The organism is Corallococcus silvisoli (genome assembly GCF_009909145.1).
Lineage (GTDB): Bacteria > Myxococcota > Myxococcia > Myxococcales > Myxococcaceae > Corallococcus > Corallococcus silvisoli.
Window position 1 is genome coordinate 168,568 of the sequence record NZ_JAAAPJ010000006.1, and the last position, 55,806, is coordinate 224,373.

General features: G+C 71.1%; 50 protein-coding genes and 1 tRNA gene (2 of these 51 cut by a window edge). 24 read left to right on the top strand and 27 right to left on the bottom strand.

Annotated elements, in window-relative coordinates; genetic code table 11:
• Positions 1-47: the 3' portion of a metallophosphoesterase family protein gene (locus GTY96_RS12315; RefSeq protein WP_255442749.1), read on the top strand. Its footprint begins 1,075 nt before the window's first position; 47 of the gene's 1,122 nt are visible here — the last part of the coding sequence; its start codon lies beyond the left edge, outside the window; its stop codon occupies positions 45-47.
• A 122-nt stretch (positions 48-169) separates the two neighbouring features.
• Positions 170-667, top strand: coding sequence for a hypothetical protein (locus GTY96_RS12320; RefSeq protein WP_143906362.1), 498 nt, complete (start codon positions 170-172; stop codon positions 665-667).
• A gap of 189 nt (positions 668-856) precedes the next feature.
• On the opposite strand, the gene GTY96_RS12325 is transcribed toward GTY96_RS12320, so the two are convergent.
• Both GTY96_RS12325 and GTY96_RS12330 read right to left on the bottom strand, forming a co-directional pair.
• Positions 857-2,074, bottom strand: a complete 1,218-nt coding sequence (locus tag GTY96_RS12325) for a glycosyltransferase family 87 protein (RefSeq protein WP_201756024.1) — start codon at positions 2,072-2,074, stop codon at positions 857-859.
• Between the two features lie 61 nt (positions 2,075-2,135).
• On the bottom strand, positions 2,136-3,527 hold the full coding sequence (locus GTY96_RS12330) for a dihydrolipoyl dehydrogenase family protein (protein ID WP_143906360.1): 1,392 nt from the start codon (positions 3,525-3,527) through the stop codon (positions 2,136-2,138).
• 455 nt (positions 3,528-3,982) lie between these two features.
• Here GTY96_RS12330 and GTY96_RS12335 point away from each other — a divergent pair, with 455 nt between their 5' ends.
• The 5 genes from GTY96_RS12335 (at position 3,983) to GTY96_RS12355 (ending at position 7,462) form a co-directional block, all read left to right on the top strand.
• Positions 3,983-4,402 carry a ribosome-binding factor A gene (locus GTY96_RS12335; RefSeq protein WP_143906358.1) on the top strand — a complete coding sequence of 140 codons (420 nt, stop codon included), beginning with the start codon at positions 3,983-3,985 and terminating at the stop codon, positions 4,400-4,402.
• Positions 4,399-5,556, top strand: coding sequence for an RtcB family protein (locus tag GTY96_RS12340; protein WP_143906356.1), 1,158 nt, complete (start codon positions 4,399-4,401; stop codon positions 5,554-5,556). Before GTY96_RS12335 ends, GTY96_RS12340 begins: the two co-directional genes overlap by 4 nt.
• A 168-nt stretch (positions 5,557-5,724) precedes the next feature.
• Positions 5,725-5,798 (top strand) — tRNA-Gln (locus tag GTY96_RS12345).
• A 56-nt stretch (positions 5,799-5,854) separates the two neighbouring features.
• Entirely contained in the window at positions 5,855-6,385 is a 531-nt protein-coding gene (locus GTY96_RS12350; RefSeq protein ID WP_143906354.1) for a non-proteolytic archaemetzincin-like protein, read from the top strand.
• A 120-nt stretch (positions 6,386-6,505) separates the two neighbouring features.
• A complete protein-coding gene (locus GTY96_RS12355) occupies positions 6,506-7,462 on the top strand; it encodes a TolB family protein (protein ID WP_328700846.1) in 957 nt (318 codons plus the stop codon).
• 110 nt (positions 7,463-7,572) lie between these two features.
• Here the strand turns inward: GTY96_RS12355 and GTY96_RS12360 are convergent, their stop codons facing one another.
• From GTY96_RS12360 to GTY96_RS12370, 3 genes are all read right to left on the bottom strand, one after another.
• Positions 7,573-8,004, bottom strand: a complete 432-nt coding sequence (locus tag GTY96_RS12360; RefSeq protein ID WP_161664817.1) for a DUF3592 domain-containing protein — start codon at positions 8,002-8,004, stop codon at positions 7,573-7,575.
• Between the two features lie 79 nt (positions 8,005-8,083).
• Positions 8,084-8,635 carry a DUF3592 domain-containing protein gene (locus tag GTY96_RS12365; RefSeq protein ID WP_161664818.1) on the bottom strand — a complete coding sequence of 184 codons (552 nt, stop codon included), beginning with the start codon at positions 8,633-8,635 and terminating at the stop codon, positions 8,084-8,086.
• 7 nt (positions 8,636-8,642) lie between these two features.
• On the bottom strand, positions 8,643-9,113 hold the full coding sequence (locus tag GTY96_RS12370; protein ID WP_161664820.1) for a DUF3592 domain-containing protein: 471 nt from the start codon (positions 9,111-9,113) through the stop codon (positions 8,643-8,645).
• A 165-nt stretch (positions 9,114-9,278) separates the two neighbouring features.
• Between GTY96_RS12370 and GTY96_RS12375 the strand changes: the two genes are divergently transcribed.
• On the top strand, positions 9,279-9,758 hold the full coding sequence (locus GTY96_RS12375) for an ankyrin repeat domain-containing protein (RefSeq protein ID WP_186002103.1): 480 nt from the start codon (positions 9,279-9,281) through the stop codon (positions 9,756-9,758).
• Between the two features lie 88 nt (positions 9,759-9,846).
• Here GTY96_RS12375 and GTY96_RS12380 read toward each other — a convergent pair whose 3' ends face one another.
• Entirely contained in the window at positions 9,847-12,057 is a 2,211-nt protein-coding gene (locus GTY96_RS12380) for a (Fe-S)-binding protein (protein WP_161664822.1), read from the bottom strand.
• A 475-nt stretch (positions 12,058-12,532) separates the two neighbouring features.
• On the opposite strand from GTY96_RS12380, the gene GTY96_RS12385 reads away from it, so the two are divergent.
• The 4 genes from GTY96_RS12385 to GTY96_RS12400 all read left to right on the top strand — a co-directional run bounded on the left by GTY96_RS12385 (position 12,533) and on the right by GTY96_RS12400 (position 17,666).
• The gene (locus GTY96_RS12385) at positions 12,533-12,697 is read left to right on the top strand and encodes a hypothetical protein (RefSeq protein ID WP_161664823.1); all 165 of its coding nucleotides are present in this window, start codon (positions 12,533-12,535) and stop codon (positions 12,695-12,697) included.
• A 481-nt stretch (positions 12,698-13,178) separates the two neighbouring features.
• Positions 13,179-14,534, top strand: a complete 1,356-nt coding sequence (locus GTY96_RS12390) for a vWA domain-containing protein (protein WP_143906341.1) — start codon at positions 13,179-13,181, stop codon at positions 14,532-14,534.
• A gap of 164 nt (positions 14,535-14,698) precedes the next feature.
• The gene (locus GTY96_RS12395; protein ID WP_143906338.1) at positions 14,699-17,014 is read left to right on the top strand and encodes a protein-disulfide reductase DsbD family protein; all 2,316 of its coding nucleotides are present in this window, start codon (positions 14,699-14,701) and stop codon (positions 17,012-17,014) included.
• A gap of 64 nt (positions 17,015-17,078) precedes the next feature.
• Positions 17,079-17,666, top strand: a complete 588-nt coding sequence (locus GTY96_RS12400) for a thioredoxin family protein (protein WP_143906336.1) — start codon at positions 17,079-17,081, stop codon at positions 17,664-17,666.
• A gap of 59 nt (positions 17,667-17,725) precedes the next feature.
• Here GTY96_RS12400 and GTY96_RS12405 read toward each other — a convergent pair whose 3' ends face one another.
• Entirely contained in the window at positions 17,726-18,718 is a 993-nt protein-coding gene (locus GTY96_RS12405; RefSeq protein ID WP_143906334.1) for an oxygenase MpaB family protein, read from the bottom strand.
• 190 nt (positions 18,719-18,908) lie between these two features.
• Between GTY96_RS12405 and GTY96_RS12410 the strand changes: the two genes are divergently transcribed.
• Positions 18,909-19,145 (top strand): hypothetical protein, encoded by a 237-nt coding sequence (locus GTY96_RS12410; RefSeq protein ID WP_161664824.1) that lies wholly within the window; start codon positions 18,909-18,911, stop codon positions 19,143-19,145.
• Positions 19,146-19,383: 238 nt separating this feature from the next.
• Here GTY96_RS12410 and GTY96_RS12415 read toward each other — a convergent pair whose 3' ends face one another.
• The 5 genes from GTY96_RS12415 to GTY96_RS12435 all read right to left on the bottom strand — a co-directional run bounded on the left by GTY96_RS12415 (position 19,384) and on the right by GTY96_RS12435 (position 24,976).
• On the bottom strand, positions 19,384-20,298 hold the full coding sequence (locus GTY96_RS12415) for a S1C family serine protease (RefSeq protein ID WP_143906329.1): 915 nt from the start codon (positions 20,296-20,298) through the stop codon (positions 19,384-19,386).
• Positions 20,299-20,310: 12 nt separating this feature from the next.
• Entirely contained in the window at positions 20,311-21,201 is an 891-nt protein-coding gene (locus tag GTY96_RS12420) for a S1C family serine protease (protein WP_161664825.1), read from the bottom strand.
• 137 nt (positions 21,202-21,338) lie between these two features.
• Positions 21,339-22,193, bottom strand: coding sequence for an ROK family protein (locus GTY96_RS12425; RefSeq protein WP_143906326.1), 855 nt, complete (start codon positions 22,191-22,193; stop codon positions 21,339-21,341).
• Entirely contained in the window at positions 22,190-23,383 is a 1,194-nt protein-coding gene (locus GTY96_RS12430; RefSeq protein WP_161664826.1) for a glycosyltransferase, read from the bottom strand. The genes GTY96_RS12425 and GTY96_RS12430 overlap by 4 nt, the downstream gene beginning before the upstream one ends.
• Entirely contained in the window at positions 23,384-24,976 is a 1,593-nt protein-coding gene (locus GTY96_RS12435) for an asparagine synthase-related protein (RefSeq protein WP_161664827.1), read from the bottom strand.
• A gap of 123 nt (positions 24,977-25,099) precedes the next feature.
• Between GTY96_RS12435 and GTY96_RS12440 the strand changes: the two genes are divergently transcribed.
• The 3 genes from GTY96_RS12440 to GTY96_RS12450 all read left to right on the top strand — a co-directional run bounded on the left by GTY96_RS12440 (position 25,100) and on the right by GTY96_RS12450 (position 29,808).
• Positions 25,100-27,040 carry a RecQ family ATP-dependent DNA helicase gene (locus GTY96_RS12440; protein WP_161664828.1) on the top strand — a complete coding sequence of 647 codons (1,941 nt, stop codon included), beginning with the start codon at positions 25,100-25,102 and terminating at the stop codon, positions 27,038-27,040.
• Between the two features lie 141 nt (positions 27,041-27,181).
• Positions 27,182-28,969 (top strand): DEAD/DEAH box helicase, encoded by a 1,788-nt coding sequence (locus GTY96_RS12445; RefSeq protein WP_201756025.1) that lies wholly within the window; start codon positions 27,182-27,184, stop codon positions 28,967-28,969.
• A 50-nt stretch (positions 28,970-29,019) separates the two neighbouring features.
• Positions 29,020-29,808 (top strand): radical SAM protein, encoded by a 789-nt coding sequence (locus GTY96_RS12450; protein ID WP_161664829.1) that lies wholly within the window; start codon positions 29,020-29,022, stop codon positions 29,806-29,808.
• A 6-nt stretch (positions 29,809-29,814) separates the two neighbouring features.
• On the opposite strand, the gene GTY96_RS12455 is transcribed toward GTY96_RS12450, so the two are convergent.
• The 7 genes from GTY96_RS12455 to GTY96_RS12485 form a co-directional block, all read right to left on the bottom strand.
• On the bottom strand, positions 29,815-31,890 hold the full coding sequence (locus GTY96_RS12455) for a sensor histidine kinase (protein ID WP_255442747.1): 2,076 nt from the start codon (positions 31,888-31,890) through the stop codon (positions 29,815-29,817).
• Positions 31,891-32,011: 121 nt separating this feature from the next.
• A complete protein-coding gene (locus GTY96_RS12460) occupies positions 32,012-33,022 on the bottom strand; it encodes an aldo/keto reductase (RefSeq protein ID WP_161664830.1) in 1,011 nt (336 codons plus the stop codon).
• Between the two features lie 89 nt (positions 33,023-33,111).
• Positions 33,112-34,410 carry an AMP-binding protein gene (locus GTY96_RS12465; protein WP_143906312.1) on the bottom strand — a complete coding sequence of 433 codons (1,299 nt, stop codon included), beginning with the start codon at positions 34,408-34,410 and terminating at the stop codon, positions 33,112-33,114.
• On the bottom strand, positions 34,407-34,970 hold the full coding sequence (locus GTY96_RS12470) for a hypothetical protein (protein WP_143906310.1): 564 nt from the start codon (positions 34,968-34,970) through the stop codon (positions 34,407-34,409). The genes GTY96_RS12465 and GTY96_RS12470 overlap by 4 nt, the downstream gene beginning before the upstream one ends.
• The gene (locus GTY96_RS12475; protein WP_161664831.1) at positions 34,970-36,658 is read right to left on the bottom strand and encodes a M48 family metalloprotease; all 1,689 of its coding nucleotides are present in this window, start codon (positions 36,656-36,658) and stop codon (positions 34,970-34,972) included. Before GTY96_RS12475 ends, GTY96_RS12470 begins: the two co-directional genes overlap by 1 nt.
• Positions 36,655-37,488, bottom strand: coding sequence for a hypothetical protein (locus GTY96_RS12480; RefSeq protein WP_186002097.1), 834 nt, complete (start codon positions 37,486-37,488; stop codon positions 36,655-36,657). The genes GTY96_RS12475 and GTY96_RS12480 overlap by 4 nt, the downstream gene beginning before the upstream one ends.
• A complete protein-coding gene (locus GTY96_RS12485; protein WP_161664832.1) occupies positions 37,485-39,026 on the bottom strand; it encodes a MoxR family ATPase in 1,542 nt (513 codons plus the stop codon). Before GTY96_RS12485 ends, GTY96_RS12480 begins: the two co-directional genes overlap by 4 nt.
• A 63-nt stretch (positions 39,027-39,089) precedes the next feature.
• On the opposite strand from GTY96_RS12485, the gene GTY96_RS12490 reads away from it, so the two are divergent.
• Together GTY96_RS12490 and GTY96_RS37585 are read left to right on the top strand one after the other, a co-directional pair.
• A complete protein-coding gene (locus GTY96_RS12490) occupies positions 39,090-39,890 on the top strand; it encodes a hypothetical protein (protein ID WP_143906302.1) in 801 nt (266 codons plus the stop codon).
• Positions 39,887-40,312: a type II toxin-antitoxin system death-on-curing family toxin gene (locus GTY96_RS37585; protein ID WP_143906300.1), complete on the top strand. Its 426-nt coding sequence runs from the start codon at positions 39,887-39,889 to the stop codon at positions 40,310-40,312. Before GTY96_RS12490 ends, GTY96_RS37585 begins: the two co-directional genes overlap by 4 nt.
• 2 nt (positions 40,313-40,314) lie before the next feature.
• On the opposite strand, the gene GTY96_RS12500 is transcribed toward GTY96_RS37585, so the two are convergent.
• On the bottom strand, positions 40,315-40,944 hold the full coding sequence (locus GTY96_RS12500; protein ID WP_143906298.1) for a LuxR C-terminal-related transcriptional regulator: 630 nt from the start codon (positions 40,942-40,944) through the stop codon (positions 40,315-40,317).
• 122 nt (positions 40,945-41,066) lie between these two features.
• On the opposite strand from GTY96_RS12500, the gene GTY96_RS12505 reads away from it, so the two are divergent.
• Positions 41,067-42,260, top strand: coding sequence for a S41 family peptidase (locus GTY96_RS12505; protein ID WP_161664833.1), 1,194 nt, complete (start codon positions 41,067-41,069; stop codon positions 42,258-42,260).
• Positions 42,261-42,264: 4 nt separating this feature from the next.
• On the opposite strand, the gene GTY96_RS12510 is transcribed toward GTY96_RS12505, so the two are convergent.
• Complete coding sequence (locus GTY96_RS12510; protein ID WP_161664834.1) at positions 42,265-43,341, bottom strand: dipeptide epimerase; 1,077 nt, start codon at positions 43,339-43,341, stop codon at positions 42,265-42,267.
• 192 nt (positions 43,342-43,533) lie between these two features.
• Here GTY96_RS12510 and GTY96_RS12515 point away from each other — a divergent pair, with 192 nt between their 5' ends.
• Positions 43,534-45,594 carry an ATP-binding protein gene (locus GTY96_RS12515; protein ID WP_235685564.1) on the top strand — a complete coding sequence of 687 codons (2,061 nt, stop codon included), beginning with the start codon at positions 43,534-43,536 and terminating at the stop codon, positions 45,592-45,594.
• Here the strand turns inward: GTY96_RS12515 and GTY96_RS12520 are convergent.
• The 3 genes from GTY96_RS12520 to GTY96_RS12530 form a co-directional block, all read right to left on the bottom strand.
• Positions 45,560-46,255 (bottom strand): suppressor of fused domain protein, encoded by a 696-nt coding sequence (locus GTY96_RS12520; protein ID WP_143906292.1) that lies wholly within the window; start codon positions 46,253-46,255, stop codon positions 45,560-45,562. The two genes, GTY96_RS12515 and GTY96_RS12520, sit on opposite strands and share 35 nt — an antisense overlap.
• Before the next feature lie 86 nt (positions 46,256-46,341).
• Complete coding sequence (locus tag GTY96_RS12525) at positions 46,342-47,529, bottom strand: GNAT family N-acetyltransferase (protein ID WP_143906290.1); 1,188 nt, start codon at positions 47,527-47,529, stop codon at positions 46,342-46,344.
• Positions 47,530-47,608: 79 nt separating this feature from the next.
• The gene (locus tag GTY96_RS12530) at positions 47,609-48,019 is read right to left on the bottom strand and encodes a winged helix-turn-helix transcriptional regulator (protein WP_161664835.1); all 411 of its coding nucleotides are present in this window, start codon (positions 48,017-48,019) and stop codon (positions 47,609-47,611) included.
• Positions 48,020-48,123: 104 nt separating this feature from the next.
• On the opposite strand from GTY96_RS12530, the gene GTY96_RS12535 reads away from it, so the two are divergent.
• Positions 48,124-48,981 carry an SDR family oxidoreductase gene (locus GTY96_RS12535; protein WP_161664836.1) on the top strand — a complete coding sequence of 286 codons (858 nt, stop codon included), beginning with the start codon at positions 48,124-48,126 and terminating at the stop codon, positions 48,979-48,981.
• Between the two features lie 67 nt (positions 48,982-49,048).
• Here the strand turns inward: GTY96_RS12535 and GTY96_RS12540 are convergent, their stop codons facing one another.
• Complete coding sequence (locus GTY96_RS12540; protein ID WP_143906284.1) at positions 49,049-49,846, bottom strand: acyl-CoA desaturase; 798 nt, start codon at positions 49,844-49,846, stop codon at positions 49,049-49,051.
• A 280-nt stretch (positions 49,847-50,126) separates the two neighbouring features.
• Here GTY96_RS12540 and bioA point away from each other — a divergent pair, with 280 nt between their 5' ends.
• Together bioA and GTY96_RS12550 are read left to right on the top strand one after the other, a co-directional pair.
• Complete coding sequence (gene bioA / locus GTY96_RS12545; RefSeq protein WP_161664837.1) at positions 50,127-51,458, top strand: adenosylmethionine--8-amino-7-oxononanoate transaminase; 1,332 nt, start codon at positions 50,127-50,129, stop codon at positions 51,456-51,458.
• A 223-nt stretch (positions 51,459-51,681) separates the two neighbouring features.
• Complete coding sequence (locus GTY96_RS12550) at positions 51,682-53,127, top strand: FAD-binding oxidoreductase (RefSeq protein WP_143906280.1); 1,446 nt, start codon at positions 51,682-51,684, stop codon at positions 53,125-53,127.
• Positions 53,128-53,169: 42 nt separating this feature from the next.
• Here GTY96_RS12550 and GTY96_RS12555 read toward each other — a convergent pair whose 3' ends face one another.
• Both GTY96_RS12555 and GTY96_RS12560 read right to left on the bottom strand, forming a co-directional pair.
• Positions 53,170-53,817, bottom strand: coding sequence for a DedA family protein (locus GTY96_RS12555; protein WP_143906278.1), 648 nt, complete (start codon positions 53,815-53,817; stop codon positions 53,170-53,172).
• On the bottom strand, positions 53,817-54,899 hold the full coding sequence (locus GTY96_RS12560) for an AI-2E family transporter (protein ID WP_161664838.1): 1,083 nt from the start codon (positions 54,897-54,899) through the stop codon (positions 53,817-53,819). The genes GTY96_RS12555 and GTY96_RS12560 overlap by 1 nt, the downstream gene beginning before the upstream one ends.
• Positions 54,900-55,315: 416 nt before the next feature.
• Here GTY96_RS12560 and GTY96_RS12565 point away from each other — a divergent pair, with 416 nt between their 5' ends.
• On the top strand, positions 55,316-55,806 hold the 5' portion of the coding sequence (locus GTY96_RS12565) for a hypothetical protein (RefSeq protein ID WP_143906274.1). It continues 31 nt past the right edge of the window; only the first 491 of its 522 coding nucleotides appear in the window; the start codon lies at positions 55,316-55,318; its stop codon lies off the right edge, out of view.

Consider the following 55,806-nt stretch of genomic DNA (forward strand, 5'->3'; position numbering starts at 1 on the left):
ATCCATCGGTGGGGGTGCGCGAGGTGGGGCTGGTGCGGGTGGATTGATCCGCGCGGGTCTTGACGATGCAAGCGGGGCCGACTTTCCGGCCCGCGCGAGGACCCCCTTGAAAGACCACTGAACATCTGGGCAGATAGGCGGCCTCAACGCCTTGTGAGGAGGCCTGCCCATGTTCGATTCCCCCGAGAACGATTCCATCTCCCCCGCGCTGCGCGCGCTGCTCGAGCTGTTCGCCACGGACCTGGCGGACGTGAAGTTCCCGGACGTGGACACGGCGGTGCTGGGAGAGGCCGCCGCGCATGTGCGGGAGAAGGCGGAGGCGGTGGCCCGGGCGCAGGCGGCGCTGGACGCGGCGAGGCAGGCGCTGAACGAGAGCCAGGAGTCGCTGCTCCAGAAGGGCCAGCGGGCGCTGGCGTACGCGAAGGTGTTCGCGGAGGACGACGCGGAGCTGGGCGGGAAGCTGGAGGCCATCCACCTGCCGCGTCCGGTGCGCAAGTCGGGGCCGTCCGCGGTGGAGCCCCTGGGCGCGACGGCGGGCAACGACGACAACGCCCCGCGCCGCCGTGGCCGTCCCCCCAAGCTGCGCCCGGTGGCCTCGCTCTTCACGGAGGGCGGCAACACCTCGGACGCCGCGCAGGAAGAGGCGTCCGCGGGCTTCCCGTCCTAGGCCCGCAAGAAGAAGACCGCGTGCCCCCGGTACGGCGACCGGGAGCACGCGGTCCGCGCTCTCCGAGTGGCTAGTCCTTCGGGAGCGCTGTCGAACGTCTCGAACACGACGGGGCCGCATATAGCGACGCCACGTGTCGCGAAGGTTCAGTTGCCGTGACACTTCGCCTCCGGCCGAGTCTTGATGGGGTCACGAACCGCGGGCGTCCCGCAATCCACGCGGCAGGTGCGTCAGGGCTCCGTCGGAAAGCAGGGCCGTGGGCGCTCCCCGACGCCGTGTCTGCGACAACAGGATGATCAGCAGCGCCGAATACACGACCGCGAACGGCCGGAAGAGCAGCACCCGCCGGGTCAGCTCCGCACCCAGGACCGTGTCCGAGACGACCATGCCGATGAGCGCCACCGCGGCCACGCCCACCATGCCCCCGCGGGAGCGCCCCTCCAGCGCGCAGCGGATCACCGGCCACGCGAGCAGATAGTTCGCGCGCCACGCCAGCGGTGACAGGAGCGTCACGCCCAGGCAGCAGAACGCGAGCAGCTCCACGGGGCCGGGTCGCGCCCACAGGAGCGCCGCGACGAACAGCCCCAGCGCCACCGCCTGCGCCAGCGTCATCGCGCCCGCGGGGGGCAGCGACTCCGCGGGCAGCACCAGCGACAGCAGCAGCGTGGGCAGGCCCTGGGGGTTGTGCCCCAGCGCCCACGGGGGCGTGGTGCGGGCCAGGATGTCCGTCCAGTCACGCACCTGTGACACGGTACCCGCCCACCCGTAGCGGCCCAGCGTGGGGAAGACCAGGAGGACGCCGAGGAGGGCGGTGGTCCCCACCACGCGCCAGTGCCTGCGCGCCAGGAAGAACAGGCCCAGCAGCGCGGCCGGAGGCTTGAGCAGGCACGCGACGGCGAAGGCGGCGCCCGGGCCCCACGCGCGGCCGCGCTCCGCGCCCACGGCGGCGAAGACCAGCAGCCCCAGCAGCACGGCGTCCACCTGGCCGTAGAAGATCTCGAAGGAGAACGCGGGCAGCAGGGCGGCGGTGGCCAGCACGGGCGCCCAGGGCCACGGCGCGGCCTCTCCGGGCGCGGGCGCGGCGCGGCGGGTGAGCACGGACACGGCGGCCAGCGCGAGCACGGAGCCCAGGTTCCACAGCGCCACGGCGGCGCGCGGGGGCAGGGCGGTGAAGGGCAGGAAGAGGGGCGCGGTGACGGGCGCGTACTTGAACGGCATGGTGCCGTCCTCGGCGCGGTAGAGGTCGGAGCCCTCGCGGAAGCGCTCGGCGGCGGTGAGGTAGACGCGGAAGTCCGCGCCGCGCCGGGGGTGCTGTCCCACGGCCACGGCCGCCACGGCGAGCACCGCCAACAGGGCCCACTCCACCTTCCGGGACGCGCGGTGGAGCGGCAGGTCAGCGGTGCTCATTCACGGTCAGCGGGTGCGGGGTGGGGCGCGCACCATTCCACGCGGGGGCGCCCCGCCGCAATCACAGGCCGTAGGCTTCGAGCAGCCGCAGCCACACCTCGCTCATGGTGGGGTACGACGGCACCGCGTGCCAGAGCGTGTCCAGCGGCACCTCGCCCGCGACGGCGACGGTGGCCGCGTGGAGCATCTCCCCCACGCCCGGGCCGGTGAACGTAGCGCCCACGATGACCCGGCGCTTCTCGTCCACCACCAGCTTCGCGGTGCCCTTGAAGTCCTCGCCCATCACGGCCGTGCCGGCCACGTCCCCCAGCTCGTACTGCACCGTCTTCACCGGCACGCCCTCCTTGCGTGCCTTCTCCTCGGTGAGGCCCACGCTGGCCACCTGCGGGTGCGTGAAGACGACCTGCGGCGTGGCCCGGGTGTCCGCCCACGTCTTCGCGGGCTTGCCCAGGAGGATGTCGCCCACCTGTCGCGCCTGGTACTTGCCCATGTGCGTGAGCATGTTGCGGCCGTTCACGTCGCCGCAGGCGTACAGCCAGTCGCCGTCCACGCCCTTCGCGCGCAGCTGCTCATCCACTTCGATGGTCGCGCCGGGCTTGAGGCCCACCGTCTCCACGCCCAGGTCGTCCGTGCGCGCGGTGCGGCCCATGGCCACGAGCAGCGCGTCCGCGCGCAGCGTGTCGCCGCCCGTCAGCGTCACGGTGAACTCGCCCTTCTCGCCGGAGCGCTGCACCTTGGTCGCCTGCGTCTCCAGCAGCACGCGCACGCCGGAGTCGCGCAGCGCCTGCGCCACCTGCTCGCCCACGAAGGGCTCGAAGCGCTTGAGCAGCCGGGGCCCGCGCTGCACCAGCGTCACCTCCGAGCCCAGCTCGCGCCACGCCTGCGCCAGCTCCACCGCCTCCACGCCACCGCCCAGCACCACCAGCCGGCCCGGGACCGCCTTGGCGCCGGTGCCCTCGCGGTTGTCCCAGGGCTTGGACTCCCTCAGGCCCGCGGTCTCCGGCAGGCGCGGCTTGCTGCCCGTGGCGACCACGACGGCCCGCTTCGCCTCCAGCTCGCGCACCTTCCCGTCCTTGCCCGTCACGCTCACCTTGCGCGGGCCGGTGAGCCGGCCATGGCCGCGCATCACGTGGAGCTTCGCCCCCTCCGCCCACTTCACCTGGGACTTGTCGTCGTAGCCGGACACCATCTTGTCGCGGTGCTTGAGCACCGCCTCCGCCTTGAGCGGGCCCTGGATGAGCTCGCGCAAGCCGGGCGTGTGCTGTGCCATCCACAGCGTCTCGCTGGGGTGCAGCAGCGCCTTGCTGGGCATGCAGGCCCAGTAGGAACACTCGCCGCCCACGAGCTCGTGCTCCACCAGCGCGACCTTCAAGCCCCCCGCCGCGGCACGCGCACCCGCGTTCTCCCCCGTAGGACCTGCCCCGATCACCACCACGTCGAAAGTCTCGGCCATGAAGCCTCCCGCCTCCTGCTTGGTCACGGAAGGGCCCGCCGCCAATCGCACTGGCCGCCCGAGTCGGCTGGTGGAAAGAGCGGCTGGTCACAAGAGGACAGCCCCCGCTGTCAGGGCCCGGAGGCCCCCGCCGTCGGGGCACGGCCGGATGCGTGGGGTTTCGAGCGTCCGGACGAGCGGTCCGCGCGGAGAACGCGCGGCGGGAGGTGTGCCATGGGACGTGTCGCCAAGGGTGTCTCGGTTCGCTCCGCGCGGTCGCGCGTCTAGCCTCACCGGCAGTGTCCCATCCCCGCCCGAAGGCGGCGCCATCTGGAGCGCCGCCGTGGATGCGTGGGGACAGCCTGTCGTGAATCGCTGACGGCGTGTCCGCGCGGCGGCTCCCGCGTGCACATCCCGGCCAGGTCCCGGCTCCTCGCGAGCACGTGGACGCGGCCGACAGGAATCCGTCTTCGCTCATGTCCTCATCCAGGCATCGCCGTTCCCGCGCGCCGTCCCGGCGTTCGGGCTCCTCGCTGTTCCACTCCGAAGCGCCCTCCGCGCGTCACCTGCGCGTCCAATCCACCCTCTCCGAAGAAGTCTCCCTGCTCTTCCGTGGCGAGCTGTCCGACCCACGGCTCGAAGGCGTCGCGCTCACGTCGTTCGAGCTGTCCCCCGAAGGCCGCATCGCGCGCATCGGCTACACGCTGTCGCACGATGCCGCCGCACCCGCCGACGTGAAGGAGGCGCTGCTCCGCGCGGAGGGCTACCTGCGCTCGCGGCTCGCGCAGCACCTGAACCTCAAGCGCACCCCGCACCTGCGCTTCGTGCTCATGGGCACCGCCCCGCGCATGGAGCCCGAGCCCGAGGACGGGGACGGGGATGGGGGTGACGCATGATGCCCCGCATCCTCGAAGCCCCACCGGGCGCCGTGCCCCTCCTCGCCTGGGCCCGCGCGGTTCCCCTGGCGGCGCTGAAGCAGCTCCAGCGGCTCGCCGCGCAGCCCTACGTCACGGAGCACGTGGCGGTGATGCCGGACGTGCACCTGGCGTCGGGCGTGGCGGTGGGCACCGTCTTCGCCACGCAAGCCCACGTCGTCCCCGGCGCGTTGGGCAATGACCTGGGCTGCGGCGTGAGCGCGCACCGCTTCGCCTTCCCCGCCGCGTCGCTGTCGCGCGCGGACCTGGAGCGGCTGCTCTCCCAGCTCTCCCGGGTCATCCCGGTGGGGGACGCGGTGCACCGGGGCCGGGGCCTGCCACCACCGCCCGGACTGGAAGCCCCGCCGCTGTCCACCCAGAAGCTCGTCCATGTCTGGGAGCGGCTGGCCCCGCGACACCTGGGCACGCTCGGGGGCGGCAACCACTTCCTGGAGCTGGACCGGGACGGGGCGGGCGACCTCTGGCTGCTCATCCACTCCGGGTCGCGGGGCGTGGGGGCCGCCGTGGGCGAGCACCACCAGCGCGTGGCGGAGGCGCTCGGCGAGGGCACTCCGCCCGCCCTTCACACCGACACCGAGGCGGGCCAGGCCTGCGTGAACGACATGGAGTGGGCCTGCCGCTTCGCCCGCGCCAACCGGGACGCGCTCGCCGCCCGGGCGCTGGCCGTGCTGGGGGACCTGCTGGGCGTGTCCCCGGACACGGAGAGCACCGTGGACGTGCACCACAACCACGTCGCCTCCGAGCCGCACTTCGGCCGGGTGCTCTGGGTGCACCGCAAAGGAGCGGTGGGGCTGGACGCGGGGGCCCGGGGGCTCATCCCCGGCTCCATGGGCACGGCCTCCTCCCTCGTCGAGGGCCGGGGCGAACCGCGCGCCTTCCGCTCCTGCTCGCATGGCGCGGGCCGGGTGCTCACCCGCACCGAGGCGCGGACCCGCATCCGCCCGGAGGCGCTGGTCCACGCCCTGCGTCGCGTGGTCTTCGACCCGGGCCGGACCCGGGCCCTGGTGGAGGAGGCCCCCACCGCCTACCGGGACCTCACCGAGGTGCTGGAGGACCAGGCGGACCTCGTGACGCCCCGCGTCCGGCTCACGCCCCTGGCCGTGCTGAAGGGCTGAGGGGTGGGGCCTGTCGGGTGGATGACAGCCGGTCCCCCGGCCGGACCCCCGCCTGGGTGGCGGTGATCCACCCCGCACTCCACGGCGAACGGGGCCCATCGTCAGAGTGGGTTCCCGCGCACGTCGAGATGCCGTAGTATCGGCCCACGAGTACGCGTGCGAACCTGCTGGGGCGTCGTCTAATGGCAGGACGTCAGACTTTGACTCTGATTATCAAGGTTCGAATCCTTGCGCCCCAGCCACTCCGCTCCGGGGGGACGCGGTCAACGTCCGTCCGGAGGTAGAAGGCGGTGGGCTGATGCCGCAGAAGACGCTCCTGCTGGTCACCGTGGGCGGTCCGCCGTCCGCGCTCGTGAACGCCGTGCAGGAACCGCTGGCGACGCACCTGGGCGTCAGCGCGGTCGTGAGCAGGACGGTGCTGTCGTCCCCTGCCTACGCCTTCAACAAGGACCGGAGCCAGTACCACTGCAACGCCATCATGCGGCGGCTGGGAACGGTGCTGGAGGACGCGCCCCAGGACCTGGTGATGGGCGTGACGGACGCGGACCTGTTCGAACCGGACTCGCCCTTCGTCTTTGGCCAGGCGGACCGGGAGTCGAACGTCGCGGTGCTGAGCGTGTACCGGCTGCGCCAGGGCGCGGAGGGTGAGGCGCTGCGCCGCCGCGTGCAGGTGGAGGCGGTGCACCAGGTGGGACACCTCATCGGCCTGTCCTACTGCGAGGACTCCCGGTGCGTGATGTTCTTCCCGCAGGCTCCGCAGGACATCGACCGCAAGTCGCTGGGCCCCTGCAATGTCTGTCGCAACGAGCTGAACCGGCTCAACCGCTGAGGCGCGTGAGGGGGCGCGTGAATGCCTCCTCGCGCGTTGACGTCCTGTCCAGCGCGCCCTGTAGTCTGCGGGCCGAAGCGTGTGACAGGGCCGGCACGGCGGGAGACAGTGATGATGGGCATGCGGCGATGGCTCGGTGGCGTGGTGGCGGTGGGGATGTTGGGGGCGTGCCAGCCCCTGGATGACGCGGGTGGCGGTGGCACCACGGGCGACGTCCTCTTCAACCAGGGCTTCGCCTTCGTGCGCGACGACCGGAACGTCTACGTGGTGGACGACGACGGCGACCCCAACAGCCCGCAGCGGCTGACGACGGGCGGCGGCGCTTACACGCCCTCGATTTCGAAGAACGGCAACAGCATCGTGTTCGTGCGGCGCTCGGGCAACGTGTCCTCGCTCCAGACGGTGCCCACCTCGGGCGGGCCGGTGGCCACGCTGCTGAGCACCAACGACGCGGCGTGCGGCAGCTGCACCAACTTCCGCGGGCCCACGTTCAGCCCGGATGGCCGCACCATCGTCTTCGCGTTCGACCGGACATCCGGATCGCTGGGCTCGCTGGCGCGCATCGGGGTGGATGGCAGTGGCTTCACGGAGCTGACGCCCAACGCGGGCATCGCCTTCGGGTCGCCGTCCTTCTTCCCCAACGGCAACACGGTGCTGGCGCCCGCGGGCACCGTCGCGTCCCAGCTCAACCAGCTCGCGTTCGTGCCGGTGGGCGGTGGCACCACGCGCTTCGTGTCGCTGGGCAACGAGGTGCTGGCCATCGCGAACCGCGCGGTGGTGTCTCCGGATGGGCAGCAGGTGGCGCTGGACGGGCGGCTGTCCTCCGGCAGCACGCGCATCTTCGTGGGCAACGTGACGGCCACCGGCCTCAACGGCGTCCTGCGGCGGTTGACGGACTACACGGCGAGCACGGTGCAGGAGAGCTTCCCCAGCTGGGCGGGCAGCACGGGGCTGGGCTTCCTCTTCAACGACTCCGGCGGCGACCCGAGCATCTACCGCGCCCCGGTGTCCTCGACGGCCAGCTCCGTCACCCTCGCGGTGCCCGTCGCGAACGAGCCCTTCTACGGGCCCAACTGATATTCGCGCGGGGGCCGCTGCTGCCCGGCGAGCGGCGGCTTCGGGGGTTCTCCCGGGTAAGGGCTGGAGCAGGGGGCATGAGGCGATGGCCTCCATGGCGCTCCCTGCTCCTACCGGGTGTCCCCGGTCAGCGACCAGGCTTGCAGCAGCCCGAGGACACCGACGGCCGCGAACAGCAGCAGGAAGACGGTTCCCCGGATGACGTCACGGCGCTCGACGCCTGTCCCCGGCCGCATGTTGTGGTGGGGCGCATCCGCCAGATAGACGATGTCGACGGTGGAGCCCGGTGGACGCTCCCCGTCGTCCGCCGCTTCCCGGAAGTTGCCGTACATCCGCGACCCGTCCGGCAGCGCGAAGCAATGGAAGACATGCTGCTGGCGGCTCCGGGCATACCGCGTGACGCTGACGACCTCCGCGCGCACGCGCACCCCCTCCTGCCGCAGCCGCACGGTGATGCCGCGGTACTTCAGGAGCAGCCGCAGCAACAGCAGGGGGGCGCCTGCGAACACGACGAGGAGGATGATCAGGGTCGTGAAGGGCATGGCACCGTCAGGACTCGGGGGGAGCGGGTGAACTCGCGCCGACGCAGCAGGGACGGCAGGGGGAAGACCCTTTCAGGGATCATGGGGCGACGTCCTCCCGTGCCGCCTCCTGCCGCTGCTGCTTCTGCTGGGCAGGAAGCCGCGGAGGCGCATCCAGTTGGCGCCAGCTTTGGGGGACGGTGGGGTGCCGAGGGCCCCGTGCCTGGACCCTCATGGGGTCGGGCATCATCATCAGGTACACGGTCACGACCATGAGGAACACCATGACGGTCACCATGGGCACGAGCGTGAGCAGCCCGACTTCCGTCTCCTCGCACTGATTCTGTCGGGGGTCCTCCGGGAGGTAGAGGACTTCGAGCACGTCCCCCACGGATGGGTGCGACCGCAGCACGCGCTTCTTCTGGGAGAACTCGTCTTGGAACCGCGAGCCGTCCTGCAGTTGGAAGACGTACTCCACCACCACGGTGTTCAGCACGTAGCTCCGGCGCAGGTTGACCACCTCGCCCAGGGCGCGCAGTCCCTGCGCTCGCAGCTTCCGGGTGAGCCGGTGCTGGCGCAGCAGCCGCACCGCGGTGAACAGGCATGTCCCCAGGAGGATCGCCCCGATCAGGAGCCTGAAGAGAGAGAGCATGGTTCCTTCAGGATGGGGGTGCGAGGGATGTGGAGGCAACCTGGGTCGGGTCTGTCTCGGCCCTCGCCAGCAGGGCCACCGCGCCAATGAGGACGAGGCCCACGAGCACGAAGCTGAAGTAGAGGGCGAGCCCCAGTGACATCACCCCGTGGCCCTCGGGGAAGCCGCGGCGCGGGTCGTTCGCGTCATAGAGCACCTGGATGCGGTCCCCGGGGCGCAGGCGCTTCCACAGGTCCTGGGAGATGTGGCGCTGGTGCTCGCGCCGCGTGCCGTCCGGTGGGGTGAAGGCGTAGTGGAGCACGTAGTCCGTGTCGTCCGCGGCGGCGAGCCGCTCCTTCTTGAGCACCGTGCCTTCCGCGTGGACCCCCTCGCGCACGATGCGCGTGTCCCGTTGGTACGACCCCCAGGTCAGCACCAGCATGGACACGCCCAGCACCACGAACGATGCGCCCAGCGCCCGCGCCGCGATGACGGCCACCCGTGCCTCCTTCCTCGCTGCCTGCCGCCCCTCTAAGCAGGCGACAGGCGACGCGAAACGGCAATCCTCCTCCGTGCCCCGCCGTACACCCGGGCGCGGGGCCTGCCCTGGTTTCGCGTCCGCCGACACGCGATGCTCCCGCGCGTCCTGCCGGAGGTGCACACCGTGTCCCTGTTCGATGCCGTCACCGCGGGAGACCGCGCCGCCCTCAGCGCCCAGCTCGACGCGGGCGCCGACCCCAACCCCTTCGACGCCGAAGGGCGCACGCCCCTGATGGTGGCCGCGCGCGTGGGCCGCGACGACCTGGTGCGGGCGCTCCTCGCGGCGGGCGCGGACCCGTCCCTGCCCGACAACCTGGGGGAGACGCCCTTCGTCACCGCCGCCGCCTACGGCCACCTCGCCGTGTGCGCGCTCCTGTCGTCCAAGGCCACCGACGACGAGAAGGACCTGGCGCGCACGCTCCTGAAGAACCAGGGCCTCTCCGAGCTGCCCTCGCGCCCCTCGGAGGTCGCCCCGGACGCCTTCCGCCGCAAGCTCGCCTCCGCGGGCGCCTACGTCGCCGGCAAGCTGGGGGATGACGGCGCCACGAAGCGCCTGGAGCGCGTGCTGCGCTCGGAGGGCAACGCCCCCAAGGGCCGCAAGTAGTCCCGGCACGCCGTGGAAGGACGAAGGGCCCGGCCGCTCCCGCATCGGGGAGCCACCGGGCCCTCGTCACTTCATCCGTGGGGGCGCGCTACTCCGGCTTGGCGCTGATGACCGGGCTGGGCGCCACGGTGCCGCCCTTGCTGCTCGTCTCGAGCGCGTCCGCGACCAGCTCCGTGATGTCCTTGACCTGGATCTGCTCGCGGCCGGTGTCGTTCTTCGCGTCGTTGAGCATCGTGGAGCAGAACGGGCAGGCCACCGCGACGATGCCCTTGCCACCCTGCTCCTTGTAGTCGCCCACCATGCCGGGCTTCTTCTTGTCCGCGGCGTCGGGGAAGGGCGTGGACGGGTCCTCCGCGTGCTTGAGCGTGAGGGCCACCTCGTTCATGCGGTTGTGGTTGATGCGCGTGCCGATGTGCTCCTCCATCCACATCCGGCCGCCACCCGCGCCGCAGCAGAAGCCCTCGCGCTGGCTGCGCTGCATCTCCACCACCTCCAGGCCCGGGATGCTCTTGAGCACTTCACGGGGCGCGTCGTACACGCCGTTGTGCCGGCCCAGGTAGCAGGGGTCGTGGTAGGTCAGCTTCGTTCCGGCGTTCATCACAGAGGACAGCTTGATGCGCTTGTCCTTGAGCAGCTCGTTGATGAGCTGCGTGTGGTTGATGACGCGGTACTCGCCGCCGAACTCCGGGTACTCGTTCTTGATGGTGTTGAAGCAGTGCGGGCACTGGGTGATGACCGCCTTCACGCCCATCGCGTTCCAGGACTCGACGTTCGTCTTGGCCAGCGTCTGGTACAGGTACTCGTTGCCCATGCGGCGCGCGGAGTCGCCGTTGCACATCTCCTGCTTGGACAGCGTCGCGAAGGACACGCCCGCCTCGCGCATGATCTTCACCAGCGCGCGGCTCACCTTCTTCTGCTTGTCGTCGTAGCTGCCCGCGCAGCCCACGAAGAAGAGGTACTCGTATTCGCCGCCGTCACCCCAGGTGGGCAGCGCCAGGTCCTCCGCCCACTCGTCGCGCCGGTCCTGGCCCAGGCCCCAGGGGTTGCCCTGGCGCTCCATGCCCTCGAACACGCGCTGGATCTCCGGCGGGAACTCCGCCTTCACCTGCACCTGGTAGCGGCGCATGTCGATGAGGCGCGGGACGTTCTCGATGAACACCGGGCAGGCCTGCTCGCACCAGCCGCAGCTGGTGCACGCCCACACCGTCTCCGCCTTCAGCGCGCTGCCGACGATCTCCGGCAGGGGCTCCTTCACGCCGTGGGGGCCGTAGCCCTCCTCCACCCAGCGCTCGTTGTCCCAGAGCCAGTGCTTCAGGTCCTGGTTCACGGCCTTGTGCGTGAGCGGCTTGCCCGTGATGTACGTGGGACAGTGCGTCTGGCACCGGCCGCACTCCGTACAGGAGTACAGGTCCAGGCCGTTCTTCCAGGTGAGGTCCTTCACCGTGGCGGCGCCGAACTCCTCCTTCTCCAGGTTCGGCGTGGACAGCTTGCCGGTGGAGTGCGTGCGCTGGAAGAAGACGTTGGGCAGGCCCGTGATGATGTGGAAGTGCTTGCCCAGCGGCAGGAAGTTCAGGAACGCCAGGATGATGGTCAGGTGGGTGAAGAATCCCGCCACGCCCACCACGTGCGCCGCCGTGGGGCCCAGCGGCATCATCAGCAGGCCGGTCAGGCTGGTGATGGGCTCCCACCACAGCAGCGAGGCCGGCGCCGTCGGCACGTGCGAGGCGCCCATGGACACCTGCTGCGCGGCGGCATGCGCGGCCACGATGTGGCTGCCGCCGAAGAGGAACTCGGTGATCATCAGGCCCGCGATGAAGCCCAGGATGAGGTACGCCTCCCACGACTGGGACATGCGGTCCGGCTTCACCTTCCAGCGCGTCCACACGAAGTACGCCACGCCCAGCAGCGCCAGCGCCGCCACCGCGTCCTTCACCAGCAGGTAGACCTTGTAGAGCGCGAGCAGCGGCGGCGCGGCGTCCCACGCCGGGTGGCTCATGTCGGTGAGCACGTCCAGCGCGTTGGACGAGAAGCCCATCACGAACAGCATGATGGTGCGCACCGCCAGCACCATGAACGCCGCGTAGATGAAGATGTGGAACAGGCCCGGCGTGAACTCCTCCGGATCCACCATGCGCTTCTGCCCCAACCCGAAGCGCACCAGCTGCGCCACGCGGTAGGGGATGTGGTCCAGCCGGTTCTCCTTCTTCATCGCGAGCAGCACGCCCACGCGGCCGGACATCGTGATGACGAAGATGGAGACAGCGCCTGCGAGCAGCAGGCCAGTGATGATGGGGTTCATGGAACCTCGGAAACCTCTGGGGCCGCACGGCGAAGAACGCCGGGTTGCCGCGTTGCGGCAATTCTGGAGTGGCTGTCAACCCTAGCAGGGGTGATTCGCGAATCAAGCACCGAGCGGAAACCCGTGCCTGGTGACAGGCCACCCCGCGATTCCGCACCGGTTTCCAGGCCGGTGTCCAACGGGGCCGCGCACCCCTGTCCAATGCTGGAAACCCGGCCGGGAGCACGGCCGGAACCCCCGCCGGGCCTGTTGGATGGCAGGCGGGCGGACGTGCCCTGAATAACGTCCGCGAAACTTTGGGGGCCCGAGGGCTTTACAAAACCGAGGCGGCGCCCCAAAATGTTCGTAAATCGGTCAAGAAGTGCTTGTAAAGGGCCCGCATGGGGCAGGCCCGGGTGACCGACGCAGGGCGTCCAAGGGGACGCGAGCCGTCAAGGCCGTACACCCCGTGAACGGAGCGCCCAGGGAGCCGGACATGAGCCACGACGAGAGCACGTATCTGGACGAGGGGCGGGACTACCTGGACCTGGGCGACGAAGGTGAGAGTGGACGGGCGGTGCTGCCCCTGCAGCCCACCGAGGACCGGCGCTGGGGGCACCTGGACGAAGAGGCCTGGGGCGGCTGGAGCGTGGTGGAGTGAGCCGGGGCCCCCGCGTCCGGTGGACTGCGCGGGGGCATTCGTTGAGAGGTCCGGGGGGCGGCTTGCACTCCCGGAAGTTGATGCAGTGCGCTGACGCAGCGGCGCTCCCCGCCTCCGGGCCGGGTCGAGCCCCTGGCGCGTGACCCCGGGATGACCGGTCCCCAAGTCCGCATGAAGTAAATCCGTAAAGCGTTGAACGGTTCTGTTGAGCGCTGGGCTCGCGGGGGTGACCCAGGGCCTCTCCAGGCGCTCCGGGCGGGTTGCGCGGGGGTGATCGCTGGCCACGCCGGGGCGCGGAACCGTGGGGACGTGGTCGGGCAGGACACGTTGCTTTCACGACCGGAAACCCGACATCCTGCCGAAGCAAGCGGCAGGACCTCCGGGACGGACGTGGGCCTTGGGCCCGGGAGTTCGGGGCCTGGGAGCGTCTTCGCGACGGATTCGCGGCAGGATGGGCCCCACCCACCATGCGGGAGTGCGGATGAAGCAGACGGCCTGGGCGGTGGAGCGCGACGCGGAGAGCGGCCGCGAAGTGCTGCTGCTCGTGACCCTGGAGGCCGAAGCGGAGACGCCTCGGGCCCCGGTGGCGGTGAACCTGGTCATCGATCGCAGCGCGTCCATGCGGGGCGCGCCCCTGGCGGCGGCGGTGGAGGCGGCGCGCGCGCTGGTGGAGCGCGCGGGCCCGCGCGACTACGTGGGGCTGCTCACCTTCGACGCGGACGCCGAGCAGGTGCTGCCCGTGCGCGCCATGGACGCGAGCGCCAAGGCGTCCTTCCTGAAGACGCTGTCGCGCCTGGAGTCGGGTGAGGGCACCGCGCTGCACGAGGCCGTGGAGCGCGGCGCGGAGGCCGTGCGGCGCGTGCTGGTGCCGGGGGCCCGGCCGCAGCTGCTGATGCTCACGGACGGCGAGCCCTCCGTGGGGCCCACCGCCCTGGGCGAGTTCAAGGTGCTGGGCCAGCGGGTGTCGGACTCCGGCGTGGCGCTGCACGCGCTGGGGTTGGGGCGGCACTACCTGCCCGAGATCCTGGAGGCGCTCACGGGCCCGTCCGGCACGGGCTTCACGCACGTGGACGACGCGGAGGGGCTGCCGCTGGCGGTGGGCGCGCTGGGCGCGGAGCTGTTCGGCGAGGTGGTGTCCGACGCGCGCGTGTACGTGCTGCCCACGGGGTTCGCGGACCTGCGTTGCCGCCACCGCTACCCGTCGCGCGTGGAAGGGGACGCGATGAGCGCCGCGCTGGGGGCGGTGTCGCACGCGTTCCCGCGCCGGGTCCTCTTCGCGGGCGTGCTGGAGAAGGGGGACTGGAACCTCACCGTCACCGCCTCGTACACGGAGAACAACGACACCCGCCGGCTGTCCGTGCCTGTGACACGCCTGTTGCCGGACAGTGACGAGGGCCGCTTCGTGCGCGCCGTGTCCGCGGAGCTGGAGCTGGTCTCCTTCGAGGCCGCCGCGTGGAAGGCGCTCGCCCGCAGACAGCAGGACGCGGCGGAGCGGGCGCTCGAGGGCGCGGACAAGGGGCTCTACAAGCTCGCTCGCCTGGGCTCGTCGGACGTCCCCGCGCAGCGGCACGTGGACCGGCTGGCGGACCTGAGACGGGCGGTGGAGCGACGGGCGGCCCAGCCGTCCGCGCTGGGCGTGCGCCGGGCCCAGTCCGAGGTGTCGCGCATCACCATGAGCCGCATCGGGCCGGCGTTCCCGGTCGCCGCCCAGGGGGTCCCTCCGCCTCCGGCGGCGCGCGCGGCCCTGCCCGCGGTGGCGAGTGGCGGTGCCCCTCCGGCGGCGACGCTGGACAGCGGGGCGCTGCTGCCCTGGAAGACGGGTGGCGGAGAGTCGTAACCCGGCGGGCCTCCGGTGCGTACGAGGGTGCGTGGGGTCCTCACAGGCCCCCGGCGCCGGGCGTGCGGGTGTGCGGAATGCCTGTCCGCCTGGAAGGTTGAGTGCACCCCGCGGGGACGCATCCCAGGTAGCACGGCGTTTCCAGGTGAATTAACGGGAGTCGCATGACGCATCCGTGGAGCAAGAGGTCTGGAAGCCGGCTCGGTGGGCTGGGAGTGGCGGGCGTGTTGCTGCTGGCGACGGTGGCCCAGGCCGCGCTGCCGTCCACCGCCGTGGGCAGCACCGCACCCGACGAGGGCGACCCGCGCCTGGAGGGAGCGCTGCTCCTGGATGCCACGCAGGTGAAGGCGGGCGGCGACTTTCGCGTGGGAGTGCGCCTCAAGCTGGACCCGGAGTGGCACGTCTACTGGAAGAACCCGGGAGACTCGGGGCTGGCCACGGAGGTGTCGTGGGATGCGCCGGGCGTCCAGGTGGGTGACCTGCGCTGGCCCTTCCCCAGCACGTTCCGCACGCCGGACGGCTTCATCACCACGCACGGCTACCACGACGAGGTGCTGCTGTTCGCGCCCGCGCACGTGTCGGAGCAGGCCCAGGGCACGCTGACGGTGTCCGCGGCGGTGGATGCGCTCGCGTGCAAGGTGCACTGCATCCCCGCGCAGCTGGTGCTGTCGCGCACGCTGCCGGTGGGGCCGGAGACGGTGACGGACGCGGAGTTCGCGCCGCTGTTCGACGCCTCGCAGGCCCAGGTGCCCGCGCCGGTGGGCGGCCAGGGCGCGCCGCGCGTGGCCCTGGCGCTGGATGGCACGACGCTCACCGCGGGCAAGCCCTTCACGGGCACGCTCACCGTGACGGCGGCGGACGGCAAGCCGTTCGCGGGCGGCGTGGAGGGTGACTTCTTCGTGCCTGGCCGCATCGCGGGCGTGGACCGCGTGGCGTTGAAGCAGAAGGCGCCGGGGACGTTCGCGCTGGAGGGGCAGGCGTCGTCGGTGGTGCCCAAGGGCGAGCCCCGGCTCACCGGTGCGCTGCGCCTGGGCACGCGGGCCACGGGCTTCACGGCGGTGGACGTGGACACGGCGCTCGCGCCGGTGGTGGCGGATGGGGCGGTGGCGGAAGCTGCGCCGTTGAAGCTGCCGTCGATGAAGGACGCGGTGGGCAAGGTGAAGCCGGCGGCGGCCGCGCCGGTCGCGGCGGAGTCGTCCATGGGGTTGGGGCTCGCGCTGCTGTTCGCGTTCCTGGGCGGCGCGCTGCTCAACCTGATGCCGTGCGTGTTCCCGGTGCTGGCCATCAAGGCGTATGGCTTCGCGCGGCTGGTGCAGGAGGAGAAGGGGAAGGTGGTGCCGCACGCCCTGGCGTACGCGGGTGGCATCGTGGCGACGATGCTGCTCCTGGCGGGCGCGGTGCTGGCGGTGCGCGCGGGCGGCAGCAGCGTGGGCTGGGGCTTCCAGTTCCAGGAGCCGCTGTTCGTCGCGGGCGTGAGCGCGGTGGTGGTGGCGTTCGCGCTGAACCTCTTCGGGGTCTACACGCTGGGCGCGGACGGCACGGCGCTGGCGGGCAAGGTGGACCAGAGCCACGGCCTGCTGCGCAGCGCGGGTGAAGGCGTGCTGGCGGTGGTGCTGGCCACGCCGTGTTCGGCGCCGCTGTTGGGCACGGCGGTGGGCTTCGCCTTCGCGGCGGGCGCGGCCACGGTGGTGGCGGTGTTCCTGGCGCTGGGGTTGGGGCTGGCGCTGCCCTTCTGTGTGCTGGTGCTGGTGCCGGGCCTGGCGAAGCGGCTGCCGAAGCCGGGCATGTGGATGGAGCGCGGCAAGCAGTTCCTGGGCTTCGCGCTCCTGGGCACGACGGTGTGGCTGGTGTGGGTGATGGGCGGTCTGGCGGGGGTGGATGGCATGGCGCGGCTGCTCGCGTTCCTCATCGCGGTGGGCCTGGGCACGTGGCTGTACGGCCAGTCGCAGGGGCTGGAGGGGGGACGCCGGGGCGTGACGGTGGCGTTGGCGGTGCTGGTGCTGGTGGGCTCGGGCGCGGTGGCGCTGCGCTTCGACGAGGCGCAGGCGTCGCTGGAGACGCGCGGGGCGGTGGCGTCGTCGCACGGCGGGGCGCAGCCCTGGGACGAGGCGGCGGTGTCCGCGGCGCTGGCGGCGGGGCAGCCGGTGTTCGTGGACTTCACGGCGGACTGGTGCCTCACGTGCAAGTTCAACGAGCGCACCGTGCTGTCGCGCGACGACGTGCGGCAGGCGTTCCTGAAGCACAACGTGGCCTTCTTCGTGGCGGACTGGACGCGGCGGGACGCGCGCATCACGACGAAGCTGGCGGAGCATGGCCGCGCGGGCGTGCCGATGTATCTGGTCCTGAGCCCGGGTGCGCCGGACGCGCCCGAGGTGCTCAACGAGCTGCTCACCGCCGACAGCGTGATTCAGGCGGTGCAGCGCGCGGCGGAGTGCGGGTCGCCGCTGAAGGGTGGCTCGGTGGTGTGTGCCCGGCACTGAGTCGGGAAGTGAAGTGGCAGCGCCGGTGTTGGTTCGCAGCTTTCAACTCTCTGGAGGTCCCGTCATGAAGCAGGTCTTCAAGGCACTCGCGCTTACCGTTGCGTTCGTGGGCACCCCCGTCCTGGCCGCGGACTCCGCGGAGGTGGGCAAGCCCGCTCCGGCGTTCACGCTCAAGGACGAGGCGGGCAAGGCCCACTCGCTGTCGGAGTACAAGGGCAAGGTCGTGGTCCTCGAGTGGACGAACCCGGAGTGTCCGTTCGTGAAGCGGCACTACGAGGCCAAGACGATGCAGACGACGCAGAAGGGCTTCGATGCGAAGAAGGTGGTGTGGCTGACGGTGGATTCGTCCTCCACGCACTCCGCGAAGACCGCGGCGGACTGGAAGAAGAAGGAGGGCTTCAGCCAGCCGGTGCTGCTCGACACGGACGGTGCGGTGGGCAAGAGCTACGCGGCGAAGACGACGCCGCACATGTACGTCATCGACGGTGAGGGCGTGGTCCGCTACGCGGGCGCCATCGACGATGATCCGCGCGGCAAGAACACCGCGAAGGTCAACTACGTGAAGACGGCGGTGGACGCGCTCCTCACCGGCCAGCAGGTGCCGACCGCGACCTCCGAGCCGTACGGCTGCTCCGTGAAGTACAAGAGCTGAAGCACCGTTCGCCTCCGAGCGGTGGAAGGCCCGTGTCCCCCTGGAGGACGCGGGCTTTTTCATTTCGGCTCGCGGTGGGCGTACTTCGGGCCCAGGCCTTCGATGCGGTAGGTGTTGCCGGGGTAGGTTCGGTTGATGCTGGTCTCGACGGTGGATGGGTAGCGCTCCAGCGAGACGAAGCGTTTGACGTGCTTGCGCACCTTGAGGGCCGCGCGCGTCAGGCCCGTGACCCAGGACGGAGGGGGCTCGAACTGGATGGCGGGCAGCAGCCGCGGCGGCACCAGGCCCAGGCTGATGGGGGCCACCAGGGGGCGCAGCGGACGCGGTACCCAGCCGGCCAGGATGTCCACGGTGGACTGGGCGACGCGGTGGCTGGCCTCATCGGGGACGAACTCGCGCGCCTCGTAGTCGCGGATGAAGGCGTCGTACGCGGGCTTGTCCTCCGGGAGGTCCTTCAGGCCCATGCGCCCGCCGATTTCGCGCCAGTAATGGAACCAGGCCTCGCGCTCGTGAGCGGTGAAGGGTCGCCAGCCGAAGTCCACCATCCATTGGATGGGGAAGTCGATGAAGGTCCACAGCACGAAGAGGAAGTCCTCGTTCGGGATGCGGAAGAAGGAGTGGATGTGATTCATCTGCTCCAGGGAACGGCGCCCGGCCTCGCCCTCCCAGCCGCACTCCATGAACCGCGCGATGAGCAGCCGGGTGTCGTCGTAGCGCTTCTGACCGTGCTGGTTGAATTCACCGGTGCGGTCCAGCAGCCGGGAGACGGAGCGGCTGCCATAGGTGTGGAAGAGCGCGATCTCCGTCGACCGCACGATGTCGAACGGGAACTCGTAGTTGGTCAGCAGGTGCACGATGCGCTGGCAGTCACGCCTCGCGTCCAGGGACTCGATTTCACGGCGCACGTCGGGCAGGCGCGGGCGCCAGAACGGCTTGCGGTAGACGGGCCCGGGCACGTGGGTGCCGTGAACCTGCCCGGTGCCCCCTGAGAAGGGACAGCCCGAAGGAGCGGTGTCCTCCGGTGCGCGTGCGTGGGATGCCGGGTCGTTCATGAAGGGCAGGCTCCGGGAGGCGAGGCGCGGCGATGCTAGCCCGGGCCACGACGGACTGCCGTACCCCGAAGGGTGAGGGGGCTGCCGGATGGGCGATGCGTCGCGCGCAGGCCGTGGGGTGGCCTTGTCGTGGGCGCGAGCGCGCCGGACCTTGTCTGGGAGGGCATGAGCCCCGGACAGGAGACGCAACATGGCCAGCAACAAGGGCACGCCGAAGACCGAGAGCGAGCGCGCCGACACCCAGAGCGCCGAGTCGCTGGAGCGTGAAGCTCGCCACCAGCGCCCAGGGACGGAGCGGGGAGATGTCACCGACGAGGACGTGGGCGAGGACCGCATCCTCCAGAAAGGCATTGGCGGCTACGGCGCGCAGAAGGGCACGGAGCCCGCCAGGGAAGCACCACCGCTCAGCGACGACGGCGAGCGGTAGCACTCACCGGTTCACGCGGTGCCGCTGGGGGGCATGACGCCAGGGGGCCGCTTCCTGGTGTGCCGCCGTGGCCTCCACCTGCGAGCATGGCGAAGCCCTCGCGCTCGATGCGTGCGGGCAGCTCCGGGGGCATGGCGTGGGCCTTCGATGAGGACATCGTGGCGCGCATCATGAACCGGCCGCGCCCGGGCGGCTCTGGTTTCCACGGGGGCGGCTCCCCCGTGGAGCCGGAGAAGGCTCAGGCCGCCACGGGCTCCACGCGCTTCCGGGCCCGGGCGGAGACGCCCCTGCGGCGCCCCTTGCGCAGCACGTCCAGGTGCACCGCGTCCTCGGTCGCGAGCGCCATCAGGCGTTGCAGGTCGTCCACGCTGCTGACCGGCCGGCTGTTGATGCCGAGCAGCAGGTCGTCGACCTGGAGGCCCGCGTCTTCGGCGGGTGTGCCCTCCTGCACCTTCAGCACCCTCACGGCGCGGAGCTGGCCGGTGTCTCGCGCGAGCGCGGGCTCCAGGTTCACCGCCGTCGCGGCGATGCCCAGGAACTTCCGGTCCACCCGGCCGCGCTGGATGAGCAGGCTCGCGACCCAGGCCGCTGTCGTGGCGCTCACCGCGAAGCCGATGCCCTGCGCGAACGGCAGCACCAACGTGTTGAGCCCCACCACGCGCCCACGCGTGTCGAGCAAGGGCCCGCCAGAGTTGCCCGGGTTGATGGCCGCGTCCGTCTGGAGCATCCCCTCCAGGATGACGCCGTCCGGCAGCGTGATGGAGCGGTTGATGGCGCTCACCACGCCCAGCGACACCGACTGCTCCAGGCGGAAGGGATTGCCAATGGCCATCACCAACTGCCCCACCCGGACGGACTCTGGATCCGCGAGCGGCAGAGTGGGGAAGTCGTCGCCCTCCGCGCGCACCACCGCGAGGTCGGTGGGGGCATCCGCGCCCACCAGGGTGCCCCGGCGCTCCTCGCCGTTGTGGAGCTGCACGGTGAGGCGCTTCTGCGTGCGCATCACCACGTGCCGGTTGGTGAGCACGTAGCCGTCCGGCGTGAGGAACAGGCCGGTGCCATGTCCTCGCGCGTGCTCCACGCCCACCACCGCCGGCGCCGCTCCGGCGACGAGTCCTTCCAGGTCATCGGAAAGCTGCTGCAACAGTTTCATGGCTGGCTCCTTTCACGAACGCTTGCCCACCGTGATGGGCACCTCGCGCAGTTCGCCCGCGCGCAGCACCTTCGCCTGGATGGACGCGCCTACCTTCTCTCCGCCCAGGTAGCCCAGCAGGTCCTCCACTCCGTGCAGGGGCTGGCCGCCCAGGCTCACCAGCACGTCACCCAGCAGCAGCCCGGCCTTCTGTGCCGGTCCGTCTGGATCCACGGAGAGCAGGATGAGCCCCGCCTTCGTGCCGTCGATTTCACGTGGCAGGCGCACCGGGTAGGCGCCCACGCCCAGGTAGCCGCGGCGGATGCCGCCGTGCTCGCGCAGCGCGTTCGCCACGCGCGTCAACGTGCCGCCGGGGAGGATGACCGCGGCGGTGCGCGAGAAGGCCGCCGTGGGGATGCCGAGGAAGCGGCCCTGCGCGTCCACCAGCGCGCCGCCGGAGAAGCCAGGAGGGAGGTCCGCGTCCGTCTCCAGGTAGCGGTCCACCTGCCCGCCTGCATGCGTCCGCCAGTCGCCGCCGAACGCGCTGACGATGCCCAGCGTGGCGCGAGCGGTGCGGCCCGGGCGGCCCAGGGCCAGCACCACGTTGCCCACCTTCACGTCGTCGAGCGGCGCGGGCGCGAGCGCGGTCAGCCCGGTGGCGTCGGCCTTGAGGAGGGCGAGGTCGGTGCTCGGGTCGCGGCCGATGAGCTCCGCGGAGACCGAGCGGCCATCCGCGAGGCCCACCTGGATGGAGCCTTCATGTTCGACGGCATGGCTGGTGGTGAGGATGTGGCCGTCGGCATCCCAGACGACGCCGCTCGCCCCCCTGCGGCGGCGGGCCTCGACGCGGACGAGGGAGGGAGCGATGCGCTCGACGATAGTTGAGATGGATTGGGAGAGGGACTGGAGGGTGTCGGTGGACATGATGTGTTCCTTTCGAGCCAGAAACTAAAGGGCTCGAAAGCGCGCCACATCGGCGGACCGGGCAGGACGCGGACCTACCCGTTCGGGCAGGACACCTGACCTTCTGGAGAGGTGCCCGGCGCTTCGGGCAGGGCGTCTCAGCCCCGGTCGAGCAGTGCGCCTCCCGGGCCGAAGCCCAGGGACATGCACAGCACTCGCTGGCCCTTCACCCGGGCATCGCGCCGCGCGGACTCAGCCGCCAGCTCCGCGTCGTTGAGCACGAACACCGGGCCCCCGGTCTCCGGTAGCTCCGCCAGCGCGAGGATGTCCGCGACGAGGGACGCCGCGCCTTCAAAGCCATAGGTACAACCGCCGGGCATCAGGTCCTCATCCAGCGGACAGGGCAACGCGAGGCACACCGCGTCCGGGACCCCGCTCGCGTCCTCCGCGAGGAAGGTCCTCAACGCACTCGCGATGAACGCCACCGTGTCCCGGATGTGATGGCCATCGTCGGGGCGCGGTTGCCCGATGAACAGCGGCGGGAGCGTGGACAGGTTTCGTTCAAACACCCGAATGACTCCAGGGCTCGCGCACTTGATGCTCGTCTGGCCCACGTCCACCGCGACGGGGCTTCTCGCGTCCTGTGCCTCCAGCATCCGCAGGCCCGCACGCACGGGGGCGAAGCGCGGCGCGGGCGCGATGTGCACCGGACAGTGCAGGGCGGCCGTGGCTTCCTTCAGCGCGGCGGGGAAGCCCTCCAGCTCCGCCAGCCCTCCGCTCAGATACGCCGCATCGGGAGCATGCCGCCCCACCAGCAACTGGAGCGCTGCGGCCAGCGGAGGCATCACGCGCCCCGTGAGCGTGGTGCCGGGCACTCCCGCGCGCCGGTCGTCCTCCACCCACGGTGAGCCCAACAACTCCCACAGCTCGCGTCCCAGCACCGGCAGGTTCCACACCTCCAGCGGCGTGACGCCCTCCGGATGATGACGGCGCGGCTTCCAGGCGCGACTCACGCCACGAGTCCCGCGATGCGTTCGGCGGCCGTCCTCGCGCCGTCGTGCGCGCGGTAGGAGCGGGAGATCTCCGACACGCGCTCGCGCATCCTCGACTCCGGCGAGAGGAGCTGGGCGATGGCTTCACGGCAGGACTCCACCGTGAGCGTCCGTGGGTCTCTCGCGAGTCCCGCGCCGGACTTCTCCAGGAAGTGCGCCTGCACCGGCTGATCATTGCACACCGGCAGCAGCAACATCGGCACGCCCGCCGTCATCGCCTCCATCACCGAGTTGGCGCCCCCGTGGGAGATGAACGCCGCCGCGCGCTCCAGCACCTGACGCTGCGGCGTGTACGGCACCGCCACCACGTCACCGGGCAGGGTGCTTGGGAAGTCCGTGCCGGCCAGCTCGCCCGCGCACAGCACCAGCGTCACGCCGAAGGGCCGCGCGGCCTCCGCGATGAGGCGGAACAGCTCCGGCTGATAGGAGATCTGACTGCCGAAGGACACATACAGCACGGGCTTGTCGCCCAATCGCTCCCAGGGGAACGGCACCTCGTCACCCCGGGGTTCGGGCGGAGTCGATGGGCCCACGAGCAGCGTGTGCGGCGGCACTCCGGCATCCGGGCCCAGGAACGCCTCGGTGGCGAAGATGACATTGAGCCGGGGCGACAGGCATTCACAGGTGCGGAAGCGCGCATCGAAGCCGTGACGGTGGAACAACGCCTGCCGGTCCTCCTGGAGCGCTTTCACGTTGCGCAGCAGGGGAATCTCCGGCCGGGGCTCCAGCAGCGTGAGCGCGGAGGATACGCCCGCCCAGGGGATGCCTTCCGTGTGCGCCGCGAGCACCGCCGCGTACTGCATCCCGTCCAGCGCCATCACGTCGGGACGGAAGGCGCGCACGACCTCGCGCACCGGCTCCAGGAGCGCGGGCGCCGCGTCCAGCAACAGCCCTCGGATCCACTTCCCGAGCGCCACGTCGTCCAGCACCAGCTTCGCCAGCGCCTCGCCGCCTGTCTCGATGCCTGGAGGCGCTGCGTCGACGTGTGGCAGGCGCAACACCTCCACGCCCAACGACTCGAGCTGCGGCGCGGGTTCAGGGATGCACAACCAGCCGACGGTGTGCCCCAGACGGCGCAGCCACTGGGCGACACCGACCATCGGGTTGAGGTGCCCCTTTTCGGGGGAGGTGGCGATCAGGACTCGGGACATTCAGGTGTGCGCCTCGGCGTGAGCCTGGAGCATGGCCAGGGACACGAGTCGCATCAACAACCGGTCCATGGCGCCGGTGCTCGGGTCGTCGGAGGGCAGGCGCGCATAGCGCTCCAGCAGGTCCGACACGGCTCGCGAGTCGATGACTTGAAGGGGTTCCAGGCGCCCCGGGGACAGCCAGGCGCGATACAGCTCCAGCCAGCGCGTGCGCACGGGGCTGGAGAGCGCGGTGTGGCCGTACCGGGGCGTCTTGCGCGCGAGGCGCACCTCGTCGGGGACGAGCGAGCGCACGGCGTGCCGGAACAGCCACTTGCCGAACCCGTCCCGCAGCAGCACGGACTCCGGTAGCGCGAGCGCCACCCGGGCGAACGCCGCATCCAGATAGGGCGTACGGACCGTGAGCCCATGCGCCCTCGCACCGCGCAGCTCGGGCGGGAGGATGAGCTCGTGCAGCACCCACTCCGCGTAGCGCAGCTCCGCGGTCGCGTGCGGATGCTCCGAGGGCAGCTCCCACGGCGCGGGCATCGCGCCGAGGCTGTTCCCCAGGTTGTCCACAGGGGGATGGTCCGGGGCGTGATCGCCGTCCTGCCCCTGGGAAACAGCCCTCAAGTTGTCCACAAGCGGCATTTCGTCGCGAGGGCCCGGCCGTTGATCGGCACCGCGAATCCCAGAGGGAACCGACTCAGGGGACGGCCGCGTGTGTGGCTGTGTTTCCTGATCGCGGCCGGGAGTCCCGGACAGAGGCCTTCCTGAGTTGTCCACAGCCCCCCGTGTGTCTCCGGGGGCGTCTTCATGATCGTGCGAGCCGGCTCGGAGCGGGGCCCCGAAGTTATCCACAGCCGCCGGGGCATCGCGCTCCAGGAGGGCCGTGTCTCCGGTTCGGGCCTCCGCGTGATCGCGCCCTCCGCGTTGGAGCGCCAGCGCGCCGTGCCTCAAGACCCGCACGGCGAGGGCGCGGTCCTCGTCCACGCGGGCCTTCGCGAAGCCGGGGGCTCCTGGCGTGCCCTGGAGCACTTCATCCGCTCCCGCGCCGCTCAGGAGCACGGGGCCCGCGCCCTGCTGACGGGCTTGCAGGTAGAACACCGCGCTCGCCACGGCGCGGGCGTTGAGGATGACGGTCTGGTTGGCGAGGACCGCGTGTTCAAACAGGTCCGGCAGCACGGCGTCGGGGATGAGCACATCCACCAGCTCCGCGCCGGTCACCTTCGCCATCCGCCGCGCGTTGCTTCGCTCCACCGCGTCCGCGAAGTGCACGTCCATGGTCCAGGCTCGCACCTTCCCGGGGGCATGGCGCGCGGCCATCGCGCACAGGGCGGCGCTGTCCACCCCGCCGCTCAGGCTCACCTCGTACGTGCCTGCCTCCACATGGGCCCGCACGGTGTCGGACCAGACGGCCAGCAGCCTCTCCGCGAGCGCGTCCTCGTCGTGCGTGCCGACCTCCCGGACCACTCGCGGCAGTGCCGTGTCGATGCGCTCCACGCCGGGGCGCAGCCCCGCGTTGGATGCACGGGCATGGCACAGCAGGTCGGCCACCGCCCGGGGAGGCAGGCCGCGCGTGGGCGCCCTGCGCAGGGAGGGAGTTCGGGTCGGCATTCGAGGGGCATCATAAAGGCCACGGTGGCCCTCATGTAGAGTCCGCCTCCCTGTCGCCGGCAGGCCGACGTGCCTGCCGTGCGCTGGGCTCATGGGACTCACGCGAACAGGGGAGGGCGGGACATGCGGGAGGATGCGGTGGACGTCGTGTTGAGGGAGCGCTTCGGGCTGGAGTCCTTCCGGCCCGGACAGCGCGAGGTGCTCACGGCGCTGTTGAAGCCCCAGGGCTCCGCGCTCGCGGTGTTCCCCACGGGCGGCGGCAAGTCGCTGTGCTACCAGTTGCCCGCGTTGCTCCTCGACGGACTCACGGTGGTGGTCTCACCGCTCATCGCGTTGATGAAGGATCAGATCGACGCGCTGGGGCGACGGGGCATCCGCGCGGCGCGGCTGGACTCCTCGCTGTCGCTGGAGGAGTCCCGCGAGGTGACGGAGGCCCTGCGCGATGGAACGCTGAAGCTCCTCTACGTGGCACCGGAGCGCTTCAACAACGAGCGCTTCATGGGGCTGCTGGGGGAGCTGCCCATCTCCCTCTTCGCGGTGGACGAAGCGCACTGTGTCTCCGAGTGGGGACACAACTTCCGCCCGGACTACCTCAAGCTCGCGCAGGCGGCGCGGACGCTGGCCGCGGAGCGTGTCCTGGCGCTCACCGCCACCGCGACGCCGCAGGTGGTGCACGACATCTGCGAGGGCTTCGGCATCCCGGAGTCGCACGCGGTCGTCACCGGCTTCTACCGGGGCAACCTCACGCTGGAGACGACGCCCACGGGCATCGAGGCGCGGGATGCGCTGCTGGTGGAGCGACTGAAGTCCCGGCCACCCGGTTCCACCATCGTCTACGTCACGTTGCAGAAGACGGCGGAGCGCGTGGCGGCGCTCCTTCGTGCGGAGGGCCTGCCCGCGAGCGCCTATCACGCGGGCCTGGAGTCGGAGGACCGCGAGCGGGTGCAGGAGGCCTGGACGCACTCGGCGGAGGGCATCGTCGTCGCGACCATCGCGTTCGGGATGGGCATCGACAAGGCGGACGTGCGCGCGGTGTATCACTACAACCTGCCCAAGGGGCTGGAGAGCTACAGCCAGGAGATCGGCCGCGCCGGCCGCGATGGCAAGCCGTCCGTGGTGGAGCTGCTGGCGTGTCCGGATGACGTGCCCACGCTGGAGAACTTCGCGCTCGGGGACACGCCGCTGCCGGAGGCGCTGGAGAGTCTGGTGACGGGGCTGCTGGCCGGAGGCCCGGAGCTGCACCTGGACCTGTACGCGTTGGGCAACCGCCACGACCTGCGGCCCCTGGTGCTGCGCACGGCGCTGACGTACCTGGAGCTGGAGGGCGTGCTGCGCCAGGGCACGCCGTTCTACGCAGGCTACAAAGTGCAGCCGGCGGGTTCGGTGGAGGCGCTGGTCGGGAAGTTCCAGGGAGAGCGAGCGCGCTTCGTGAAGGACCTGTTCGCGCACGCGAAGAAGGGACGCACCTGGTACACGTTCGACCCCGCCGAGGTGTCGAAGGCGCTGGGGCAGCCACGCGACCGGGTGGTGAAGGCGCTCGATTACTTCCAGGAGCAGGGCTATGCCGAGGTGCAGGTGGCCGAACCGCGCCAGCGCTACATGCGGCTGCGCGAGCACGAGGACGCGATGGCGCTCGTGGCCTTGTTGCAGGAGCGCTTCCAGAAGCGCGAAGCGCAGGAGGTGTCGCGGGTGCGCGAGGTGCTTCGGCTCGTCACGAACGACGGGTGTCAGAGCAACGCGCTGGTGGCCCACTTCGGAGAGCAGCGGGACGCGCCCTGCGGCCACTGCACGTTCTGCCGCACGGGCATGGCCCGCGTGCTGCCGCCGCCGCACCCGAGGCCGGACTTGAGAGAGCAATTGGACGTGGCCCCGTTCCGGGCGCTGGTCGCGAAACACCCCGAGGCGCTGGGACACCCGAGACAGGCCGCGCGGTTCCTCTGCGGCCTGAGCAGCCCCGCGCTGTCCAAGGCGAAGCTCAGCGGGCACAAGCTCTTCGGCACCCTGGCCGAGTGGCCATTCGCCCAGGTGCTGGCGTTCTGTGAAGAGGGTGGACGCATCAGGTAACTGCCCCACTGTCCTCCGCATCGGCGTACGTCCGTCGGAGTGCATCAATTCGTGGCAGCCAATGGGCGGGCTCGGTCGAGGGGGATTTGCTCCCTGGCCTGACTTGTCCCCTGTTCGTCGTGCTGGATACGCTGCTCGTCCATGGCGACGCTAATCCCAGCCCTGAACCAGTGCCTCGGCCGGATGCAGGCTGGTGAGAAGCGGTTCGCGCGCCGGTTGGAGGAGAAGCTCGAGGACGACTACCTGCTTTGGTACGACGTGCCCATCGGGGGGACAGGGCATCATCCGGACTTCATCATCCTGCATCCGCGCCGCGGGCTCCTGGTGCTCGAGGTGAAGGACTGGAAGCGCGATACCCTGCATCGCCTCGACAAGACACGCGCTGTCCTGATGACGGAATCAGGCCCGAAGGAAGTCACCAACCCTTTCGAGCAGTCACGTACCTACGCTCAAGAGATCGCGACGCTGCTCCAGCGCGACCCGATGCTCCTGGAGCCCAGTGGTCCCCATCGAGGCCGGCTGGTCCTGCCCTGGAGCCACGGCGTCGTCCTCTCGAACATCACCCGGAAGCAGTTCGAAGAAGGGGAGCTGGGGCTGGCCCTGCCGCCCCATCGGGTCATCTGCCGGGATGAGATGGCGGAGGACGTCGAACCCGAGAAGTTCCAGAACCGGCTCTGGAACATGTTCCCGTGGTCTCCCACGCAGCCTGTCTCATTGCCGCAACTGGACCGGATCCGTTGGCATGTCTTCCCCGAACTGCGGATTGGAGGCACCCCGCTCGTCCGGTCCGCACCGGCCCAGGCCGAGCTGGAGCTGTCGGTGCCGGATCTCATCCGCATCATGGACCTCCAGCAGGAGCAATTGGCGCGCAGTCTGGGGGAGGGCCATCGTGTCATCCACGGGGTCGCCGGTTCCGGCAAGACGATGATCCTGGGCTACCGCTGCTTGCAGTTGGCCAAGGCACTCCAGCGCCCCATCCTGGTCCTCTGCTTCGGGAAGCCGCTCTATGGATGGCTGGAGCAGATGCTGCGCGCCCAGGGGCTCTCACAGCAGGTCGTCATCCAGACCTTCCATGCCTGGTGCCACGCACAGCTCCGTCACTTCCACGCGGGCCTTCCACCGCAAGGGCTGACGGGCGGTGAATACGCCGAGCAGCTTGTCCAGCGGGTCATCGCCGCCGTGGATCGAGGCCTCATCCCCAGGGCTCAATATGGCGCGGTGCTCATCGACGAGGGACATGACTTCCAGCCGGAATGGTTCAAGCTCATCTCCCAGATGGTGGACCCGGGTACGAATTCACTGCTGCTGCTCTACGACGACGCCCAGTCCATCTATCCGCACAAGCGGTTCAGCTTCCGAAGCGTGGGCATCCAGGCGCAGGGGCGCACGACCATCCTGCGGCTGAACTACCGCAACACCGCGGACATCCTGCGGTTCGCAGCGGACTTCGCGCGGGAGGTGCTGACTCCCAGCGACGCGGACGAGGACAGCGTTCCGCTCGTCCAGCCCCAGTCCGCCGGACGCCGTGGCCCTGTTCCGAAGATCATCTCCCTGCCCAGCCTGCATGAAGAGCTGCGCTACATCGCGGGGCGCTTCCAGCAGCTCCACGCGGAGGGTCGTGCCTGGAATGAGATGGCGCTGCTCTACCGCAGCGTGGACATCGGACAGCGGGCGGTCAGGCACCTGGGCCAGCTGGGGATTCCGCTGCAATGGGTGGGAAAAGGCGCTGGGCAATCCGCCTTCAAGTCAGCCGAGGCCAGCGTGAAGGTGCTGACGTTCCACTCCAGCAAGGGATTGGAGTTCCCGGTCGTCGCCATCCCCCGTCTCAAACGTCCAGATCCCGAGCGTCCTGACGCCAAGGAGGAGGCCCGGCTGCTCTACGTGGCGATGACCCGTGCCATGGACCAACTCGTCCTCACCGAGAGCTGAAGGCCGACCGCTTCAGGCCCCTTCCTGATTCGGGGATAGACTCCAGCGCCGTGCGCTACGAGCTTCACGACGGCCGCGTCCTCACCTGGTCCCTGGAGACGCATGTCACCACGCACTGCAACCTGCGCTGCGCGCAGTGCTGCCCGCTGTCGCCGCACCTGCCCGCGTGGGCCGTGACGCCCTCGGCGCTGGGCGAGGACCTGCGCCAGCTGGCGCGCGTGCTCAAGCCCAACGTCTTCAAGCTCACCGGCGGCGAGCCGTTCCTCCATCCGGACCTGCCCGCCGTGCTCGACGTCGTGCGCGCCTCCGGCCTCTGCGAACAGGTGTCAATCACCACCAACGGCTTCCTCGCCCAGAGCGCCCCGGACGCCGTCTATGAGCGGCTCGACCGGATGACCCTGTCGTTCTACTCCTCCGCGCCCCTCCCCGAGCGCTCCATCACCCGCATCACCGAGCGCTGTGACCAGCACGGCGTCCACCTCACCGTGAAGGCCATCGACGCCTTCCAGCGCATCACCCCGGACGCACCCCTCGCGTCCGACGCGGAGGTCCAGGACGTCTTCGCGAAGTGCTGGCTCAAGCAGCGCTGCCACCTCGTCCACCAGGGCCGCTTCTACACCTGCACCCGCCCGCCCCACGTCGCCACCGTCCTCGCCGCCGCGCACCCGCACCTGCCCGCGCTCGCGCGAGAAGATGGCGTCGTGCTCGACGCGCCCGACCTGCTCACGCGCCTGCTCACCTATCTGGAACGGGGCACGCCGCTGGCGACCTGTCGCCACTGCCTGGGCTCCAGCGGGCCGTGGGAACCCCACGCGCAATTGCCCCGCGCCCGGCCTTGATGCGGCTCAGGGCGAGGCGGGGTCCGCCGGGGGCATCTGCTCCGGGCGGATCGGCGGCTCCGCGCGCAGCGGCAGCTCCACCGTGAAGACGGAGCCCTGCCCCAGGCGGCTCTCCACGCGCACCGTCCCGCCCATGGCCTCCACCAGCGTGCGGGTGATGTAGAGCCCCAGCCCCAGGCCGCCATAGTGCCGCTCGCTCACCGCGCGCTCGAAGCGGCCGAAGAGGCGCGGCAGCGACTCCTCCGAGATGCCGATGCCCTGGTCTCGCACCGTCAGCGACGCCTTCCCCGCGTGCGTCTCCAAGCGGATGTCGATGGGGCGCCCCTGGCCGTACTTGATGGCGTTGTCCACCAGGTTCACCACCACCTGCTCCAGGCGCGGCCGGTCCCACCACCCCGTCGCCACGCCCTCCTCGACCTCCAGTCGCAGCGTGGAGCCGGAGCGCGCGGCGGGACCTTCGTACGAGGCCACCACCTCGCGCACCAGCTCCACCAGGTCCACCCGCGTGGACACCAGGGACAGCCGCCCCGCCGCGATGCGCGACACGTCCAGCAGGTCGTTCACCAGCTCCGCCAGCTTCTTCAACTGCCGCGAGCCCACGTCCAGGTAGCTCTCCACCAGCTCGCGCCGCACGGGGCCCGGGGTGCGCCCCAGCTCGCGCCGCAGCGACTGGAGCTTGAGGTTGAGCGGCGTCAGCGGCGTCTTCAGCTCGTGGCTCGCGATGGACAGGAACTCGTCGCGCAGGCGCACCGCCTCGCGCGCCTCGCGGTACAGCCGCGCGTTCTCCAGGGACAGCGCCGCGCGGTTGGCCAGCTCCTGGAGGAAGGGCAGGTCCGCGGCCGTGTAGAAGCGGCCGGACCGCCAGGTGGTGGCGAAGCTGAGGATGCCCAACGTGCGCTCTCCGGCCAGCATGGGCACCAGCGCGATGGAGCGCAGCTGCATCCGCTGGAACAGCTCCAGACGCCCCGGGTCGCTCGTCATCTGACGCAGGCTCTCCTCGGTGACCGTCTCGATGAAGAAGGGCTGCCCCCGGAACAGCAGCGGGAGGGCGCCGCTCAGCCGGGGCGCGATGGAGTGGTAGGGCGCCGGGCTCCACAGCGGCTCCCGGAGCGCTGCGTCCTCCCCGGGGGCGTGCGCCACCTCCAGCCGCTTGAAGGTGCCGTCCTCCATCATCATGTCGACGATGCACCAGTCCGCCAGCGCGGGCACCGCCAGGCGCACCACGTTGCCCAGCGTGGCCTTGTAGTCCAGCGACGTGGCCAGGAAGGAGCTGGCGCCCGCCAGCAGGCGCAGGTGCTCCTCGTTGTGCGACAGCTCGCGCGCCAGCCGCTCCGCCCGCGCGCGGGCGCGCACCAGGTCCGTCACGTCGAAGCCGAAGCCGGCGATGCCGTCCACCCGCCCCTGCGTGTCGCGCGTGGGCGTGTAGGTGATGTCGAAGATGTATTCGCGTACGGCGCCGTCCGACTGGGGAATCTTGAGCGACCGCTCCCGGCCCTGGAAGGGCTCGCCCGTCCTGTAGACGCGGTCGAGCAGCCGCGCGATGCGCTCCGCCTCGTCCCTGGGGCTCACCTCGCGCAAGGGCCGGCCCAGGAGGTCCTGGTCGCCCAACATCGAGGAGTTGAGCGGGTTGGACAGCTCGAAGCGGTGCTCGGGCCCGCGGAAGATGACCAGGTGCGCGGGCGCGCGCATGAACAGCTCCCACAGCCGGGCGCGCTCATATTCGGCGGCGGCGCGGGCCGCGCGCTCGCGCTCCAGGAGGTCCGCGCGCTCCACGTTGGCCTGTCGCAGGCTCACGTTGAGGATCGTCACGAAGATCGACAGCACCAGGAAGAAGCCCAGCGCGACGAAGTTCCCAGGGGCGGTGGCCCAGGTCTCCCGCGGGGCCATGAAGAAGTAGTCCACCGTCAGCAGGGAGAGGCCGGTGGCGAGGATTCCGGGCCCCCAGCCGCCTCGCCACCCGGAGAACGTCACGGCGGCGAAGAAGGCCAGGAAGGGGGCGCTGGACATGTACGGCCACAGCGCCCGTTGGACGAGGAACGCCATCAGGACGCTCGCCGCCGCCAGCCCGTAGCGCGTCAGCACGGAGCCCTCCTTCCTCCGAGAGTCCCTGGGCGGCTGCGGAGGGACGAAGGAGGGCGGTGGTTCCGGTGGATGACGAGGGGTGGACGGGACGGGAAGGGTCATGGAGGCGTGGGACCGGCCTTCAGCGGGCTTCCTTCCGAGCGTTGGGCTGGAGGGACCCCTGCATGGCGGCGGGGTAGCGGTCCCCGGCGGCCACTCCCGGCGGCGCGATGGCTTCGATGTCCGCCAGGTCCTGCTGCGTGAGCTTCACGTCCAGGGCGCCCAGGTTGTCGTCCAGGTACTTGCGGCGCTTGGTGCCCGGGATGGGGACCACGTCCTGGCCCCGGGAGAGCACCCAGGCGAGCGCGAGCTGCGCGGGCGTGCACTGCTTCTGGCGCGCGAGCCGGTCGATGTGCTCCACCAGCTTCAGGTTGCGCTGGAAGTTCTCCCCCTGGAAGCGGGGCGAGTGGCGGCGGTAGTCGTCCTCGGGCAGGTCCTCGATGCGCTTGAACTGGCCGGTGAGGAAGCCGCGGCCCAGGGGGCTGTAGGGGACGAAGCCCACGCCCAGCTCGCGGCACGCCTCGAGGACGCCGTCCTCGGGCTCACGGCTCCACAGCGAGTATTCCGACTGGACCGCCGTGATGGGGTGCACGGCGCACGCGCGGCGCAGTGTCTCCACGTTGACCTCCGACAGCCCCAGGAAGCGCACCTTGCCCGCCTTCACCAGCTCCGCCATCGCGCCCACGGTGTCCTCGATGGGCGTCTTCGGGTCGACACGGTGCAGGTAGTACAGGTCGATGACTTCCATTCCCAGGCGCTTCAGGCTCGCGTCGCACGCCTGCTTCACGTACTCCGGCCGGCCGTTGATGCCGCGCGACTGCGGGTTGGCCGGGTCGCGCACGAGGCCGAACTTCGTGGCCAGCACGAGCTTCGCGCGGTGGGGACCGAGCACGCGGCCCACCAGCTCCTCGTTCCGTCCCGGGCCATAGGCGTCCGCGGTGTCGAAGAAGGTGATGCCCCGGTCCAACGCGTGGAGCAGCGTGGCCTCCGACTCCGTGTCATCCCGGCCCGAATAGAAATCCGACATGCCCATGCAGCCCAGGCCCAGCGCCGAAACGGTGAGGCCCTGCCTGCCCAGCTTTCGAGTCTCCATGTCCTGTGTCTCCCCGCGGGTGCGTTCCCCTGGGAGAATCTTCACGCGGGGCTCGGGAATCCAGGGCAAACGACCTGGGGACGCCTGGATCAACCTGGAGGAGACAGCTCGCTGCGGAAGGGGAGCGGCTTGGCGGCCGGCGCCAGCGCCTCGGCCCCGCGCGCCTCCACCACCGGCGCCGTCCAGCCCAGGTTGCGCAGCGCCGCGCCCAGCCGCTCGCACAGGGAGCCCACGCTGTCCGGTGGAGCACCCGCCAGCTCCAGCGTGAAGCGCTCCAGGGACACCTGGGTCAGCCGGAACGCGCGCAGCGGGTGGTGCTTGAACACCCAGGCCAGTGACCACGCGTCCACCGCCCGTCCCGCCGGCGTGAGGAACGCGCAGGCCCCGCGCCCGCCGAAGCCCGTCAGCGTCCAGCCGTGGAAGCCACAGGCGCATGTGTCCCGCCGCACGGTGCCAGTGTCTCCCGGTCGGTAGCGCAAGAGGGGCAGCACGCTGGGGCGCAGCCGCGTCACCACCACTTCTGCTCCGTCCGGCTCCAGCCAGACATCCGGCGTGAGCACGTGGAAGCGGCCCCGGTTCGCGCCGTGCAGGCACTCCCACGCCAGCGGTCCCGTCTCCGTGGTGGCGTAGTAGTTGAGGACCGGCACGCCGCGCTCATGTGCCCACGCGTCGCGCAGCGCCTCGGGCAGGTGCTGCGCGGAGGTGAGCGCCAGCAGGGGGGAGGGCACCTCCGGATGGCCCAGCAGCCAGCGCAGGCCCTCCGGGTCGGAGAAGACAACCGAGGCCTTCACCCGCTGCAATCGCGCCACGGCGTCGTCGCGCAGCACGGAGACGCGGTGCAGGGCGCCGCCGTGGAACAGCGGCAGGCGCACGGAGTACTCCAGCCCGCCCGGCAGCGCGTCCAGCAGCACCACGCGGGGACGGGGCGGCGGCACCGTGCCGGTGCGCTCGGTGAAGAAGCGGAGCACGGCCCACATGAGCAGGCAGTCGCGCCGGTCGCGCAGCACGTTCACCGGGTCGCCCGTGGTGCCGGAGCTCTTCACCACCACGCACTCGTCGGACGCGCTGGGCAGCGTGGGCACGTCCTCCCAGTGGCGCGCGAGCGCCGCGCGGTCCAGGGCGGGAAAGTGCCGCAGGTCCTCCAGCCGCCGCAGGTCGCCCGGGTGCAGCCCCGACTCGCGCAGCACGCGCACGTAGTAGGGCGACCCCTTCAGCGCGTCGCGGAGGGCCGGCAGCCGCGCCTCCAGCGCCGCGCGGGCCCGGGCCTCGTCCTCCGTGGCCGCGCCGCGCATCAGCCCCGCGGCCACCTCCAGCGCCCACGGCAGGTGAGGCCACTGCGTGTGGCTGTCGCGGCGGATCCGCGCCCTGGGCGCGACCCCGAGCGTCACTCGCGCCAGCCCCGGGCCTCGGCGTCCTTGCGCTGGGCCTCCTGGAGCATCTTCTGGCGCCGGTCCGCCTCCTTCTTGCGCGCCTCCTCCACGTTGCGCAGGTCGGTGACGGCCTGCCGGTAGTCCAGGTCCTTGAGGCGCCGACGCGACTCGTGCTCGGTCTCGCCCTCGATGTCCGCGCCCAGGGTCGCGGCCCACTTGCGCAGGAACTCCTCCTGGCGGAAGGCGTTGGAGCGCACCATCTCCGCCGTCAGCGGGTGCACCTCCTCGAAGAACTGCTGGAGGCGCGCCAGCGGGGTGCGGTCCGGCGTGAGGTACAGCGCCGTCTTCTTGCGCAGGTCCGAGGCCACCAGCACGTGCGCGAGCATCCCCACCTGCTCCTGGAACAGCGGGTTCTTCACCCACTTCTCCAGCTGCTCCCACTCGGCATGCGAGGGGGGCCGCTGGCTGGCCAGGCGGAAGGTGTCGCAGATGATGGCCACCGCGAGGTCGTACGGGTACGGCGACACGATGGGCGTGGCCGCCAGCTGCTCACGAAGGTGTGGAATCGAGACCGCCATCATTTCTCCAGCAATGCATCGGCCAGCGCCGCGGCGGCACGGCCAAAGTCAGACATCCATTGCACTGTCGCGAGCCGGAACCTCGGGCTCGACAGCAGCGGCGCCAGGACCTGGCGCGCGGGGCCCTCGTCCGGCAGGGCGAGGAAGGCCACCACCCGGCGCGACTGGCTCATCGCGCGGGCCAGCCGCTTGAGCGAGTCCTTCTCGCGCATGTTCGCCAGGAAGTCGCTGTCGGAGATGATGACGCGCAGCGCGTCCGGCCGCTCGCTGGCCATCCGCTCCATCTCCTCCACCGGGAACCACGTCCCCCCGCCGATGTACTGCAGGAAGAAGTCGCGCGCCGTCTCCTCGTCGTACATCCAGGGAGACACGAGCGGGTCGCCGGCGGAGTACACGATGCCGCGCACCGTGGCGCCCTTGCGCAGCGCGGACGCGGCCAGCACCTGCGCGGCGAGCGTCATCGCGTTGAGCTCCTGCTCCGGCTTGGGCATGGAGCCGCTGGTGTCCAGGTAGAGCTCCAGCGCGGGCACGCCCAGGTCCGAGGGGGGCGGCAGGTCCGCCTCCAGCTCGCGGCGCAGGGGGGCCACGGCGGCCAGGGGGCCCTGTGCAATCACCGTGAGCGTCCAGTCGATGGTGGACGGGTCGTCGCCGTACTCCCACGCCTCCGGGAGCGTGCGCAGGTAGGGCTCCGGCTTGGAGGGCGAGGAGGGCAGCTTCAGGATGTACTGATCCACCAGCCGCCGGTAGTACCGCGCCACCAGGGCCCGCCGCAGCTTCCCGCCCCCGTTGCCGGGCAGGTGCTCCGTCGCGCGGCGGATGGAGTCGAGCGGATCCGCTTCCTTCGTGTCGTGCGATTCGTCCAGCCAGCCCTGCGCCCGCGCCTCGGCCAGCGCGTCCTCCCAGCGACCGCCGGACTGCACCGCCGCGTCCAGGTCGCCCTCGTCCGGGATGGAGACATCCCCGCCGAGCGGAATGAAGAAGCGCACGTCCGAGGGCACGTCGATGAAGCGGATGAACGCGGCGCAGAAGTAGAGGAATTGCAGGCGGGCGTCGGGCAGCGCGTAGAACGTCTGCACGAACATGCGCGCCTGCGCGCGGAAGCCGGGGTAGGCCTGCTCCAGCGGCTCCAGCTGGTTCCGAGGCACCAGGTCGCCGGGCTCCCTGCGCCACAGCTCTTCGTAGAGGGCCAGGTAGAAGCTGAAGAGTGGCGACGGGCCGCCCTTGTCCGCGGTCTTGTCCTTGCGCGTGTGGGGCGTGCGCAGGAAGCCCCGGTACACCTCGCAGAGGGCCTCCGCGTGGGTGCGCCCCACGAACTCGTTCACCTGGAGGTCGAAGAACAGGTTGGTGAGCGACTGGCCCAGCCCGGGAATCAGCCGCTGCTCCAGCACGCGCAGCTCCGCGTCCCACCCCAGCGTGTGCGGGAAGCGCACGTGGTGCCCGATTTCGTGCGCCAGCACCGCGGTGAGGCTGTCGCGCGCGCCCATGCGGACCAGCAGGTCGAAGTGGACGAACACCTGCCTGCGCGCGAGGTCGATGTACGCGAGCGGTTCATCCGCCGCGCCCTCGCCGGGATGGAAGGGCTGGTGCGGCTCCGGGGGGCTCAGCTCCACGTGCACGTCCCACAGCGCCAGCGCCTCGCGCCAGCACCGCTCCACCTCCTCCGGGGTGAAGGCCGCGCCCGGGCTCATGACGGCAGGACGACCGCCAGCCACTGGGACGTGTGCATCGTGGCCACCGCGCGCCACGCGTTGTGCTGGGTGCTGTACCAGTCCCCCGCGCGCGGGTCGCGCTGCGCCAGCGCGGTGAGCGCCTTGGAGGGCTTGCCCGTCGAGGGCTCCAGCCGCTCGTTGCAGCCCATGGCGCCCAGGAGCACGGGCTTCTTCACCAGCCACACGCCCTGGGTGGCCGCGTCGCGTCCGCCCGCGGCGGTGGCGCGGTGCCGGTCGTGCACGCACACCACGGCGGGCGCGAGGAAGTGCATCTCCCCGGGCATGAAGCGCGCGTCCTCCTGGGACAGGTCCACCCACTGCGTGATGGCCGTGTCGCCCAGCGGTTCGGCGGGGGGCTCCATCGCGGCGTTGGCGATGGTGTGCAGGTGGTCCTCCAGGTTCTCCAGCGAGGACAGGTTCGCGCCCAGCCGGCAGAACAGCCGCTGCACCCACGGGGGGGCGGACTCCAGGTTCTCGCTCAGGTTCCACATCCGCGCGAGCGCGGGCGCCTGGGCCGGCTGGGGGAGGGACGGCAGCAGGCGCGGCAGCAGGTCCGACCACGCGAGCGTGAAGAAGTTCTGGCGGCCCGCGGACGCGGGGTACAGGTAGCCCAGGCCGATGCCTTCCGCGCCCAGCCGCAGGTAGGCGCGGAGGACCTCCTCGCCCGTGGCGGCGTCCGGGCTGGAGGCCGCGAGCGCCTGGCCCATGCGGGCCACCGGGCCCTGGACGAACGCGCTCCACAGCGCGCGGTCCCAGCGCACGAAGCGGCCGCGCGCTTCCCTCTCCAGGTCTTCGACGAACGTGCTCATGGCTGCCCCTGACCGCCCGGGTTCTCCTTCAGCCACGTCGCGTAGTTGCGGTAGCGGCTGTAGAGGGATTTCAAGTGGATGAGGTCCTCGTACACCGGGCCGGACAGCTCCTGGCGGGTCATCAGGTCATTCATCAGCGCGGTGACGGCGGACAGGCGCTTCTCGGTGGTGCGCAGGTCCACGCCGGACAGGCCCAGGTCCAGCTCGGCGCGCAGCGCGGTGACCTTCTGGCGCACGGGCGCGTGCGTGCCGTAGCGGGCCATGGCCATGTCGAACATGTTGCGGATCCACGCCACGCGGTCCTGGAGCAGCATCTTGTGGCCCTTCACCTCGAAGAAGGGGCTGCGCGCGTTGGGGGTGAGCTTCTCGTGCAGCACCCAGGGGATGATCTGCCGGAAGTCCTCCAGCTCCACCACGCGGTGGCCGCGGAAGAACGCGAGCGCCTTCGCGAAGTGGAGGATGGTCTGGTAGGCGCGCACGCTGGTGCCGTTCTCCGTCTGCGTGCAGAGGTGCACCTTCTTGTCCAGCGGGCACTGCTCGTTGCACACGGCGGACACGGTCTGTCCGGCGAGCTTCAGCGTGTCCTTGTGCTTGAACTCGAAGCGCGGGGACGCCATGCGGCAGAAGTCCAGCTGGCCCAGGAAGAAGGCCACGCGCTCCAGGGCGCCCTTGGGCACCTCCACGGCGAGGATGGCGTTGTAGGCCTTCTCCAGCTCGCCGGGAGTGAAGACGATGTCCCTGGGGAGCAGCTCCTCCGGGGACTTGTCGGACTCGATGCGTTGCAGCAGCGTGTCCACGAAGCCGGAGTTGAAGGGCACGGCGCGGACGACGACGTCGAGCCGATCCTTGAGCGCTTCGATGACCTGGAACGTGCCGCCGCCCTGGTCGTCGTTGGCGGTGAGGAACCAGGACGAGCGGCCGGTGTAGACGTACTGGTCCATCATCTCCGCGTAGCCTTCGCCCAGCAGCGACAGCAGGGCGGACTGCGTCTTCGTGGGGATGCGGTTGTACTCGTCGATGATCTTCACGCGCTGGCCAATCCACTTGCGCCAGCTCACCTTCACGGCGGACAGGTCCTCCGCCTTGAGCATGTCCGACGGCAGGGGCGCGCCGAGCAGGTCCGCGATGGACAGCTGCGGGTGGCCGCGCTGGATGCCGCGGTGGACGTCCTCCCGGCCCATGCCGGACAGCAGCGCCATGAGGATGGCGGAGGTCGTCTTGCCGCGGCCCGGCCCGCCGACGAGCAGGGCGCGGCGGCAGGTGAAGAGGGTGAGCAGGGGGATGAGGACGAAGGAGCTGTAGCTCATGTCCTCCGGGAGGTGGACCTCGTCCCCGGCGGCGTTCTTCAGGGCGGCGGTGCCGCCGAACTCGATGTCGTAGTACGGGCAGATGACGGCGTTGTTGGTGATCCACCAGTACGCCTGCCGCATCTTGTCGTGGAGGCTGCCGCCGTCGCGCTCCGAGAGGTGGACGCTGAGGCCCTTGTCCGCCGACGCACGCCCGGTGAGCAGGCGCGACACCCAATCCTGGTTGGCCATGGAGGGCGGGAGTGTAGCCCCGGATGGTGACCAGGCCCAGGCCCTCATGCTACGCCACCCAGCGTGACCACGAAGCTTCGCATCGTTTGGGAAGGAGAGACCCCCGGGCTCACCGAGCACCGTGTCAGCCTCGCTGCGTTTGGCGAAGCGCTCTTGAGCTTGCTGCGAGCCGCCCGCAACATCGCCGCCATCCAGGTCGCCACCGCCGCGGGCTCGGATGTGGATGCCACACGGGCGACCAAGACCACCTACGTCGATCTCCAGATCAGCAACCTGCGGGAAGGTTCGGTCGACCTCGAACTCGAGACCGTGCCCATGCCGGTTCGCGGGGCGGACCCATCGCTGGCCGTGGACCCCGAGCGGGTCACTCGGGAGATTCTCGAGAGCATCCGTGATGAGAGCCAGGGCCGCCGGCGCAACCGGTGGGTGAACGAGTATCTGGACAAGCTCCCCAAGGGCTTGAAGCGACAGCGCTACGCCCTCGTGCGCGACGGCCAGGAAGAGCAGGTCTTCGAGTTCGAGCAGATGACGCTCGCGGAGGCGCCCGCGGTCTTGCCGCATCTGGAGATTGTTCGCGGCATCATCTGGGGACTCGATTTCGCCGTGTCGAACAAGCCGGCGATCCGGATCGCGCAGCTGGAGGGCGGGGTCATCACGGTGACCGCCACGGCGGAGCAGGTGGAGAAGGCCTCGCTTCTGCGAGAGGGCGACAAGGCCATCGCGGCGATGGTCGCCATGGGCCCCAAACCTCGCCTCATCTGGATTCGTCAGGAGGGCACCGATGCGCCGGGCCTGACCGCCGAGGCGCGGGATGCGCACGTCTTGCGCAGATGGAGTGAGCTGCTCCGGAGGCTTGCCCAGTGAGTGCCGAGCAGCAGCCGTACGACCGGTTCTGCAGCCTCACCCGGCTCCAGGCTCTGCATGCCATGGGCATCGCCGCGCATGGTGGAACGGTCGGAGTCCGGGACGCCTTGTGCCCTGGGGCTACGCTCGGGGCCGCGTGGTCCGCGGAGGAGTACAACGCGAGGCCGGGGGCGGTCCCCGGTCTGATGTTCGCGGTCTACCTGCTCTTCTATTTCGCGACGAAGCAGTGCTTCGTGGATGGGAACAAGCGGATCGCCTGGCTCGCCATGTCGGAGGTCCTGGCCGGAATGGGCCTGGAGGTCGATGCCTCGGATGACGAGGCGGAAGCGCTGGTGATGGCCATCGCCAGCAACAGGTTCAAGGACGTCGAGCCTGTGTTCCTCTGGGTCGTCGAGCACCTGAGCGAGCTCGCCGCTCCCTGACGTCAGAGCGTCACCAGCCCCATCCGCGCCGCGCGCACCACGGCCTCCGTGCGGCGCTGCACGCCCAGCTTCGCCAGCACCGCGTTGACGTGGAACTTGGCCGTGTGCTCGCTGATGTCCAGCCGGTCCGCGATGGCCTTGTTCGACAGGCCCTCCGCCAGCAACCCCAGCACCTCGCGCTCGCGCGGCGTCAGCGTGTCCGGCCCCGGCGCCCCAGAAGGCGCCGTGCTCCGGGGCGCCGCGCGCACCTGCGTCAGGCCCGGGTCGAACACCGCGAGCCCCCGGGACACCGCGTGCAGCGCTGCCACGAGCATCCCCGGCGACACGTCGCGGAACAGCAGGCCCCGCGCCCCCGCGCCCAGCGCCAGCTCCCCCGCCGCCTCGTCCGCCACCAGCGCCAACACCGGCGCACCCAGGTCCGGCGCCGCGCCCTCCACCAGCCGCAGCCCCGTGTCCCAGAGCACCACGTCCGGCGGTTCACCCCGCGCTGACTCCAGCTCCACCTGCGTGCCCGCCGCCGCCACCGTCCAGCCCTCCGCCTGGTCGCTCAGCGCCCGTGCGAGCGCACCCCGGGCCAGCGGGTCCTCCGAGACGAGCGCGAGCCGGGACGATGACGCGGGTGCATCCAACATGGGCCCCTCATCCCTAACCGCGCCCGCCGCGTTCGCCACCCCGCCCCACGCCGGAACCTCCTCACTTCCCTCCGAACCGCGTCCCTGTGAAGAATCGTGAAGTCCTTCCGGAGGGGGCCCCCATGACGATTCGGGCAACGCGGTGGTGGGTGATGACAGGGCTGCTCCTCGCGGGGAGCGTCCAGGCGGCGACACCCCCGGGCCCCTACGCGAAGCTGGGCGATGAAGTCGTCGGCCTGGTGCGCACGCGCTTCTTCGACGCGGCGAAGGGCACCGCCTGGGCCGACGCGCACCAGGGCTACGCCGCCGACGCGAAGGACGCGGAGGACTTCGCCCGGCGCACGAACGCGGCGCTCGCGGAGCTGAAGGCCTCGCACACGGCCTACTACCCGAAGCAGGCCCCCGGCCACGCGGAGGTGTCCGCCATCTTCCAGGCCTTCCTCCAGCAGAAGAAGGTCGAAGCCACCGGCATCGGCGTGGATGTGATGGAAACGCCGGAGGGCTTCTTCGTCCGCCACGTCTTCACGGACGGCCCCGGCGCCAGGGCGGGCCTGCTGCGCGGGGACCGGCTCGTCACCGTGGAGGGCCAGCCCTTCCATCCCTGGCATGCCTTCACGAACCGCGCCGGCAAGGCCACGCGCCTCACCGTGGAGCGCGTGAAGGGCGCCGCGCCCCTGTCCCTCACCGTCACGCCCCACCGGCTCGACCCGCGCCAGGAGTGGCTCGCGTACCAGAAGGCCAGCTCCCGCGTCGTCGAGCGCCAGGGCCACCGCGTCGCGTACCAGCACGTCTACGCGTGCACCGGCGAGCAGTTCCAGCAGCAGCTCGAGGAGTCGATGCAGGACACCTTCGCGAAGGCGGATGCGCTCGTCGTCGACTTCCGCGACGGCTGGGGCGGCTGCAATCCCGCCTTCGTCAACCTCTTCAACCCCCAGGTGCCCGCGCTCGTCAGCACCGGCCGCGACGGCCAGGCGCGCCCCTTCGCTCCGTCCTGGCGCAAGCCGGTGGTCCTCCTCGTCAATGGCAACTCGCGCAGCGGCAAGGAGCTGGTGGCCTCCTCGATGAAGCGCCACCAGCTGGCGACGCTCGTGGGCGAACGCACCGCGGGCGCCGTGCTGGGCGGCGGGCCCCAGAAGCTGTCCAACGGCGACCTGCTCTACCTCGCCGTCATGGACGTGAAGGTGGACGGCGAGCGGCTGGAGGGCGTGGGCGTCCCGGTGGACGTGGAGGTCCCGGACGCGCTGCCGTACGCGGCTGGCGTGGATCCGCGAAAGGAACGCGCGCTCGACGTGGCCGCGTCCCTGGTGAAGGACTGACGCGTCAGCGCGGCGTGACGCCGTGGCCCGGCGCGTCCGGGTCCAACGTCAGCCGCGCGCCCGCGTACTGTCCACCGCCCTGGAACGGGTGGCTCGCGATGAACAGCGGCGTGTCCAGGTCCGCGTAGGTGAAGCCGCCCAGCCCCGCCGCCAGGTGCGCGGACGCGCTCATCGCGAGCACGCTCTCCACCATCCCACCCACCATCAGCTCCAGCCCCGCCGCGCGGGCGAGGCTCCACATCGTCATCGCCTCCACCATCCCGCACTTCATCGTCTTGATGTTGATGCCGTGGCACGCGCCCTCGCGGATGAGCCGCAGCACGTCCTTCGCCGACCGCGCGGACTCATCCGCGCACACCGACACCTTCGAGCGCCGCGTCACCTCCGCGAGCCCCGCGAAGTCAGAGGCGGGCACCGGCTGCTCGAACAGCGCCAGCGGCACCTCCGCGCGCTCCAGCTCCTTGAGGAACGCCAGCGCCTCCGCCACGTCATAGCCCCCGTTCGCGTCCGCGAAGAGCCGCGCCTTCGGCGCCTCCTGATGGATGGCGACCAGCCGCGCCGCGTCCGCGTCCGGATCCAACGCCCCGACCTTCACCTTCAACGTGTCGATGCCCCGCCCCAGGATGGCTCGCGCGGAGGCCACCGCGTGCGCCACGTCCCCGGCCGTGACCGTCATGTCGATGTCCAACGCCGTCCCCGCCCCGCCGAAGAAGACGTGCAGGGGCACGCGGTGGTGCCGCGTGAGCGCGTCCAGCAGCGCCATCTCCACGCCACACCGCGCGGAGGGCGCCAGCGCGAGCCCATCCGCCAGCACCTCCGACGCCGGCCGCCACGCCCGCGCGTCGCGGCCCACCAGCACCCCGCGCACCGACTCCAGCGCGGCCAGCGTGCTGGCCTGCGTCTCCCCGCTCACCGCGGTGAAGGGCGCCGCCTCGCCCAGCCCCACCGTCCCGTCCGCGAGCGTGACGCGCACGAGCACGTTCTCCGCCGCGAGCTGCGCGCCGGTCGCGATGGCGAACGGCTCCGTCAGCGGCAGGTGCAGCGCTTCGAAGGCAACGTGCGTGATGAACGTGGGTCGCATGGACGGAGCTTTCATTCCTGGTTATCTGCAATTCAAGATAGTTTAGAAAACTACGAAGGCCCGGGCTGACTTGAGCCGCCGTGCGATTCGTGGCGACATGCGGTCCCCCGGGGGGTGGGCAGGGCCTGGGCCGTGCAGCAGAAGCCTGTCGGGGGCGCGGTTCTTCCATCCCCTTAGCGCCGGAGGAGGCGGATGTCCGCGACCGACACGACCGTGGCCCTTCCGCTTCCGGATGCGCTCCTCGCCGCGCTGGAGGAGGCCGAGCGGGAGCACCCGGAGGCGTGCATGGTGCTGCGCGCCGTGCGCTCCGTCAGCGGCGCCATCATCGACTTCGAGTGGCTGTGGGCGAACCCCGCCGCGTCGCGCGCGCTGGGCCACGCCCCGGAGTCGTTGCGCGGCCGGCGCGTGGGGGAGGTGTCCTCGTCGGTGGGGCTCGCGGGCCGCATCGATGTGCTTCGTCAGGTGGTGGAGTCCGGCCGGCCGCGCGCGGACAACTTCACCGAAGGCGCCGTGCAGCTGCAGGGCACCGCGGTGCCCCTGCGAGACGGGGTGTTGCTGCGCCTGCGCGACGTCACCAGCGCCCAGCGGATGGAGGAGGGGCTGCGCGACACGCTGGACTGGGTGCGCGACGTGCTGGAGAGCATGCCGGATGCCTTCTTCACCGTGGACACGGACTGGCGCCTCACCTACGTGAACCGCAACGCCGCCGCGCTCGTCGGTCGCACCCAGGAGGCCCTCTTCCGCCGGGTGCTCTGGGAGGCCTGCCCGGAGCTGTGCGGCACCCCGCTGGAGCGCGCGCTGCGCGAGGTGGCCACGGAGGAGAGCTTCCGGCTCGTCGAGCTGCGCACCGGCGAGGACCGCTGGCACGAGGTCCACGCCTGGTCCAGCGGCCGGAACATCTCCACCTACGCGCGCGACATCACGGACAAGAAGCGCGTCCAGGCGGAGCGGGACGGGCTGCTCGCGCGGGAGCGCTCCGGCCGGCTGGAGGCCGAGGCGCTCGCCCAGCGCCGCACGCACGAGCTCATGGCCGCCCGTGAGCGGCTGGTGCAGTCGGAGAAGCTGGCCATGGCGGGCCAGCTCGCCGCGGGCGTGGGGCACGAAATCAACAACCCGCTGTCCTATGTCACCGGCAACCTCCAGTTCGCGGTGGAGCAGCTCACGCCGCTCGCCCCGCGTCTGGGGGGCGGCACCGCGCTCCAGGACGCGCTGGGCGAGGCGCTGGAGGCCCTGCGCGAGGCGCGCGAGGGGGCCGAGCGCATCCGCGTCATCGTGCGCGACCTGCAGACCTTCGCCCGCGCGGATGAGCTGCGCCTGTCGCCGGTGGACGTGCACTCGGCGCTGGAGTTCGGCGTCTCCATGGCCATGACCCACCTGCGCAGCCGCGCCCAGGTGGAGCGCTGCTTCGGGCAGGTGCCGCACGCGCTGGCGCACGAGGCGCGCCTGGGTCAGGTGTTCCTCCACCTGCTCATCAACGCCGCGCACGCCATCCCCTCCGGCGACTTCGAGCGCCACCGGGTGACGCTCACCACCCGCCGCGAGGGCTCGTGGGTGCTGGTGGAGGTGTCCGACAGCGGCCTGGGCATGACGCCCGAGGTGCTCCAGCGCGCCTTCGAGCCGTTCTTCTCCACCCGGCCCGTGGGCGAGGGCAGCGGGCTGGGGCTGTCCATCTGCCTGGGGCTCGTGCGCAGCATGCATGGGGAGCTGACCGCCACCAGCATCCCCGGCATGGGCAGCACCTTCCAGGTGCGGCTGCCCGTCGCGGAGGCCGTGGTGCACCCGGGCGTCCCCGCGGTGCGCGCGCAGGAGGGGACTCAGCGCAAGCGCGTGCTGGTGGTGGATGACGAGCCGCAGCTCACCGCGGTGCTCCGCCGCATCCTCGGCCGGCAGCACGACGTGGTGGTGGCGCACAGCGGCCGCGAGGCCCTGACGCTGCTGGAGCAGGACGACGCCTTCGACCGCGTCTTCTGCGACCTGATGATGGCGGACCTCACCGGCATGGACGTGCACGCGGAGCTGTCTCGCCGGCGGCCGGAGCTGCTGTCGCGCTTCGTGTTCATGACGGGCGGCAGCTTCACGGAGCGCGCCCGCGCCTTCCTCCTGGCCGTGCCGCTGCCCCGCATCGAGAAGCCCTTCGAGCCGGGCCTCCTTCACTCGCTGGTGGAGTCCTCGCCGCCCCGCGCTGGAGCCCGGGGCGGCCAGGTCCTGTCCCCCGAGCCTAGAGCTTCACCTCGTCGCGGTCCGGACGGGTGATGTACGCGGCGCCGGGGTTCGCCGGGTCGGTGAGCTTCTGGATGAGCCGGTCCATGCCGTTGGAGCGCGAGAAGGCCATCTCGTTCTTCGTCACGCCCACCAGCGTGAGCAGCTCCACCTGCCCGCTGGGCAGGGTGAAGTGGCTGGGGCGCGTGGTGTCCTTCACGAACACGAAGCCCGCGAGCTTGGTGTCGCCGCCGGTGAGGGTGCCGTCCACCGGATAGCGGTGGCCCATGGCGAACAGCCGCGCGCACACGAGGTTGTAGGCCATCATGTCCAGCAGGCGCAGCACCGGCCAGCGCTCCTCCTCGGGCGTGTGGATGACCATTTCGTAGCCCAGGCCGCTCCGCGCGTCGTCCGGCAGCTCCTCGCCGGGCGTCACCGTGAAGGGGTTGGACAGGCCGCTCGTCACGTAGGTCCAGTACGGGTACTCCGCGCTGGGAGGCGACACGCGCACGCCCATGGGGAGCCAGTTCGGATCCAGCTCCTGGCCCTGGGCCAGCTCGCTCTCCAGCCACCCCTCCAGCACGCCCGTGCCCTCCAGGAGGTCCACGTCCTCGCGGATGGCGCCGAACAGCTTCGGGTATTCCACCTCATCGCGGTCAGCCCAGCAGTCTTCGTACCACTGGATGAAGTCTTCGTCGGTCTCCGGGACTTTCATGGGGGCGGACTCTAGAGGTTCACCCCGATTTCACAACTTCAACCGAGCGCGGACGTCTTCCGACCGGTGGGCTGGCGGACAGACGTTCAGGTGCCCGTGGACCCGGGGGCGGGGGGAGCCCAGGGCTTGAGGCCGCAGATGCGCTCCGCCTCCTCCACCGCGGGTGTCAGCCGCGCATGCTCCATGCGCAGGAAGCTCCGCACGGCCTTGTCCAGGCGCGGGTCGAAAATCAGGTGCGCGCTGTGCACGGCGGTGGGCTCGAAGCCCCGGGACACCTTGTGTTCACCGCCGGCGCCGGGCTCGAACACCTTGCGGCCCGCGCGGATGCAGTCGTCCACGGACTGATACAGGCAGACGTTGAAGTGCAGGAAGGGGTGCTCCTGCGTGCAGCCCCAGTAGCGGCCATAGAGCCGCTCCGGGGTGGCCAGGTTGAAGGCCCCCGCGATGACCTGCCCGTCCTTCACCGCCTCCACCATCTCCACCGCGTGGGGCAGGTCGCGGAAGACGCGCTCGAAGAAGCCGGGGGTGAGCTGCACCTGTCCCCAGGCGTGGCGCTCGCAGGTGGACGTGTAGAAGGTGTACGCGCGCTGGGCGTGCTCCGGGCCGAGCTCCGCGCCGCGCACGGTGCGCAGCTGGATGCCCTGGGTGGCCGCGGCGGCGCGCTCGCGCTTGAGCTGGTTGCGGCGCTTGGAGTCGAAGCGGGCCAGGTAGTCGTCGTAGCCCTGGTAGCCCGGGTTCTTCCAGTGGAACTGGAGGGTGATGCGGCGCGCGAGGCCGGCCTCCTCCAGGAAGTCCGCCTCTTCGTCCGTGGGGTAGAGCACGTGCACGCCGGAGCAGTCCGCCTCCTGGGCGCTCTGGACGGCGGCCTCCAGCAGCGCGCGGCGCAGGAGCCCGGCGTCTTCCCCCGGCGCGGTGAGGAAGCGCGGCACGGTGGCGGGGGACAGGGGGCCGCCCACGAGCAGCTTCGGGTAGTACTCCACGCCCAGCTGGGCGGCGGCGTTGGCCCAGCCGAAGTCGTAGATGTATTCGCCCATGCTGTGGAACTTGAGATAGGCGGGCGCGGCGGCGACGAGCTTCCGGCCCCGCCACAGCGTCAGGTGGTGGGGGGCCCAGCCGGTGTCCTCGGTGGCGCTGCCGCTCTCTTCCATGGCGGACAGCCACGCGTGGCGCACGAAGGGGGGCGCGCCGTCCGTGACCAGGGCATCCCATGAGGCGGCCGGGACGTCGCGGATGGCATCGAGAATGCGGACCTGGAGCGGGGTGTCGGCGGGCACGGGGGCAGTCTTAACGCGGGTCTGTCCGCTGCGCTCCCGTTCGCCCCGCCGGAGGGCGTCCGGACGGGGGAGGCCCCGGTCAGGAGGCCTTCTTGCGGGCCGGGGCCCGGGCGCGGGCGCCGAGCACCCGGGGCAGGTTGTCTTCAATCCAGGTGGTCAAGGACTCCACGTGGACGGCCACCTCCTGGCCCAGGGGCGTGAGGCTGTAGTCCACGTGCGGGGGAATCACGGGGTGCGCTTCGCGCAGCACGAAGCCGTCCTGCTCCAGGGCCTGGAGCGTCTGGGCGAGCATCTTCTCACTGACCCCGCCCACCTTGCGGCGCAGCTCGCTGAAGCGGTGGGTGCCCTCCTCGTGCAGCGCGACCAGCACCAGCACGCCCCATTGGCTGGTCACGTGCTCCAGCACGCCGCGCGAGGGGCACGCGGCCGCGTAGAGGTCCCCGCGCTTCTTCACCTTCTCCAGCAGTGGACTGCCCTTGCTTGCCTTCATGATTGACACTTACCATGAGGTGCGTACTTACGAAAAGTGAGTACCACCGTTACGGTAAGCCCCATTCGATTTCGCGCCAGGCGCGCGAAGGAAAGGGCGAAGCGATGATCGTCGTCACGGGAGCCACGGGGAAGCTGGGGCAGTTCGTCATCGAGGGCCTGCTGAAGAAGGTGCCGGCGAGCCAGGTGGCGGTGGTGGTGCGCAGTCCGGACAAGGCGAAGGCCTGGGCGGAGCGCGGGGTGGTGGTGCGGCGGGCGGACTACAGCGAGCCGGGGACGCTGGACGGGGTGTTCGCGGCGGGGGACACGGTGCTGCTCATCTCCGCCAACGAGGTGGGCAAGCGCTTCCCGCAGCACTCGGCGGTGATCTCCGCGGCGAAGAAGGCGGGCGTGAAGCTGCTGGCCTACACGAGCATCCTGTTCGCGGACAGGAGCGGCCTGTCGCTGGCGGGGGAGCACAAGGCCACGGAGGAGGCGATCCGCGCGTCGGGGCTCCCGTACGTGTTCCTGCGCAACGGCTGGTACGTGGAGAACTACACGGAGCACGTGGGGCCGGCGCTGGAGTACGGCGTCATCCAGGGCAGCGCGAAGGATGGCAGGGTGGCCACGGCGACCCGCGAGGAGTACGCGGACGCGGCGGTCGCGGTGCTGACGGGCACGGGCCATGAGAACCAGGTGTACGAGCTGGCAGGGGACACGGCCTTCACGCTGCCGGAGTACGCGGCGGAGCTGTCACGCCAGTCGGGCAAGGCGGTGGCGTACGTGGACCTGCCGGTGCCGGAGTTCGCCGCGGCGCTCCAGAAGGTGGGGGTGCCCAAGCCCTTCGCGGAGGTCCTGGCGGACGCGGATGGGGGGCTGGCGAAGGGCGAGCTGAACGACTCCAGCCGCACCTTGAGCCGCCTGATTGGCCGGCCCACCGCGCCGTTCTCCAGCGCCATCCGCGCGGCGCTGAAGCGGGGCTGAGAAACACGACGGGGGAGCGGTCCTGTCCGGACGGCTCCCCCACGTCACCGCATGGCTGGACGTGACGTCAGGCCGTCTGCGCTCCGGTGCTGCCCTGCCGGGAGACCTCGCGCGGCTCCGGGTACACGGCGCGCTGAGGCGTGGTGATGCGGATGACGCCCAGCTTCGACAGCACGCGCATCACCTGCCACGTGGGGTCGATTTCGAAGGCGCGCGCCGCGAAGTCCGGGCTGCTGCCGTACTTGTGGTGGTTGTTCTGGAACAGCTCCCCCATGCACAGCACGTCCACCGGCAGCGTGTTGCGCGACTGGTCGCCGCCCTTGAAGTTGCGGTAGCCGTACTTGTGCCCGCACCAGTTCACGATGGCGCCGTGCACCGGCCCCATCACGAAGTGCACCGGCAACAGCAGGAACTGCCAGGGCGACGTCGCGAACATCACGTAGAACGCCGTGTAGAGCGCCACCCACGTCAACGGCGCCCACCAGGACTGGCCCACCGTCTCGTCGATGAGCGTCCACTCCGGATACCCGCCCTCGAAGCGCGGCTCCGGCGCCGCGCGCCGATACACGTAGTCGGCGTAGCGCTTCTTGGTGTGCAGCATCATCCGCAGCACATCCTTGAAGTTGTGCGGCGAGTGCGGATCCTTGTCCGTGTCGGAGAAGGCGTGGTGCTCGCGGTGCAGGATGGCGTACGCACGCGGCGACAGGTACGACGAGCCCTGCACCAGATAGGTGAGCAGGTGCACCACCTTCTCCGTGCGCGGCCCCATGCTGTACATGCGGTGCGCCGCGTAGCGGTGCTGGAAGAAGCTCTGGAAGAAGACGCAGAGCAGCCAGTGGCTGATGAAGAAGATGAGGATGGCCATGATTCTCCCGTGCTGTCGGACCCAGGGCTAACACCGCGGCTGTCACGGCAATGTCAGCGCTCCCCACGATGGCGGCAGCACCCCCGTCCTCGCGGACGCCCGACACTGAGCGTCCCGGTTCCCACCCTGTCCGTTGGTGGATAAGGCCCGGTGCGGTCATCCATTCGCGCCCGTCCCCGACGTCGCACCTCGACGTTGCGGGCCGCCTCCAGGGAGGGCAGAAGTGCACGCGGCGCGTCACCCCGGGCCCCCAGGCCCCCCTGCACCAGGAGCCTCCACCGTGGATCGGGCAACCCTCGTCGGATTGGACAAGCGGCACGTCTGGCACCCCTACACCGCGATGGAGCAGTACGTCGCGCAGACCGACCCGCTGGTCATCGTCCGCGCGGAGGGCTCCTGGCTCCATGACGCCGACGGCCGGCGTTACCTGGACGCCAACGGCTCCTGGTGGGTGTCCACCCTGGGACACCGCCACCCGCGCCTGGTGCACGCGCTCACCGAGCAACTGGGCAGCCTGGCCCACGCCTCGCTCGCGGGCATCACCCACGGCCCGGCGGCCCTGCTGGGCGCGGAGCTGGCGGCGCTGGCCCCGGGCGCGGACCGGGCGGACGTGCCCGCGGACCAGAAGCTGTCGCGCCTCTTCTACTCGGACAACGGCAGCACCGCGGTGGAGGTGGCCATCAAGATGGCCGCGCAGTACTGGGCCCAGAACGGCCGCCCCCGCCGCACCCGCTTCATCACCCTGTCCGGCGCCTTCCACGGCGAGACGATTGGCGCCACCAGCGTGGGCGGCGTGCACGAGTTCCGAGACGTGTTCGGCCCGCTCCTCTTCGACGTGGTGCACGTGCCGTCCCCCGCCGAACCCGACGGCCACGCGCGCGCGCTGGAGCAGCTGAAGGCGGCGCTCGCGGCGGATCCGGATGGCATCGCCGGCGTCATCCTGGAGCCCGTGCTCCAGGGCGCGGTGGGCATGTGGATGTCGTCGCCGGACTTCGTGCGCGAGGTGCGCGCGGCCACCCGCGCCGTGGACACCTTCCTCATCGCCGACGAGGTCTTCACCGGCATGGGCCGCACCGGCGCGCGCTTCGCGGTGGACCTGGCCGACGTGGTGCCGGACCTGCTGTGCCTGGCCAAGGCGCTGAGCGGGGGCATGTTGCCCTTCGCCGTCACGCTCGCGTCGGAGCGCATCTTCTCCGGCTTCCTGGGGGCGAAGGACCGGGCGCTGTATTACGGGCACTCGTACTGCGGCAATCCGCTGGGCGCGGCGGTGGCGCGTGAGGTGCTGGCCGTGTACCGCGACGAGGACGTCATCGGGCAGGTCCAGCGCAAGGCCCCGCGCGTGAAGGCCGCCTTCGAACGGATGGCCGCCACGCTCCCAGGGCTGGTGCGCCCGCGCGCGGTGGGCATGGTGGGCGCGGTGGACCTGGGCGGCGGGGGTTACTTCGCCAACAGCGGCTGGCGCGTGTACGAGGCCGGCCGCCGCCGCGGCCTGTACCTGCGCCCGCTGGGCGACACCGTCTACATCGCCCCCGCGCTGAACATCCCGGACGCGGACCTGGACGTGCTGCTCGCGGGCGTGGAGGACAGCCTGCGCGAAGTGACCTCGGGCTGACGGACGCCGCGCGGTCCCCTCGCCGGGAGCGCGTGCGCTCGAGCGGCCAGGGCCGGAAGCGAGGGAGGGGCGGAGCGCCGCGCCCGCTCCCGTCGTTCAGCGCGCGTGCCCGGAGGCCCCCTCTCGCCGCCCCGGCCCGTGATGCCTGCGCGCGGCCCGCACCATGCGCACCCGTTGCCTGAGGTGCCATGGCTCCACCGGCGCCATGGCGGAAGGGAACCCCATGGCTCTTGAAACCCACCGCGCGCGGTCGCGGACCGGCACGGGTCCACCGCGCGGACCGACCCCCGACAGCGTGGAAGCACTCCGGGCCCGCCTGCGCGGCCCGCTCATCCTCCCGGAGGACGCGGACTACGCGGAGGCGTGCCAGCTCTACAACGCGATGATCCACAAGCACCCGGCCATGGTGGCCCGGTGCGCCGACGTGGCGGACGTCATCTCCGCGGTGACCCTGGCTCGCGAGCAGGGGCTCGCCCTGGCCGTGCGCGGCGGGGGCCACAATGGCGGCGGCCTGGGGCTGTGTGATGACGGGCTGGTCGTCGACCTGTCGCGCCTGCGCGGCGTGCGGGTGGACCCCGAGGCCCGCACGGTGCGGGTCGCGGGAGGCGCCGTCTGGGGGGACGTGGACCACGCGACGCATGCCTTCGGGCTCGCCGTGCCCTCGGGCATCATCTCCACCACGGGCGTGGGCGGACTCACGCTGGGCGGCGGCATGGGCTACCTCACGCGCCGCTTCGGCCTCACCATCGACAACCTGCTCGCCGTGGACATGGTGCTCGCGGATGGCCGCTTCGTCACCGCGAGCGCCGACAAGCATCCGGACCTGTTCTGGGCGGTGCGCGGCGGGGGCGGCAACTTCGGCGTCGTGACGTCATTCCTCTTCCGGGCCCAGCCAGTGGACTCCGTCATCGGTGGTTTCACGCTCTGGCCGCTGGACCGCGCGGCGGAGGTGCTGCGCTGGTACCGCGACTTCCTCCCCGCCGCCCCCGAGGACCTCAACGGCTTCTTCGCCTTCCTCACGGTGCCGCCCGTCGCCCCGTATCCAGAGGCGCTGCACCTGAAGAAGATGTGCGGCGTGGTGTGGTGCTACACCGGCGACCCCGCGCGGGCGGAGGCGCTGTTCGCGCCCGTGCTGGCGCTCAAGCCCGCGGCGCACGGCGTGCAACCGATGCCCTTCCCCCTCTTACAGGCGGCCTTCGACGCGCTCTACTCGCCCGGCTTGCAGTGGTACTGGCGCGCGGACTTCGTGCGCGAGCTGGGCGACGCGGCCATCGCGCGGCACGTGGAGTTCGCGGAGCGCCTGCCGACGATGCACTCGACGATGCACCTCTACCCCATCGACGGGGCGGTGCACCGGGTGGGGCCGCGGGACACGGCCTTCCGCTACCGCGACGCGCGCTGGTCCGAGGTCATCGTCGGCGTGGACCCCTCGCCGGAGCGGGTGGCGGACATCACCTCCTGGACGAAGGCCTACTGGGACGCGCTGCACCCCTACTCCGCGGGCGGCGCCTACGTGAACTTCATGATGGACGAGGGCCAGGAGCGGGTGCGGGCCACCTACGGCGAGAACTTCGCGCGGCTGGTGGAGGTGAAGAACCGCTACGACCCCACCAACCTCTTCCACGTGAACCAGAACATCCCGCCGGCCCCCCCTCGCGCCACGCATTGAGCGCGCCCAGGGGGCCGCGGAGTCAGCCGGTGGATACCGGAATCACGTGGGCGGTGAGGACCGCGACGTCCGGTCTCCGGTGGAGGCGCGAGCGTGATGGCGTTCGCGGTAGTGCCGCACGGCGAGGGCGACCAGCAGCGCGGCCACGCCCGCCAGCGCGAGGAAGTGCTCCACCCGTCCCACGCCCCTGGCCACGCGGTCCACGCTCGCGGAGCCCAGGTAGCCCAGCATCACCACGGTGGGGGAGCTCAGGCACAGCGCCAGGCCGTCCCACATGAGGAAGCGGCGCAGGGGCATGCCCTCCGCGGCGGCCATGGCGAACACCGGCACGCGCAGCACGGACATGAAGCGTCCCACGAAGACGACGCGCGAGCCGTGCTTCGCGTACAGGCCCTGGATGCGCTCGCGGCGCTCGGCCGGGAACAGGCGGCGGGTGCGCGGGTGCGTGTACAGCGCCTGCCCCAGCCTGCGCGCCGTGAGGAAGAGCACGGTGTCCCCGCACAGCACGCCCCCGAAGCACAGCGCCAGGGCGACGGCCAGCGGCATCACCTCCCGGTGCGCGAGCACGCCCGCGGCCAGCTGCACCAGGTCCTCTGGGAACGGCAGGCCCAGGCCGCCCGCCACCAAGAGGAGGAAGAGCAGCGGGCCGGAGCCGTGCGTGAGCAGGAGCTGGAGGGGTGAGGTGCTCATCAGGGCTCGGGGAGGACCGCTTTGCCGCGGCGCTCGGTGCGGAAGAGGAGGACTTCCCGGACGATGATTTGAAGGGTGGCCGCCACGGGCACCGCCACCACCGCGCCCACGATGCCCGCCAGCTCCACGCAGAAGAGCACCGCCAGCAGCGTGACCAGCGGGTTGACGTGCACGGTGCGCTTGAACACGAGCGGCGCCAACACGTTGCCCTCCAGCTGCCCGTAGAGGACGAAGTAGATGAACACCGCCAGGGCCTTCCACAGGCCGCCGGTGGCCAGCGTGAGCAGCGTGATGATGCCGCCCGCGATGATGGGGCCCGCGTAGGGCACCAGGCTGGAGAAGCCGCTGGCCACGCCCAGCGGCAGGTAGAAGGGCATGCCCACCACGGCGAGCATCGTGGTGGTCAGCGTGGCGTTGATGGCGCAGATGAGGGTGATGCCGGCCAGGTAGCCCCCCGTCGCGCCGTACACGTTGCGCAGCACGCGCACGTACCGCAGCCGGTGGTCGGGCCGGGCCAGCTCCAGCAGGTGCTTGAGCACGCCGCCGCCGAACACCAGCATGAACACCACCAGGAAGAAGACGGTGAGGGTGCCGCCCAGCAGGCCCACCACGCCGCCAATGGCGCTCATGATCAACGCGGGCAGGGGCCCGGCGAGCGCGGGCGTGGCCTCCTCCAGCTTCTCGCTCCAGCCCAGGCTGTGCAGCCGCTGGTTGAGCGCGTGCAGGACGCCGGTGCCGCGCACCTGCTTCCACAGCTGCGGCCACTGGGACACCAGCGCGTCCACCTGGGTCACCAGGTCCGGAATCACCAGCAGGCCCAGCGCGCAGATGGCGATGAACAGCGCGAACAGCACCAGGGCGATGGCCAGCCACCGCTGGAGGCCGCGCTTCTCCAGCCGCGACACGCCGTGCTCCAGCGACAGGGCGAGGAGCGCGGCGATGCCCGTGAGCGTCAGGGCCACGCGCGTCTTGATGACGAGCAGCACCAGGACCATCACCCCCAGGACGGCGAAGCACACCGTGAACACCGTGCGGGGAGAGACCTGGGACTTCGGCTGCGGTCGGGCTTCGGGTCCAGACACCAGGAGGGCTCCCAAGGGAGGGCCACCGGCGTCGGGCCCCATCCCCTGCGGATGCGTCTTCCCGCGCCCGACGGCAACCACCGTCGTCCTCCAAATGTGCGCGCCGGGCCCGGCCCCGGCCCAACCGTCTGGCGGGCGACACCCGGCGTGGCCCCGGGCCGTCCACCGCAGGCAATCACCGGGCGCGTGGTTCGTCCTCCGAAAGGCGGGAAATGACCGGCGGGGCCGCTGGCCTGTCCGTCCCCCGGAGCCCGGGTGCTCGTCCGCCACGCGACGGCGCCGCGGCCGGGCGTCCGGCACCTGACGCGCCGGGACGTCCTGGAAAAAAGGGACGGCATGCTTTGCCGGTCCCGGGCGTCAGACCGGGATGGGAACCTTCATGGGAAGGCGACCTTGGCGAGTCGGGAGAGGACACCATGAAGAAGATGGGTGAGCAGGAGCTGGATGGGATGCGACAGGAGGCTCGCGAGACGGAGGCCCGCTGGCGCGGGCTGGCGGCGAAGCTGGCGGAGCTGGGCGGGGAGGAGATGGACGCGCAGCTGCTGGTGACGTTCCGGGTCGCGCGGGACGCGGGGACGGTGCCGCCGGACGCGGGATTTTTCCTGGTGGCGCACATCCTGACGGCGATGGCGGATGAGGCCATCGCGGAGGATCCGCGCGTGCGGATGCGGGCCGCGGAGCTGGCCGCGATGGAGCGCGAGTACGGCCTCACGGGCGAGGGCTGGCCGGAGGGAGACATTCCCCCGGAGGACTGGGAGGCGCTCTGCGTGGAGTACGAGCGGGCGTGTGACGAGGCGCGCGCCGCGTTCTTCCGCGCGTACGGCGAGGAGGAGATGGCGCGGCTGTACCAGGACCAGCGCGTCACGTTCCACCACCGCTTCGAGAGCGGGCGGCGCTTCTTCCACGG

Excerpts from the sequence above, each read along its gene's own strand:
- GTY96_RS12320 (WP_143906362.1), top strand. The coding sequence starts at position 170 with ATGTTCGATTCCCCCGAGAACGATTCCATCTCCCCCGCGCTGCGCGCG.
- GTY96_RS12325 (WP_201756024.1), bottom strand. The coding sequence starts at position 2,074 with ATGAGCACCGCTGACCTGCCGCTCCACCGCGCGTCCCGGAAGGTGGAG.
- GTY96_RS12330 (WP_143906360.1), bottom strand. The coding sequence starts at position 3,527 with ATGGCCGAGACTTTCGACGTGGTGGTGATCGGGGCAGGTCCTACGGGG.
- GTY96_RS12335 (WP_143906358.1), top strand. The coding sequence starts at position 3,983 with ATGTCCTCATCCAGGCATCGCCGTTCCCGCGCGCCGTCCCGGCGTTCG.
- GTY96_RS12340 (WP_143906356.1), top strand. The coding sequence starts at position 4,399 with ATGATGCCCCGCATCCTCGAAGCCCCACCGGGCGCCGTGCCCCTCCTC.
- GTY96_RS12350 (WP_143906354.1), top strand. The coding sequence starts at position 5,855 with ATGCCGCAGAAGACGCTCCTGCTGGTCACCGTGGGCGGTCCGCCGTCC.
- GTY96_RS12355 (WP_328700846.1), top strand. The coding sequence starts at position 6,506 with ATGCGGCGATGGCTCGGTGGCGTGGTGGCGGTGGGGATGTTGGGGGCG.
- GTY96_RS12360 (WP_161664817.1), bottom strand. The coding sequence starts at position 8,004 with ATGCCCTTCACGACCCTGATCATCCTCCTCGTCGTGTTCGCAGGCGCC.
- GTY96_RS12365 (WP_161664818.1), bottom strand. The coding sequence starts at position 8,635 with ATGCTCTCTCTCTTCAGGCTCCTGATCGGGGCGATCCTCCTGGGGACA.
- GTY96_RS12380 (WP_161664822.1), bottom strand. The coding sequence starts at position 12,057 with ATGAACCCCATCATCACTGGCCTGCTGCTCGCAGGCGCTGTCTCCATC.
- GTY96_RS12385 (WP_161664823.1), top strand. The coding sequence starts at position 12,533 with ATGAGCCACGACGAGAGCACGTATCTGGACGAGGGGCGGGACTACCTG.
- GTY96_RS12390 (WP_143906341.1), top strand. The coding sequence starts at position 13,179 with ATGAAGCAGACGGCCTGGGCGGTGGAGCGCGACGCGGAGAGCGGCCGC.
- GTY96_RS12395 (WP_143906338.1), top strand. The coding sequence starts at position 14,699 with ATGACGCATCCGTGGAGCAAGAGGTCTGGAAGCCGGCTCGGTGGGCTG.
- GTY96_RS12400 (WP_143906336.1), top strand. The coding sequence starts at position 17,079 with ATGAAGCAGGTCTTCAAGGCACTCGCGCTTACCGTTGCGTTCGTGGGC.
- GTY96_RS12405 (WP_143906334.1), bottom strand. The coding sequence starts at position 18,718 with ATGAACGACCCGGCATCCCACGCACGCGCACCGGAGGACACCGCTCCT.
- GTY96_RS12410 (WP_161664824.1), top strand. The coding sequence starts at position 18,909 with ATGGCCAGCAACAAGGGCACGCCGAAGACCGAGAGCGAGCGCGCCGAC.
- GTY96_RS12415 (WP_143906329.1), bottom strand. The coding sequence starts at position 20,298 with ATGAAACTGTTGCAGCAGCTTTCCGATGACCTGGAAGGACTCGTCGCC.
- GTY96_RS12420 (WP_161664825.1), bottom strand. The coding sequence starts at position 21,201 with ATGTCCACCGACACCCTCCAGTCCCTCTCCCAATCCATCTCAACTATC.
- GTY96_RS12430 (WP_161664826.1), bottom strand. The coding sequence starts at position 23,383 with ATGTCCCGAGTCCTGATCGCCACCTCCCCCGAAAAGGGGCACCTCAAC.
- GTY96_RS12435 (WP_161664827.1), bottom strand. The coding sequence starts at position 24,976 with ATGCCGACCCGAACTCCCTCCCTGCGCAGGGCGCCCACGCGCGGCCTG.
- GTY96_RS12440 (WP_161664828.1), top strand. The coding sequence starts at position 25,100 with ATGCGGGAGGATGCGGTGGACGTCGTGTTGAGGGAGCGCTTCGGGCTG.
- GTY96_RS12445 (WP_201756025.1), top strand. The coding sequence starts at position 27,182 with ATGGCGACGCTAATCCCAGCCCTGAACCAGTGCCTCGGCCGGATGCAG.
- GTY96_RS12460 (WP_161664830.1), bottom strand. The coding sequence starts at position 33,022 with ATGGAGACTCGAAAGCTGGGCAGGCAGGGCCTCACCGTTTCGGCGCTG.
- GTY96_RS12470 (WP_143906310.1), bottom strand. The coding sequence starts at position 34,970 with ATGGCGGTCTCGATTCCACACCTTCGTGAGCAGCTGGCGGCCACGCCC.
- GTY96_RS12475 (WP_161664831.1), bottom strand. The coding sequence starts at position 36,658 with ATGAGCCCGGGCGCGGCCTTCACCCCGGAGGAGGTGGAGCGGTGCTGG.
- GTY96_RS12480 (WP_186002097.1), bottom strand. The coding sequence starts at position 37,488 with ATGAGCACGTTCGTCGAAGACCTGGAGAGGGAAGCGCGCGGCCGCTTC.
- GTY96_RS12485 (WP_161664832.1), bottom strand. The coding sequence starts at position 39,026 with ATGGCCAACCAGGATTGGGTGTCGCGCCTGCTCACCGGGCGTGCGTCG.
- GTY96_RS12500 (WP_143906298.1), bottom strand. The coding sequence starts at position 40,944 with ATGTTGGATGCACCCGCGTCATCGTCCCGGCTCGCGCTCGTCTCGGAG.
- GTY96_RS12505 (WP_161664833.1), top strand. The coding sequence starts at position 41,067 with ATGACGATTCGGGCAACGCGGTGGTGGGTGATGACAGGGCTGCTCCTC.
- GTY96_RS12510 (WP_161664834.1), bottom strand. The coding sequence starts at position 43,341 with ATGCGACCCACGTTCATCACGCACGTTGCCTTCGAAGCGCTGCACCTG.
- GTY96_RS12515 (WP_235685564.1), top strand. The coding sequence starts at position 43,534 with ATGTCCGCGACCGACACGACCGTGGCCCTTCCGCTTCCGGATGCGCTC.
- GTY96_RS12520 (WP_143906292.1), bottom strand. The coding sequence starts at position 46,255 with ATGAAAGTCCCGGAGACCGACGAAGACTTCATCCAGTGGTACGAAGAC.
- GTY96_RS12530 (WP_161664835.1), bottom strand. The coding sequence starts at position 48,019 with ATGAAGGCAAGCAAGGGCAGTCCACTGCTGGAGAAGGTGAAGAAGCGC.
- GTY96_RS12535 (WP_161664836.1), top strand. The coding sequence starts at position 48,124 with ATGATCGTCGTCACGGGAGCCACGGGGAAGCTGGGGCAGTTCGTCATC.
- GTY96_RS12540 (WP_143906284.1), bottom strand. The coding sequence starts at position 49,846 with ATGGCCATCCTCATCTTCTTCATCAGCCACTGGCTGCTCTGCGTCTTC.
- GTY96_RS12550 (WP_143906280.1), top strand. The coding sequence starts at position 51,682 with ATGGCTCTTGAAACCCACCGCGCGCGGTCGCGGACCGGCACGGGTCCA.
- GTY96_RS12555 (WP_143906278.1), bottom strand. The coding sequence starts at position 53,817 with ATGAGCACCTCACCCCTCCAGCTCCTGCTCACGCACGGCTCCGGCCCG.